This is a genomic window from Streptomyces scopuliridis RB72 (genome assembly GCF_000718095.1).
Classification (GTDB): domain Bacteria; phylum Actinomycetota; class Actinomycetes; order Streptomycetales; family Streptomycetaceae; genus Streptomyces; species Streptomyces scopuliridis.
The window spans coordinates 168,802-226,472 of the sequence record NZ_JOEI01000013.1 but is presented as its reverse complement, the minus strand read 5'-3'; the positions used below and the strand labels follow the sequence as shown (position 1 = coordinate 226,472).

The following is a 57,671-nucleotide window of genomic DNA, read 5'->3' as shown; positions in this document are numbered from 1 at the left end:
AAGCGCGAGCTCCCTCAGCTCCTCGGGAAGCCGGGGCAGCGGCTCCTCCGGGCCGTACACCGACTCCACGGGCGGTCCGCCGGGGCACTGCGCGGCGACCAGCGCCGCCGCGGCCACGGCGGCCGCCCCCACCTCACCGTCCAGCGGGCCTCCGGTGGCGTCCCCGCCGTCCCCGCCGTCCCCGCCGACCGCGCGCAGCAGCGCCGCCCGTACGATCTCCGTCCGCCGCTCGACGGTCACTTCGTCCAGGTCGGCGGAGAAGTCCACCGCGGCGTCGTTGTCGAAGTGGCCGGTGTCCCACGTACCCATGGTCTGCCCCCTGGTCGTTCCACATCCCGTTCATCCCGCTGCGACGATCGTGCCAGGCACCACTGACAATGCCCGACGCCCGACGCCCGACGCCGGATACCGGATGCCCATCGCACCGTCCCGGGGTGTATCCAGCACCACCCCGGTCCGGGGGCCGACCGGCTGCCGCCGCCGGACCGTGCCGGTCAGACTGATGCCAGGTCCGGGGGTCGGACCGCCGGGGGGCCGTCGGGCCGTCCGGCCGCGAAGGGGAGACGAACGCCATGGACAGCAGTACGAAGAGGCCGGGCCCGCTGGTGTCCGCCGGGCGGGGGCTGATGCTGTCCGTCGTCTCGCTCGCCGGGTCGATCACGCTTTTCGTGCTGTCGGTGCTCTCCCTCGTCTTCATCGTGCTGGGCTTCGGGGTCTTCACCACGCCCGCGGTACTGACGATGGTCAGGGCGCATGCCAATCAGCGCCGGCTGCTGGCCGCGCGGTGGTCGGGCGTACGGATCCCGGTCCCGTACCGCCCCTTCCCGGCGGACGCCCGCACCGGCGTCACCGGCCGGGTGGAGCGCTGCTCCCTGATGCTGAAGGACCCGGCGACCTGGCGTGATCTCCAGTGGCTGCTGGTCGACATGACGGCGGGCTTCATCACCGCCCTCCTGTCGTGCGCCCTGCTCCTCTACGCGGTGGAGGGGTTCGTACTCGCCGCGGGCCTGTGGCGGGTGTTCACCGACGACCGGTACTGGTACGCGTTCGTCCCCGTCGACAGCCAGGCGACCGGTCTCGCCGCGGCGGGCCTCGGCGCGGTCCTGTTCGGACTCGGGGTGCGCTACAACGCGGATCTGCTGCGCGGCCATTTCCTGCTGGCCAAGGCGCTGCTCGCGCCCGGCACCGACCAGGAGATGGCGCTGCGGATCGAGCGGCTCACCGAGTCCCGGCACGACGCCGTGGACACGTCGGCCGCCGAACTGCGCCGTATCGAGCGCGATCTGCACGACGGGGCGCAGGCCAGGCTGGTCGCCGTGGGCATGGATCTGGGCACCGTCGAGGCGCTCATCGAGAAGGACCCGGCCAAGGCCAAGGCACTGATCGGCAAGGCCCGGCAGTCCTCCGCCGAGGCGCTCACCGAGCTGCGCGATCTCGTACGGGGCATCCATCCGCCCGTACTGGCCGAGCGCGGTCTCGGGGACGCCGTCAAGGCGCTGGCGCTGCGGCTCCCCGTGGAGATCGAGGTGCAGGTGGAGCTGACGGGCCGCGCGCCCGCCCCGGTCGAGTCGGCCGCGTACTTCGCGGTGAGCGAGGCGCTGACCAATGTGGTCAAGCACGCGGGCGCCGACCGCGCGTGGATCGATGTCTCACACACCGGAGGGATGCTGCGGATCGCCGTCACGGACAACGGCGGCGGGGGCGCGGTGATCGGCACCGGCTCGGGGCTGAGCGGGCTCGAACGCCGGCTCGGTACATTCGACGGCGTCCTGGCCGTCAGCAGTCCAGCGGGCGGTCCCACCATGGTCACCATGGAGATCCCTTGCGAGTTGTCCTAGCCGAAGATCTCTTCCTGCTGCGCGACGGTCTGGTCCGGATGCTGGAGGCGTACGACTTCGAGATCCTGGCGGCGGTGGAGAGCGGGCCCGAACTGACCAGGGCCCTGGCGGAGCTGGAGCCGGATGTCGCCGTGGTCGACGTCCGGCTTCCGCCGTCCCACACGGACGAGGGCCTGCAGTGCGCGCTCGCGGCGCGCCGCGCCCGGCCCGGTCTGCCGGTCCTCGTACTGTCCCAGCACGTCGAGCAGTTGTACGCGCGCGAGCTGCTGGCGGACGGCAACGGCGGCATCGGCTATCTGCTGAAGGACCGGGTCTTCGACGCGGACCAGTTCATCGACGCGGTACGCCGGGTCGCGGCGGGCGGTACGGCGATGGATCCCCAGGTGATCTCGCAGCTGCTCTCCCGGCGGGCGCGGGACAAACCGATCGGCGGGCTGACCCCGCGCGAGCGCGAGGTGATGGAGCTGGTGGCGCAGGGCCGCTCGAACGCCGCCATCGCCGCCCAACTCGTCGTCACGGAACGGGCGGTGGCCAAGCACACCTCGAACATCTTCGCCAAGCTGGATCTGCCGGTGTCGGACGACGACAACCGCCGGGTCCTGGCGGTTCTCGCCTATCTGGACCACGGCAGGTGATTGGCGGGCATCCGCCCGGTTTGACGCTGGAGGTTTCTATGAATTCCCCCGGCGGCTGAACACCCCTCAGCCGAGGTCCGTATGGAACGGAGCGCTTCGCTTCTCCCCTGCCGCGCTTTCCCGTAACCGGCGACGAAGCTTGAGGAGTTCCATGCCACGCACATCGAGAAAACGCTCCACACTGGCAAACCGGGCGATTGTCGCCTCGGCTGCCTTGCTCCTGGGCGGGGGTGGGCTGGTAGCGGTCAATGTCTACGCATCCGCGGGTGAGGGCGACTCCAACCGGTCCGCCCCCCGGAGCCAGAATGCGGGACAGTCGGTGTCGACCATCGACTGCCCGGATGTGGCCACCCAGGATCAGTTGGCGAACGTGCCGGACGCGGCGCGTCCCGAGGTCGACCGGAATCTTGCCCTCATCGACAGCCAGATCACCGAGGCGTACAAACGGTTCGCCGATGAGAAGGCCCAGATCGAGCGGGATCCGCAATTCGCCGACAATGCCATTCTCAATCCGCTGAAGGACAAGCGGGCGGCCACTCTTGAGCGGATCGCCCTCTCGATCGGGAGGGTGGCGGAGCGGCCACAGGGGCTGGAGGGTCTCGCGCCCTGCACCCTGCGGGCCGGCAACTCCCCCGCTGAGGGCGGCCAGGGCCAGAACGGTGGTCAGAACGGCGGCCAGGGTGACGGCCAGAACGGCGGCCAGGACCCAGGGCAGAACGGTGGTCAGGGCGATGGCCAGAACGGCGGTCAGGACCCGGGCCAGGACGGCGGCCAGGGCGACGGGCAGAACGGTGGTCAGGACGGCGGTCAGGACGGCGGCGGTCAGAACGGTGGCGGCCAGGCCGGCAACGGCCCCGAGGCCTCCGACTTCGTCGACATCACCACCGTCCAGCCCAATGTCAAAAAGGCCAGGACCGCCCGCGGCGGCTCCAAGGGCACCTTCACCACCGACTGCGGTGTCAACGAGGCCGGAAAGTTCAATTCGGACAATGTCATCGTCGCCCCGGGTGTGAGCAATGGCGCTCACCATATGCACGACTATGTCGGCAACCAGGCCAATGACGCGTTCGCGACCGACGACTCTCTCGCGGCCGCGCAGACCAGCTGCCGTAATCAGGGCGACAAGTCCACGTATTACTGGCCGGTGCTGCGCCTCCAGAACGGCCAGGACGAAGCCGACGCCAATGTGGACGGCGGCGGCAAGGAAGGCAATGTCGGTGAGATCCAGACGCCGTCCCAGGTGACGCTGACCTTCGCGGGCAGCGCGAAGTCCAAGGTCACCGCCATGCCGCGGTTCCTGCGGATCATCACCGGTGACGCCAAGGCATTCACCAATGGCGACGCCAATGCCAATGCCTCATGGAGCTGCACCGGATTCGAGGACCGCCAGCTCAAGGACAAATACCCGATCTGCCCCGAGGGCAGCCAGGTGGTCCGGAGCTTCAAGTTCCAGAGCTGCTGGGACGGCCAGAACGCCGACAGTGCCAACCACCGCACGCATGTGGCGTTCGCCGATCAGAACGGCCGCTGCCAGAACGGCTTCAAGGCGATCCCGCAGCTCCAGCAGCGCGTGGTGTACGACGTACCGCCGGGGCCCGGCTTCGCCCTGGACTCCTTCCCGGAGCAGCTGCACAAGCCCATCACCGACCACGGCGACTTCATCAACGTCTTCGACGACAACCTGATGAAGAAGGTCGTGAACTGCATCAACGGCGGACGCAAGTGCACATGAGGCCGGCCGCCTGAGGCACCGGCCCGTCGCGCGCCGAACCGGCCCGGGGGCCCCGGCCTCGTCCCCGGCCGGGGCCCCCGCCCCTCACGTTCCGAACCCGTCCCGTCCCCCCATATCCGCGCTGCGCGGTCAGCCCGTGTGGTGACCGGAGTGCCCCTCGTCTCCCCCACCGCCACCACTTCCCCCCGAGTGGTGCGACGAGCCGGCCTCCACGGTCCCGCCGAGCCGGCCGCGCAGCGCCGTCACCACCTTGTCGTCACCGACCGCGACCCACTTCCTGCCGACGAGATACGAACCGCCGTAGTCCTTGGCCTCGTTGATCCACTCGCGCAGACCGCGGTCGGTGGCGAAGGTGACCAGCACGTACTTCCCGTCGTCCGTCGTGCAGTTGCCCTGCCGCAACTCGTCGGCGTCGGTCTGGATGTTCGGCTCGCACTCCGCCTTCGAGGCGATCTGTTCAAGGCTCCCCGTCGCCGTTTCCGGTGTCGTGGGAGCCTTTTCGTCATTGCCGGCGCAGCCCGCCGTCAACGTCAGGGCCAGGGCCGCGAGCACCACCAGGGATCGTTCTGTACGCATACGGCCATCGTCCCCCGACACCCGGTCGCCGCGCGGCGGAACGGCCGGATTCCGGGGTGACCATCGGACCAATCGCTCGTTCAGTTCAACGTGCCCCCACACAGCGCCGACACCGCCTCGACCGCCACATCCACAGCCGTTCCCGCGGATACGTCCGTATCCGACGCGGCTCCCCCCGCCGCCCGAGATGCCCTCGGTGCCCTCGGTGTCGAACAGGCCGAGGCGGCGCTCGTCGAGCACTACACCCGGCTCGTACGCCTCGCGTATCTCGTGCTGCCGCCGTCGCTCGGCCGCAACCGGCGCGTACTGACCGCGCACGCGCTCGTGCAGCGCTCGCTGCCGCGCGGGCGTACGGCGGCGGTGGCCGAGCGGTCCGCGATCCCCGCGCAGAGCGGCACCGAGGGAGCCGGAGGCCGGACCGCGACCGGTGCGGGGCGGAACCCGGGGTACGCGTACGTACGTGAGCGCGTGCTGCGCCAGGCGCTGGACGCCGGGCGGCCGTTGCGCCGGCTCGCCCGGCCCAGGCGCGCCCAACTGCCGCCGCTGCTGCCGCACGTATGGGGGCTGCGGCTGTTCCCGCGCTCGGGCGGCGCCGACGAACTCGCCCTGGACCAGCGGCTCTCCGGCCTCTCGGGACCGGCACGCGCGGCGTTCGCGCTGCGCGGTCTGGAGCTGCTGACCGACGAGGAGGTACGCCGGCTGCTCCACGCGGCCGGGGCCGAGGACACGGAGACCGCGCTCTCCGAGGCGGCCGACGCCGCGGATCAGCGGATCGGCACGGCGGACCCCGTCGAGCTGCTGCGCTCACCCGAGTTCGACCCCTGCTCGCTCCAGGCCAGGCCCACCGATCTGATGCGCCGCCGCCAGTACGGCAGGGCCGCGCTCGCCGCCGGCGCGGCCCTGCTGGTGTGCGGGACGCTCCTCGGCCTGCCGGGCGGCGGCTGGGGCCCGGACGACGACGCGGATCCCGCGTACGGCCACAACGCCGCGGTCGCGTCGGCCCTCGACCCGGTCAGGGTGCGGCGGATCGCGCCCGCCGCGTGGCGGACCTCCGCCCGTACGGACTTCTCCGTCTGGCCCGCGCGCGGGCCGCTGGCCGAGGACCGCGCGCTGCTGGGCCGGGCGCTGAGGGCCTGGGCCGCGCCCGGCGCCTCCGTACAGATCTCGGCGACGCCCGCCACCCCCTCGGGCCCGCCGATGGGGTCGCCGCAGCTGCTGTACGCGGGGACGGTGGACGCGGCGCGGGTGGTGCTCTTCCATGACGGACTGCGGGTCGTGCGGTACGCGGAGCCCGCGGCCGGCGGCGGCGACGGAGTGGCCGCCCTCGACTTCGCGCGGGTCGACGGCGCGAACGCCGCCGCCGCGGGGGCGCTGGTCGTGGGCCGCTCGGACGGCAATGTGCGCTATCTGACCGCGCCATGGGTGCGCGGTACGGCGGTACGCGATCTGCTCGACCCGGCGGGGCCCGCGCGGCCCCTGCGGCGCGACGCGGACGGGGTGACCGATCCGCTGGCCAGCCCTGCGATGGCCCGCGACTGCCGCTCCTGGGACACGCTTTCCGTGCGGGACGGCAGCGACGGCGGCGCGAGCCCCGGCGACGGCGACGGCACGAACCTCGGAAGCGACGGCGCCACGGACCGGCTGCTCACCGACCTCGGCGAACTGACCCCCGCCCGGCTCACGTCGGGGCCGCCGTCGGCCCCCGGGGACGTATCGGCCCCGGCCGACCGTGCCGCCTGGGCCAGGACCGCCTGTCTGCTGCCCGCGATGCGCTCCCACGGCGTACGGTCCGTGAACTCCTGGCCGTACGCGCGCCAGCCGCTGCCCGAGTCCCATGGCACCGCGACCTGGCTCTGCACCCGCGCGGAGACCTGGCGGGGCCCGGGGAGCCGCGTACTGGCGCAGTTCCAGGCGCCGTCGGAGACCACGGCGCCCGGGGCCGTCGCGGCGCGCGCGGAGCACTCACCGGCCTGCGGGGCACGGGAGTCACGGGTGCTGGCGGGCGTGCTGTGGAAGTCGCGGGGCGGGAAGTGGTACGTGCTGGCCGCCGGAAGCGGGACGTTGGGTTCGGTCGAGGTGTCGGGCGGGGTGCGGGGCAAGGCGCCCGGGAATCTGCTGGCGGTACGGGCGGAGGAGGGCGCGCAGGCGGAGCTGTACGGCAGGACCCCGGACGGGACGCGGGTGGACGCGCTGCGCTGACGGCCCCCGGACGTGGTCCCGTAGCGCCCGCGCCCCCAACCTCAGGGCAGCAGCAGCCAGTCCGCTCCCAGCGCCGCCACCAGCCCCGCGCCCAGCAGCCATGTGCCCAGCCGCGTACGGCCGTGGCGGCTCAGTTCGATCACCACACCGCACAGGATCATCGCGAGCCCGTACACCCCGACCACCAGGACCGAGGTCCGTTCCGCGAGCCGTACGGCCAGCAGCGCGGCGAGACCGACCAGCAGCACCGACGCCAACGCGATCCGCACCGCGCGCGCCTGACGAGGCGTCAGACCGCCGTCGTAGGGCTCCGGTGCCGACGTGTCCATGGCCTCGTCCTGGTCAGATGCGCTCATGGTCCGGAGCGTAACGGACACCCGCCGGGGACCGCCCGTTAGGCTGTTCGTATGACGACCGGGGTGCGCCGCAGGATGGGCGTGGAAGAGCGGAAGCAGCAGCTGATCGGGGTGGCGCTGGAGCTGTTCAGCCGCCGCTCCCCCGAGGATGTCTCGATCGACGAGATCGCCGCCGCCGCCGGTATCTCCCGTCCGCTCGTCTACCACTACTTCCCCGGCAAGCAGAACCTGTACGAGGCCGCCGTGCGCCGCGCCGCCGACGATCTGGCGACCCGCTTCCTGGAGCCGCGCGAAGGGCCCCTCGGGGCGCGGCTGCTCCGGGTGATGGGGCGCTTCTTCGACTTCGTCGACGAGCACGGCGCCGGTTTCTTCGCGCTGATGCGCAGCGGCCCCGCCGTGGGTTCCTCGACGGCCAACGCGATGATCGACGAGGTGCGGCAGGCCGCGTACGAACAGATCCTGGCCCATCTCGGGGTCGGGGACCCGCCCGCGCGGCTGGAGCTGCTCGTACGGTCCTGGGTGTCGCTGGCCGAGACGACGGCGCTGATCTGGCTGGACGGGCGCCGCGTCCCGCGCGGCGAGCTGGAGTTGCAGCTGGTGCACGACTTCGCCGCGCTGGCCGCCGTGAGCGCCGCGTACGACGAGGAGATGGCGGCGATCCTGCTGGGGATCGTCGCCGACGAGCCGGCCGACGGCGCGTTCGGCGATCTGCTCGGCCGGCTCACGATGCTGAGTACGGGACTCCCCGCCCAGCGGGCTCAGGCGTAGACCACGAGGCCGGATGGCCGGCGACTTCTCGCGTGGCTCAGGGGGCTGCTCGAACGGCCACGCCGCGGTGAGAGGCCCATGACTGGGCCGCCTCAACCATGGCCCTGAGCCACGACGCATCGGGCTTGCGCTCAGCGAAGGCACGATGCATACGCGACATGGCGGCGGCGAACGCATCGATCGCTTTCGGGTCCGCGTCCATCCAGGCCGCACAACCGGACGCCCAGGACTCGGCGCTCTCGGCATCGTGTCCCGCCGAGATCAGTTGCACAACCAGGCAGGCGGGGTCGATGAACGCCGCGCCGCAAGTGGGCCACGACCAGTCGACCGCCCACGTGCCCCGATCTCCGATGAGGAGGTTGCTCGGGTTGATATCGGTGTAGAGCACTGCTTCGCCCTGGAAGTGAGGGGCGTCGCCCTCATCCGCGGCGAAGCGGTTCCAGCGAGTCTCCGGCCAGTCGCGGGCTATCTCGGGTAGATCCAGTTCCCCGATCCGGTTGAGGATGTCAACGATCGCGGGGAGATCCGGTGAGTCCGGAGCGAAGTCGGAACCCAGTCCGTCGACCCAATCGAAGCCGAACGCGTGCCACGTGTCATCTTCCGCGTGCCATCGCACCGGAGAAGGCTCCAGAACTTCGCCCCCGGGTCGTTGCGATTCATGACACCTTCAGTTCCTCGGGGTGCACTCACTGCCCGGGAAGCCGGGGATCAGCTCACCCTCGGCGCGGTGCTGGCACGGCTGGAGGAGCGGGAAGGCGAATTCCAGGGGGCAAGGGCGGATCGGAGGGGGACGTCCAGGAGGACTCTGCGGGCAAGTGTCGCAGCGGTGGCCGACCGGACCTACTCCCTGGCCGCCGACACGGCCGAGGGCGTACGCCATGTGAAACAGGGCCACACGCCTGCGGCAAGGCCGTGGTCACGTGGCGTGAGCACGCCGAACTGGCCTTCCCTGCCAGGTAGTCGAAGAGTCAAGGCGTTCCCGTCATGTCGCACATATGATCGGCAACCTGCGATGCGAAGATCAACCGACCTGAAAAGCAGGTCTGTTCAAGGGAGCTGCCGTGCGTCTTCGTCCCCTCGTTCTCATCCTGCCCACGCTGCTGTGCCTCGCGGCAGCCGTGTCGTGCGGCGACTCGGGCTCATCCAGCGACGACTCGGGTCCCATCGGCGCGAGACAACTGCACGGAACGAATCTGTGCACGCTCCTGTCCGAGGACACCATGGCCAAGCTGCTGGGTGTGAAGAAGCTGGAGAGCGATTCGGCGGCGGGCGCGAGTGACGACTGCGAGTGGACGGCGCCGGTCGACGGATCCGCCGACGGCAAGCTCCAGATGAGCAGCTACTACGTGATGGAAGTGGGCGAGCAGACGACTGTCGGTGGTCTACGCGCGCGCCGCGCCGTACAGTCCACGGCCTGCGAGATCTCCGTCGACACGACGGGAGCGACCGACCCGGCAGGCGAGTCCGGGAAGGCCGCCCCCGCCCTCCGCGTCTGGTTCCTGGGCCCGGCGGACGGTTTCGACGACGCGAAGAACTGCAAGGCGGCCAGCCGTCTCGCCGAGGCCGCGATGCGGGCGCTGCCGGAGGGGTGAGCCGTGTCGCAGCGGGGGCGGAGGTCTCTGCGAGGGACCTGTCCGTCATCAGGTGGTCAGCCGAGGATCACACGATCGTCTCGGTATCAGAGGGGGCAGGATCGCAGTGCGTACGGCCGACGCCACACGCTCAGGCGACGGCAGAACTGCCACTCCCGCCGCGAGCGGTACCCGCCCGGAGCCCGCTTCGTACCCTTCTCACCCACCAGCAACCGATACAGCCACAGCCCGAAACCCCGCCACCATCCCCACCCCCGCCCCGCACCGTCATCGGCAACCCCATCGAACAGGACAACGAACCACCGCACAGAAAGCCGTCCTCCTCCTCAGGCGTAGACCACCGTCACCTCCGTGAAGCCGAGGGAACGCAGCAGGCCCTGGAGCATGCCGGTGGTGTTCTTCTCGGCGCGCGCGGTGAGTTCGCTGTCCTTGGCCGCGTCCCCGATATGGCGGGCGGCGAGCTTGTTCACGGCGTGCTCGTCGGCCGGGTTGTCGGAGAAGAGGTCCCCGAGCCGGTCGAGCAGCCCCCGTTCCTTGGACACGGCGTACGAGCGCTCCGGGTCCATCGCGGGCTCGCCGAGCCGCGCGTGGGGCAGCCGGATCGTGGCGGCGGTGCGCTCCTCGTTGACCTGGACGTTCTTCTCGCCGAGGCCGCTGAAGTCGACATAGGAGGAGACGGTGCCGGCGCCCACATAGAGGGTGCGGGTGCCGCGGATCGCGTCGGGCAGATACTTGGCGTCCTTCTCCAGGTCGACGACGACCTGGAAGTTGCCGGAGGCCGCCTCGTACCGGTCCAGGTCCTGGATGGATTCGAGCAGGGTCGGTCCCGTGCGGTCGTTGGTCTCCTCACCGAAGAGATCACCGAACCCGGGCAGCAGATCGAGCCGACTGCCGGCGAACAGCAGCGCGGCCACGACGACGAGTGCGAGCGGCACCCGTACGCGGCTGCCCCACCGGGACAGCCGCGTACGGCTCCGGGCCTTCTCCGGATGCGCGTCGGTGGACGTCATACCTAACGAGTTGCCCGTACGGCCGGGTTCACACGCCCACGACGCCGAAACCGCTCATACCGCTCACGCCCCCTGCGCCGCGAAGACCGCCACCGTCCGCGCGGGCACGGTGAACGTCCCCGAACCCGGCTCGTAACGGGACTCCTTGACCGTACGGTCCGCTCCCCGGGCCTGGATCCGGTGCAGCGCGTACGGCCGTCCGGCGAGCTCCGCCACCCGCTGGTCCCGCGCCGTCGGGGTCGCGTTGAAGACCACGACCAGATCACCGAGCCGCATGGTGATGACGCCCGGCGTCTCACCGGGTCCGGACAGCGGGAAGGTCAGCGCGGACCGGACCGCGTCCGTGGAGGCGAGGCTGAACTCCGGCTCCGTGGCCCGGATCCGCAGCAGATCCTGGTACGCGGCCGAGGCGCCGTTGATCTGCGCGCAGCCGGGCGTCAGCGCCGAAGCCGTCAACAAGGGCTTGGCATAAGGCCACTTGTCCTCGTTGTCGGCGGCCGCCGGCAGTCCCCGGCCGAAGCCGTTGCCGTCGCGGCAGTCCCAGTGGATCGCGTTGAACCAGTCGCCGCTGTCGTACGAATTGCGGTCCAGCGACTTGGAGCGCAGCAGGTCCGTGCCCGCCTGGGAGAGGGCCGGGCCCTGGGAGAGCGTGGCGGTCGCCATCGCGAGGACCTGCGCCCTCGCCCGGTCGGCGGCCGGTACCGACGGCGGCAGCTTGAAGGCGAGTGTGTCGTAGAGGGATTCGTTGTCATGGGCGTCCGCGTAGGCCAGCGCGTCGCCGGGGACGGCCGCGTAGCCGGCCGGTGCGCCGTTGTAGTCGACCTCGGAGCCGCGCACCGTACGGCCGGAGGTGTCGGTGAACGTGTAGTCCGCGAGATTGCCGGTCAGCCCCACCTTGATCAGGTCCTGGTAGTGCAGCAGCCGGGCCTTCTGCTCGGCGGGCGTGCCGTTGGCGGCGGAGGAGTTGGGGTCGGTGTAGAGACCGGAGGCGAAGCCCTGGACGCCCGGGTCCTCGTCGAAGGGGCCGCCGCCGCGCACCGCGTCACGGGCCCGGTCGGAGAAGGTCGCGATTCCGGTCCCGGCCATGTTCTTCTGGGTGGCCTGGACGAAGCGGGCGTCGTCGGCGATCTCGCCGAAGTTCCATCCCTCGCCGTAGAGGATGATCTTCTTGCCGTCGACTCCGTCCTTCGCCACGGTCAGCGCGTCCAGCGCCTTCCGTACGGCCAGGATATTGGCCTTCGGGTGGTGGCCCATCAGATCGAAGCGGAAGCCGTCGACCTTGTACTCCCGGGCCCAGGTGACGACCGAGTCCACGACGAGCTTGCCCATCATGGCGTTCTCGGGCGCGGTGTTGGCGCAGCAGGTGGAGGTGGCGACGGAGCCGTCCGCCAGCAGCCGCTGGTAGTAGCCGGGCACGATCTTGTCGAGGACGGACTTGTCGGCCTGTCCGCTCGCGACGGTGTGGTTGTAGACGACGTCCATGACCGTGCGCAGCCCGGTGCCGTTCAGCGACTGCACCATCCGCCGGAACTCGACCGTACGACGGGTCCCCTCCGGGTCCGAGGCGTACGAGCCCTCGGGCACGGTGTAGTGCAGCGGGTCGTAGCCCCAGTTGTACGCGTCCTTCGCGGCCGTCTGTGCCACGCACGCCTGCTGTTCGGCCGAGTCGGGCGCGTACACCTTCACGTCACAGCCAGGGGTGGCCTGTTCGGAGGCGCGCTCCGGGATCGTGCCGATGTCGAAGGCGGGCAGGAGATGGACGTACGACGTGCCGGAATCCGCCAGGCGCGCCAGATGCTTCATTCCGTCGGACTCGCGGTCCGTGAAGGCCAGATACCGGCCCGGGTGGTCCGAGGTGCGGTCCGCGACCGAGAAGTCGCGGATGTGCAGCTCCTGGATCTGCGCGTCGCGCAGCGGGACGGCGGCGGGCTTCTTGAGCGCGGACCAGCCCTGGGGGGCCAGCTTCGGATCGGCCAGGTCCACCACGAGGCTGCGGGCCGAGTCCGTGGTGAGCGCGGTCGAGTAGGGATCGGTCACCTTGTTGGTGACGACCTTCTGGACGCTCGGCGCCCAGACCGTCACGGCGTACCGGTACGGTCTGCCCGTCCAGCTCCGTTCGCCGGTCACCGACCAGACGCCGGAGGCAGCGTCGCGCTTCATCGGGACCGTACGGCCGTCGAGTTCGAGGGCGACCCGCTGCGCGGTCGGTGCCCAGAGGGAGAGGACGGGACGGCCCCGGGTGAAGACCGGCCCGAGCGACGCCTTGACCGCCCGGTCGCTGTAGAGGTCGTCGAGGATGCCCTGCGTCTGGACGCCGGTGGCCGCGAGCAGCGCGCCGTTGGCGGCCCGCTGGGTGGCGATCAACTGCCCGGAGAGCGACGCGCGGACCCTGTCCCGGTCGCGTACGTCCACGGTGAAGGCCGGATAGTCCTTGAGATGCGGGTACGCGGCCTTCTGCGCGTCGGTGAGGGCGGACGGCGAGAGCCGCAGCCACTGCCCCTCGTCGGAGAGCGCGCCGTCCTCGACGGTGATGCCGCCGTCGCGCGCGTACACCAGCTGCTGGCTGGTCGCAGCGGTCGCCTTCACCTTCCAGACGACGGTGTTGGTGTCGATCCACTGGGCCTCGGCCTTCGTGAGATCGAGGCTCGGGGACGAACCGGACTGCGGCAGCAGGTACTTCGGCTGACCGGCGAGCAGCCACACCTCGTTCCCGTAGGTCGCCAGGTCCAGGGACTGATCGGTGGGGAGGTCCTTCTCGTCGCCCTTGTGGAGGATGTAGCTGAGCGAGGTGGCACCGGCGGCGAGCGGGACCTCGAAGGTCACGCCGTACGCGTCCTCCCGTACGGGCTGGAGCGGCTTCGACCAGTCGGTGGGCGAGGCCGCGCCCGTCCAGGTGTGCAGCCCCCAGCCGGCGTAGTCGCCGTCCGCGCGCCGGTAGTGGACGGTCGCCTTCGTGGTGTCCTGCGGCGGATAGGCGCCGTCGGGCGCCCGCTCGGACTGGCCGTCCCCGCCCTGGGTGATCCAGACCTCGCCGGTACGCGCGAGATCGACGGTGCGCTGCGGGCCGTCGTCCGGGGCGCCGGACTTCTCCACGGTGTACGGGAGACCGGCCGCGCCCTCGGGGACCTTGATCCAGGCGAAGGCGCCGTAGGCGTCCCGGCCGGTGAACGCGGCGGTCGTGGAGCCGGACGTCAACTGCCGGCCCTCGTAGTCGCCGTCGGGCCGCTGGTAGTGGACGACGGCGTAGTCGCGCTCGACGGCGGCCGGCTTCTCGGGCGCGGGCGTCTGTCCCGCCGTTGAGGCGGCGGTCGCGCTCACGGTGCGGCCCGCGCTGTCGACGGCAACGGCCTTGTAGCGCAGGGGCGTTCCGGCGGCCGTGTCCACGTGGTCGGTGACCCGGTACGGCGCGTGGTCCGCGGTGCCGAGGGTCCGCCACGCGCCGTTGCCGGTCTGGGCGGCGAAGACGACCCGGTTGAGCTGTCCGCCGGTGACCTCCGCGGCCAGTTCGACGGTGCCGGTGGCGCCGGGCGCGGGGGCCTTGAGGGTGATCGCGGGCTTGCTGGCGGGGGCGGCCAGGGGCTTCGCCGCCTTCAGCACCAGCGAGGAGAGCGCGGGGACGGTCACCTTGACCGTGCCGCCGGCCCCGGCGCGTACCGTACCGGCCTCCGAGCCCGAACCGCTGTACAGCGTACGGAAGTCGGTGCCCGTGGCCGAGCCGACCGGGATCTCGACGGTCCTGGCGTCGGCGGCGTTGTTCACGGCGACGACGTACTCGGTGCGCGCCTTCGCGTCCGTACGGGAGTCGGTACGGGAGTAGGCGTAGACGGAATCCTTCGCGTACCGCTCGGTCTGGACTCCGTCCCGCAGCGCCGGGTGGGCCTTGGTGAGCTTCGAGAGCGCGGCGATCGACCGGTACAGCGGGTGTGCCGGGTCGTAGGCGTCCGAGGCGTGGGTACGGTCCGTGCCCAGCTGGTCGTCGTCCAGATAGTCGGCGGTCTTCGAGGCGAAGAGGGTCTGGCGGGCGTCCTTGTCGCCTCCCGCGCCCGTGAAGCCCTGCTCGTCGCCGTAGTAGATCACCGGATTGCCCCGGGACAGGAACATCAGCTCGTTGGCGAGCCGGGCGCGCGCGACCAGCTCGGCGTCGCCGGCCCCCGGGTTGTCCTGGGCGAGGAAGGTGCCGATCCGGCCCATGTCGTGGTTGCCGAGGAAGGTCACCTGCTCATAGGCGTTGGCCTTGTCGGTGGTGTAGCGGTAGTCGTCGGCGAAGACCTTCGCGAGCCGCTCGGCCGGCGCGCCCTGCGAGGCGTAGGCGCGCGCCGCGTCCTGGAAGGGGAAGTCGAGCGTGGCGTCCAGCCGCCCCCGGGTCACATACGGCGAGGTGACGGCGGTGTCCGACGAGTAGACCTCGCCGAACATGAAGAAGTCGTCCCGGCCGCGCTTCGCCGCGTACGCGTCGAGCGCCGTGGCCCACTGCGTCCAGAAGTCCATGTCGACGTGTTTGACGGTGTCGATACGGAAGCCGTCGATGTCGAAGTCGCGTACCCACTTCTCGTAGATCTTCTCCATCCCTGAGACGACCTCGGGACGCTCGGTCCACAGATCGTCCAGCCCGGAGAAGTCGCCGTACTCACTGCTCTCGCCCGCGAAGGTCGAGTCGCCGCGGTTGTGGTACATCATCGGGTCGTTGAGCCAGGCGGGGACCTTCGTCTCGCCCGTACGCACGACGGGGGTGTACGGGAAGGAGTCCGCGTCGGTCTTCGCGAAGTCCGTACGCGCGCCGTCGCCGCGGTCGTCGAAGGGGCGGCCGTCCTTGTCGAGATACGGATAGGCGCCCTTGGGCCGGTAGCCGTACTGCTTCTCCGCGTAGTCGACGGTGTCGGCGGTGTGGTTGGTGATGACGTCGAAGAAGACCTTCATGCCCTTGTCATGGGCCTCGGCGATCAGCTTCGTCAGCTCGGCGTTGGTGCCGAAGTGCGGGTCGACCCGCGTGAAGTCCGTGATCCAGTAGCCGTGGTAGCCGGCCGAGGCGTCCTTCCCCTCCCCCTGCACCGGCTTGTTCTTGAAGATCGGCGCGAGCCAGATCGCGGTGGTGCCGAGCCCCTTGATGTAGTCGAGCCTGTCGGTGAGGCCCTTGAGGTCGCCGCCCTGGTAGAAGCCCTTGTCGGTGGGGTCGTATCCGGTGGCGGTCCGCGAACCGGTCAGTCCGCCGCGGTCGTTGGTCCTGTCACCGTTGGCGAACCGGTCGGGCAGGACGAAGTAGAACTGCTCACGGGTCAGATCGTGGCGGGCGGGCTCGGCGGCGAGCCGGGCGTCCGACGGCGGGGCGGGCGGCGCGGACACGGCGGGCAGCTCGGCCGCCGACGCGACGGCGGGCAGGGCGGGCACGAGCGCCGCGCACAGGGCGGCGGCGAGGACGGCGGTCGCCGCTCTTCGCAGGGGCGGGCGTTTCACGCGGGATCTCCTCGGATGTGCGGGATCAGGGGATCAGGGAGAGGTCGGGGATACGGCGAAGGGGCCGTCCGGCGACGGGGAGGCGGTCGCCGGACGGCCGTTTTTCCGGTGCGTCAGCAGCTGTGTCAGCGGCTCAGCGCGGGCAGCCGCTCAGCGCGGACCGGTTGTCGGCGCGGACCGGCGGTCAGCAGTTGCGGGCGCCGGTGTGCAGCGCGACCGCCGTGTTCGAGCCGAGCGTCGCCGTGAACTGTCCGGAGCCGTTCACCGTCACCGTCCTGCCGTTCTGCACATCGCAGTACGTACCGCCCGGCAGCGACGTCTGGAACGTACGGGTGAGCGAGGAGCCCTCGTGATTGATGGCCACATAGCCCGCCGAGCCCCGGCCGAAGGCGATCTGGTCGCCGCCGTTGTCCCACCAGTTGGTGACGGCCTGGCCGCGCGTGGTGTTGCGGAAGGCGACCATCGACGAGATCTCGCGCCAGGCGTGCTGGCACTTCCAGCCGTCGCTGTAGCAGGCGTTGACCGTGCCGCCGTTGGGCGGACCGGCGTCCTTGTCGCTCCACTCGTACCCGGAGTGCACATCGGGCGAGCCGTACGGCCAGGCCAGCATGAAGACATTGGCGAGCGTGTAGTTCGCGCCGTCCTTGTAGCTGAGGGTGTCGCCGCCGCGCTCGGTGTCGTGGTTGTCGACGAAGACGGCGGACTTGCCCGACTCCATGTAGCCCCAGCCCTCGCCGTAGTTCTTCAGATAGGCGAGGTTCTCGTTGTTGAAGACCCGCTTGAGATCGCGGGCGTACCGGAACTCCTGGACGTCGCCGGCGCCGAGGTACTCGCTCGGCGAGACGGCCTCGCCCGCGCCGTAGATGGCCTCCTGCTTCCAGTACACGCCCGGATTGCTCAGCCTGCTCTTGATGTTGGCGAGATCACCGGCCGGCATGTGCTTGGCGGCGTCGATCCGGAAGCCGTCGACGCCGAGCGAGAGCAGGTCGTTGAGATACGCCGCGATCCGGCCGCGTACGTACTCCTCGCCGGTGTCCAGATCGGCGAGCCCGACCAGTTCGCAGTTCTGTACGTTGGCGCGGTCGCCGTAGTTGCTGATCTGCGACCGGCAGTCGTCCATGTCGGCGCCCGAATAGATGCCGGGGTAGTTGTACTTGGTGTACGAGGAGCCGCCGGTGCCGGTGCCGTCTCCGGCCGCCATGTGGTTGATGACGGAGTCGGCGACGACCTTGACGCCCGCCGCGTGGCAGGTGTTCACCATGTTCGAGAAGGCGGCGCGGTCACCGAGCCGTCCGGCGATCTTGTAGCTGACGGGCTGGTACGAGGTCCACCACTGGCCGCCCTGGATGTGCTCCTGGGGCGGTGAGACCTGTACATAGCCGTAGCCGGCCGGGCCGAGGGTGCTGGTGCACGCCTTGGCTATGGAGTCGAAGCGCCACTCGAACAGTACGGCGGTGACGTCCTTGCCACCGGGCGGCGCCGCCTGGGCGGTCCCGGCGGGGACCGTGAGCGCGGCTGCGGCGCCCGCCACGAGGGCGAGCGCGGCGGCCAGAGTTCTGCGAGCCATTCGGTTCCTCCAACAACGCTGGTGGGGGGAGGTGCGGCTGACGGTGGTGCGGGTGGTGCGGCTCTGTTCCCTGGTGGTGGTACGGAGAGGGTCGGTTCAGTGGCGCCGGGGTACGCGCGCTCCCGCGGTGGAGCCGCGTACCACCAGCTCGGGCTGGAAGACGTACTCGGTGCGCTGCATGGGGCTGCCCGCCATCTCCTCCAGCAGCGCGGCGACGGCCGCCGCGGCCATCGCCCGTACCGGCTGTCTGACGGTGGTCAGCGGAGGGTCGGTGAAAGCGATCAGCTGCGAGTCGTCGTACCCCACGACCGAGATGTCGTGCGGCACTCCGAGCCCGCGCTCCCTGGCCGCCCGCACCACACCGAGCGCCATCAGATCGCTGGCGCAGACGATGCCGGTGCAGCCGAGTCCCAGCAGCGCGTCCGCCGCGACCTGCCCGCCCTCGACGCCGAACAGCGTGGAGCACACCAGCTCCTCGGCCTCGCCCCAGGCCAGCCCCAGCAGCCCGACGGACGCGTCGAGGAAGCCCTCGCGCTTGCGCCGGGACGGCACGTACCGCTGCGGTCCGGTCGCGAGCCCGATCCTGCGGTGTCCCAGCTCGGCGAGGTGGCCGACGGCCATCCGTACGGCCGCGTGGTCGTCCGCCGAGACGAAGGGCGCGCTGACGCGCTCGTTGTAGCCATTGATCAGTACGTACGGCACACCGCGCGCGGCGAGCGCGGCGTAGCGCGCCGGGTCGGCCGAGGTGTCGGCGTGCAGCCCGGAGAGGAAGACGATGCCGCCGACGCCCCGCTCCACGAGCTGTTCGACCAGCTCGTCCTCGGTGGCACCGCCGGGCAGCTGGGTGCAGAGCACCGGGGTGTGGCCGTGCCCGGCCAGGACCTGTTCGACGGCCTGGGCGAAGGCCGGGAAGACCGGGTTGGTGAGTTCGGGGGTCACCAGCCCGATCAGCCCGGCGCCGCGCTGCTTCGGGCCGCGCGCGGAGCGCTCCTGACGTACGTCCCGTAACTCCCGCACATCGCGCTCGCCCCGCTCGTGCCCGAGAGTGTCGAGCGCCGCGAGCACCCGCTGACGCGTCGTGTCCGCGACGCCCGGCCTGCCGTTCAGGACCCGGCTGACGGTCGCCTCGCTCACCGACGCCCGGCCCGCTATGTCGGCGAGCCTCGGCGTACCAGCGGGGAAACGTCCGTCGCCGCCCGGCGGCAGGGGGTCGTTCACACCGTCCACCACACCGTCGTGTCGGCGGGCAGTTCAGCCTCGGCGCCGTCCACGGCCACCGGGCCGCTGGCCACCAGCACCCGGCCGTGCGCGGGGATCCGTACCGCCGTGCCGGTCGTGTTGACCGTGCAGACGAAGCCGGGCCTGGCGAAGGCCAGCACGCCCTCGGGCGCGTCCAGCCACTCCACCGCGTCGCCCGCGCCCAGCCCCGGGTGCTCCTTGCGCGCGGCCAGCGCCGCCCGGTACAGCTCCAGGGTGGAGCCGGGGTCGCCGGTCTGCGCCTCGACGCTGAGCGCGCCCCAGCCCTCCGGCTGCGGCAGCCAGCTGCCCCCGCCGCCGAAGCCGTACGAACTGCCCTCGCGCGTCCAGGGGATGGGCACGCGGCAGCCGTCGCGGAAGCCGTCCTGGCCGTCCGCGCGGAAGTACGACGGGTCCTGCCGGGCCTCGTCGGGCAGGTCGGTGACATCGGGCAGGCCGAGCTCCTCGCCCTGGTACACATACGCGGAGCCGGGCAGGGCCAGCATCAGCAGCGTCGCCGCGCGCGCCCGGCGCAGTCCGAGCGTACGGTCGCCGGCCTCGCGGGTCTGGGTGCCGCCGCCGGGCGGGCTCGCGAAGCGGGTGGCGTGCCGGGTGACATCGTGGTTGGAGAGCACCCAGGTGGCGGGGGCGCCGACGGGGCGCATCGCGGCGAGCGAGGCATCGATGACCTCGCGCAGCTCGGAACCCACCCATGAGGTGCCCAGATACTGGAAGTTGAACGCCTGGTGCAGCTCGTCGGGGCGTACGTAGTTCGCGGTGCGCTCGACGGTCGGCGTCCATGCCTCGGCGACGGCGATCCGGTCGCCGGGGTACTCGTCGAGGATCCTGCGCCACTGCCGGTAGATCTCGTGCACACCGTCCTGGTCGAAGAACGGCATGGCGTCATTACCGAGCAGCCTGAGCTGGCCGGCGCCGCCGATGTCGGGCAGGCCCGGCGCCTTCACCAGACCGTGGGCGACATCGACGCGGAAGCCGTCGACGCCCATGTCCAGCCAGAAGCGCAGGATCGAGCGGAACTCGTCGGCGACGGCCGGGTGGTCCCAGTTGAAGTCGGGCTGCTCGGGGGCGAAGAGATGCAGATACCAGTCGCCGGGGGTGCCGTCCGGGTCGGTGGTCCTGGTCCAGGCGGGGCCGCCGAAGATGGACTCCCAGTCGTTGGGCGGGAGTTCGCCGTCCGCGCCCTTTCCGGGACGGAAGTGGTAGCGCTCGCGCAGCGCGGACCCGGGGCCCTCGCGCAGGGCGCGCTTGAACCACTCGTGCGCGTCGGAGGAGTGGTTGGGGACGAGATCGACGATGACGCGCAGATTCAGCTCGTGGGCGTCACGGATCAGCGCGTCGGCGTCCAGCAGGGTGCCGAACATCGGGTCGATGGCCCGGTAGTCGGCGACGTCGTAGCCCGCGTCGGCCTGTGGGGAGGCGTAGAAGGGGCTGAGCCAGACGGCGTCGACGCCCAGGTCCCTGAGGTACGGCAGTCGGCGGCGTACCCCGTCGAGATCGCCCATTCCGTCGCCGTTGCCGTCGGCGAAACTGCGTGGATAGACCTGGTAGATCACCGCGTCCTGCCACCAGCCGTGGCGGTGGCCCGGGGCGTCGTCGGACGTGCCGGTCAGAGGGGCAGCGAGGTGCTGGGTCATGTCGTCCCTGTGGTGTCTGGGGGTGGGGAGCGGCGCGCGGCCGGGTGGGTCCTGCGCGCCGCCGTCGTCGTACGGATTCGGTGGTAAGGGCAAGGCCGCTAGCCCTTGACGGCACCGGCTGACATGCCGGTGACGAGATGGCGCTGCGCGAAGAGGAAGACCAGCGCGGCGGGGACGGCGATGAGGACGGACGCGGCGGTCATCGGGCCCCACTGGGCGCCGTACTGGTTGACGAACTTCTGGAGGCCGCCCGCGAGCGTGAGGTTCTCGTCGCCGACCATGAAGGCGGAGGCGTAGGCGACTTCGCCCCAGGCGGTGATGAACGAGTAGAACGCGGTCACCGCGAGCCCCGGCTTGGCGAGCGGCAGGATCAGCCGGTAGAAGGTGCCGAACGGGGTCAGCCCGTCCACCATGCCGGACTCGTCGATCTCCCGGGGGATGGTGTCGAAGAAGCCCTTCATCATCCAGGCGCAGAACGGTACGGCGATGGTGAGATACGTGATCACCAGCCCGGCCGACCGATTGAGCAGCCCGAGGCCCGCCATGATGTTGTAGATCGGCACGATCAGGACGGCGACCGGGAACATCTGGGTGACCAGCAGCGTCCACATCAGTCCGCGTTTGCCGGGGAAGCGGAAGCGGCTGACGGCGTAGCCGGTGGTGGCGGCGACGAACACCCCGAGCAGGGTGGTGAGTCCCGCGATGAGCAGGGAGTTGCCGAACCAGGTGAGGAACGGGGTGTCCCGCAGCAGGTTGGTGTAGTTCTCGAACGTCGTCTCTTTGAAGAAGTCCGTGGTCGTGGCGTAGCTCGCGGGCTTGAGCGAGGTCAGGAAGACCCACAGCACCGGGAAGACGGCGATCACGGACGCGACGACGAGGGTCGCGTGCAGCGCGACCGAGGCCAGCGGCGAACGGCGGCCGCGGCGCGGGACGTTGGCGGTCTGTTCAGGGGCGGCGGTGGTCACCACGTATCTCCCTGCTTACGGAGGACGCGCCGGTAGACGGCGGCGAAGAGCATCAGGAGGACGAGGATCAGGACGCCCCAGGTGGAGGACTGCGCGTAGTCGCGGGGGCTGATCTCGAAGGAGAACTTGTACGCCTGGGTGACCAGGATCTGGGTGGCCTCTCCTGGTCCGCCGCGGGTCAGCAGGAAGATCACCGGGAACATGTTGAACGTCCAGATGGTGGAGAGCAGGATCACGGTCGTACTGACCGAGCGCAGTCCCGGCAGAGTGATGTTGCGGAAGCGCTGCCAGGCGTTGGCGCCGTCCATCTCGGCGGCCTCGTACATCTCCCCCGGGATGGACTGGAGTCCGCCGAGGAGCGCGACCATCATGAAGGGCACGCCGAGCCAGATGTTCACGGCGATGACCGAGAATTTCGCCATGGTCGGGTCGTTGAGCCAGGGCACGGCGTCGATACCGCCGCCCGCGAGCAGCTTGTTGAGGAAGCCGCGGTCCTCGTTGTAGAGGAAGCGCCAGGCGAAGACGGAGACGAAGCCGGGGACGGCCCAGGGCAGGATCAGCAGCATCCGGTAGAAGGAGCGGCCGGCGATCTTGCGGTTGAGGATATTGGCGAGGCCGAGACCGAGCGCGAAGGTGACGCTGACGCAGGAGACCGTCCACACCAGGGTCCAGCCGAGGGTGCCCAGGAACTGATCGCCCGTCAGCGCGTCGGCGTAGTTGTCGAGGCCGACGAACTCGTAGGTGGCGGGCAGGTGGTTGACGCCGATGCTGCGCTCGACATTGCGCTCGTTGGCGTTCGTGAGCGACAGATAGATGCCGCGGACCAGCGGATATCCGATGATCACGCCGATCACGGCCACCACCGGGGCGACCATGGCCCAGGCGTACCAGTGGGTCGAGACACCGCGCCGGAGTCTCGTCGACACCCGGAGCCCGCCGGGTGCCTTGCCAGTGCCGCGGCCGCGGCCGCGGGCGAGGTCATCGCCCGCGGCCGACGCCACCGACTGGCTGGTGTGGACAGCCATCAGCCGGCCCGCCTTCCTTCCCGTTACCTGTTACTTCCAGCCCTTGAGCAGCTTGCGGTAGGCGTCGCCGGTGTCCTGGGCGCCCTTGTCCGGGGTGCTCTGGCCGGTGAGGACCTTGGTGTACTCGGTCACCAGCGGCGCGAAGAGGCTGCCGGTCTCCGGGATCCAGGGGCGCTCGACGGCCTTGTCCACGACGGGCTTGAAGAAGCCGACGATCTCGTTGTCCGCGACGCCCGGCTGGGAGTAGACGGACGTACGGGTCGGGAGCAGGCTCAGCCCCTCGGCGACCTTGGCCTGGCTCTCGGCGGAGGTCATGTACTCGGTGAACGCGTAGGAGGCGTCCAGGTTCTTGGAGCCCGCGTAGACGGCGAGGTTGTGGCCGCCCTGCGGGGCGCCCTGCGCGACGGAGCCGGCCGGTACGGGGGCGATGCCGAGGTTGGCCTTGTCCTTGAACTGCGCGCCGCCGTAGGTGTCGGCGACGGCCCACGGACCGTTGATGATCATCGCGACATCGCCGTCCTTGAAGGCCGACTGCATGTTCTCCCAGCCGTCGGTGGCGTCGGTCTTGGCGGCGCCGGAGTCGACCAGGTCCTTGACGACGGTCATGGCCTTGACGCCGGCCGGGTTGTCGACGGTGACGGTCTTGTTCGTCGCGTCGACCAGGTTGCCGCCCTCGCCGTAGAGGAAGGACAGGAACCAGTAGGCGTCGTCGCCGCGCAGATAGAGACCGGTCTTGCCGGTCTTGTCCTTGATCTTCTTCGAAACGGTCTTCAACTCGTCGACGGTCGTGGGCACTTCGACGCCCGCGTCCTTGAAGATCTTCTTGTTGTAGAAGATGCCCATGGAGTCGATGACCTGCGGCACGGCATAGGTCTTGCCGTCGTACTTCGTGGAGGCGGCGGCCTGCGCGAGGAAGTCCTTCTCGTTCTTGAGCGCCGGGGTGCCGTCCAGCGGGGCGAGATAGCCGAGATCGGCGAACTCGGGGGTCCAGGCGACCTCGGAGCGGATCACGTCGGGCGCCCCGGAGCCGGACTGCGCGGCGTTCTTGAACTTGTTCTGGGCATCGCCGAAGGGCACGTTGACATATGTGACATCGACCTTCGGGTGCTTCTTCTCGAAGCCCTCGGCGAGCTGCTTGAAGACCTTGTCCTCGCTGCCCACGGTCGAGGTGTCCCACCAGGTGACCGTTCCCGAGAGCTCGCCGCCCGAGCTCTTGTCGCTGCCTGAATCGCCCTCACTGCCGCAGGCGGTCGCCGCGAGGGCCAGGGTCGCGGCCAGGGCGGTGGCCGTTATGCCACGTCGCATCCGAACTCCTTCAACTGCCGTACCGCTCCGTCGCGGCGCCGGGTCGGACGTGAACGTAACAGCCTTGCAAGAAGCCCGAAAGACCTTGCGGAATATTTCTGCAAGGACGAGCGATCGTTACCGGCATGTGTCCTGTCGATTGCCGGCCCACCTCTTGACGGGAACCCACAGAAGCTGGCAGGGAAGGACAGCGCAGGTCAGTGCCGGTCGTCGGCGGGTGGCGGGCGGGTCGCGGGCCTCCTGCGGCAGCGCGGCGGGAAGGCTTCGCAAGATCTTGCAAGGGCTTGCCGGGGCCGCCCGGCGCCATGCACGGTGGGCAATCCGACATACGCCCGGTACAGTCCACTGACATGACCGCACGGCTTGCCGATATCGCAACTCAGGCGGGGGTCAGCGAAGCGACGGTCAGCCGCGTACTGAACGGCAAACCCGGGGTTGCCGCGACCACCCGCGAGTCCGTACTCGCCGCGCTCGACGTCCTCGGTTACGAACGTCCCGTACGGCTGCGCCGGCGCAGCGCCGGGCTGGTCGGGCTGATCACCCCCGAGCTGGAGAACCCCATCTTCCCGGCCCTGGCGCAGGTCATCGGCCAGGCGCTGACCCGGCAGGGCTACACACCGGTGCTGGCGACCCAGACCCCCGGCGGCTCCACCGAGGACGAGCTGACGGAGATGCTCGTCGAACGGGACGTCTCCGGCATCATCTTCGTCTCCGGGCTGCACGCCGACACCTCCGCCGATATGCGGCGCTACGAGAAGCTGCGCGCCCAGGGCGTGCCGTTCGTACTGGTGGACGGTTTCTCGCCGAAGGTCCAGGCGCCCTTCATCTCGCCCGACGACCGGGCGGCCATGCGGCTCGCGGTGACCCATCTCGTCTCGCTGGGCCACCAGCGGATCGGGCTCGCCGTCGGCCCCCGGCGCTTCGTGCCGGTCCTCCGCAAGATCGAGGGTTTCCGCGCCACGGTCCAGGAGTTGCTGGGGCTCTCCTCCGAGGAGGCGGACGAACTGATCCAGCAGTCGCTGTTCACTCTGGAGGGCGGCCAGGCGGCGGCCTCCGCGCTGATCGAACGCGGCTGTACGGCGGTGGTGTGCGCGAGCGACATGATGGCGCTCGGCGCGATCAGGGCGGCTCGCCGGCTCGGTCTCGACGTACCCCGGGACCTGTCGGTCGTCGGCTTCGACGACTCGCCCCTCATAGCCTTCACGGATCCGCCGCTGACGACGATCCGCAAGCCGGTGCCCTCGATGGGCCAGGCCGCGGTCCGTACGCTCCTGGAGGAGATCGGCGGTACGCCCGCCCCGCACAGCGAGTTCGTCTTCATGCCGGAGCTGGTGGTACGCGGTTCGACCGCCTCGGGTCCTGCCCCGGGACCCCAGGGAATATCAGGGTCGCGAAGTCGTCCGTAGGGTGTAGCGAATGCGGCCCGAACCCGTCCAGGGGATGATCGGTCGGGAACGGGAATCTGGCAGACTCTCTCGCTATGGGTGAATCGACCGTGAAGACACAGGAAGGCCTGCGCGGCCGTACGGCGACCCCGTCACCCATCCCCGAAGAGGAGGCGGTCGCGGGCGCGGCCACGGAGGCCGGCGCGAGCACCGAGGCGACCGGCGACCGTACGCTGCTCCAGCGCCTCAGGGCGCCCCGCCGTCCGCGCATCTGGTTCGAAATCCTGCTGATCGCGGTGAGTTACTGGACGTACTCCCTCATCCGCAACGCGGTCCCGGAGCAGAAGGCCAAAGCCCTGCGGAACGCGGACTGGATCTGGGACGCGGAGAAGACCCTGGGCATCGCCGTCGAGCAGACCATCAACCACGCGATGAATTCGGTGACGTGGCTGATCGTCGGCATGAACTACTACTACGCGACGCTGCACTTCATCGTCACGATCGGGGTGCTCATCTGGCTCTTCCGCCGCCACCCCGGCCGGTACGCCGCCGCCCGGCTGGTGCTCTTCGCCACCACCGCGGTCGCGCTGCTCGGTTACTACCTGTATCCGCTGGCGCCCCCGCGGCTGATGAACGGGCAGCACTTCATCGACACGGTGCTGCGTCACGAGACCTGGGGCTCGATGGCCTCCGGCGACCTCAAGCACATGTCGAACCAGTACGCGGCGATGCCGTCGATGCACATCGGCTGGTCGTTGTGGTGCGGGCTGACCATCTTCGCGCTCGCCTCGGCGCCCTGGGCGAAGATCCTCGGCCTGCTCTATCCGACGGTGACCCTTCTGGTGATCGTCGCCACCGCGAACCACTTCTGGCTGGACGCGGTGGGCGGCATGATCTGTCTGGCGTTCGGCATCGCGGTCTCGTACGCCTGGTACGGCTCACCGCCGTACCGGCTGCCCCGCCATGTCGACGACGACCGGCCACGCCGGCAGCGCCGCCGCCCACAGCCTGCCTGAGGCGGTACGAGGCGGGCTGACGGGGGTCCGAGGCAGCCCGACGAGGGTCTGAGAGGATCCGGGCATGCAGACCACGCCCGCGCCCGGCCTCACCCCCGACTATCCGGAGCTGCTCCACACGGCACGCGAGGCGGCCCGCGAAACCGCTGGTCAGGGACGGGTCGCCGACTACATCCCGGCGCTCGCCACGGCGGATCCCGATGCCTTCGGGATGGCTCTGGCGACGGTCGACGGCGAGGTGTACGGCGTCGGCGACTGGGAACAGCCGTTCTCGATCCAGAGCGTCTCCAAGCTCTTCAGCCTCGCTCTCGTCCTCGCGCACGGCGGGGACAGGATCTGGCGCGGCGTGGGGCGTGAGCCGTCCGGCAACCCCTTCAACTCGCTGGTCCAGCTGGAGAACGAGCACGGCATCCCGCGCAACCCGTTCATAAACGCCGGTGCGCTCGTGGTGACCGACCGGTTGCAGAGCATGACCGGCGACGCGGCGGGCGCGGTGCGTGACTTCCTCCGTCAGGAGTCCGGCAATCCCCTCCTGGACACGGACCCGGTGGTGGCCGCCTCGGAGGCCGGGCACGGCCACCGCAACGCCGCGCTGGCCCACTTCATCGCCGCCCACGGCAATCTGGAGAACCCGGTCGAGACGGTGCTCGACCGCTACTACGCGCACTGCTCCATCGCCGCCAGCTGCCGGGACCTGGCGCTCGCCGGCCGCTTTCTGGCCCGGCACGGACTGCGCGCGGACGGCTCCCGGCTCATGACGGGCAGCGAGGCCAAGCGGATCAACGCGGTGCTGCTCACCTGCGGGGCCTATGACGCGGCCGGCGAGTTCGCCTTCCGGGTAGGGCTGCCCGGCAAGAGCGGGGTGGGCGGCGGAATCGTCGCCATCCTGCCCGGCCGCGCGGCCCTGTGCGCCTGGGGCCCGGCCCTGGACGCGGTCGGGAACTCGGTGGCGGCGGTGGCCGCGCTGGACGCCTTCACGACGGCGTCGGGCTGGTCGGTCTTCTGACGCCAAACACAGCACCGGCCCCGCCGCCGTGACTCAGGTCGCCGCCCCGTAGAACAGCTCCTCCACCACCGCCCGCGCCCTGCGCGTCGTACGCCGGTAGTCGTCCAGCATGGCGCCCACGCGCCCCGGCCCGTACCCCAGATAGCGGCCCATCGCGCCCAGTTCGCGGCCGTCCGACGGGAAGGTGTCCCCCGGGCGGCCGCGTACCAGCATCACGCCGTTACGGACCCTCGTCGCCAGGACCCATGCCTCGTCCAGGATTTGGGCGTCCTCCGTGGAGATCAGTTCCGCCGCGCGGGCCGCCGCCAGGGCCTCTCGGGTGCGGGTGGTGCGCAGGCCCGGTTCCGCCCAGCCGTGGCGCATCTGGAGCAGCTGGACCGTCCACTCGACATCGGAGAGCCCGCCCCGGCCCAGCTTGGTGTGGAGGGTCGGATCGGCGCCGCGCGGCAGCCGTTCCGTCTCCATCCGCGCCTTGAGCCGGCGGATCTCCCGTACCGCGTCCTCGCCCAGGCCCTCCGCCGGATACCGCAGCGGATCGACCAGTTCGATGAAGCGGCGGCCGAGTTCGGCGTTTCCCGCCATCGGCTCCGCGCGCAGCAGGGCCTGGCTCTCCCAGACCAGCGACCAGCGCCGGTAGTACGCCGCGTAGGAGGCGAGCGTACGGACCATCGGGCCGCTCTTCCCCTCCGGCCGCAGATCCGCGTCGATCAGCAGCGGCGGGTCGGAGGTGGGGACTTGAAGCAGCCGCCGCATCTCGGCGATCACCTCGTTCGCGGCGCGCGCCGCCTCCTGCTCGCTGACGCCCTCGCGCGGCTCGTGGACGAAGAGCACATCCGCGTCGGAGCCGTAACCCAGCTCATGGCCGCCGAACCGGCCCATGCCGATGACCGCGAAGCGGGTGGGCAGTATGTCGCCCCACCGCTCGCCCACGACGGCGCGCAGGGCGCCCGCGAGGGTCGCCGCGTTCAGATCGGTGACCGCGTTGCCGACCCGGTCGACCAGCGCCCCCGGGTCCTCCTCGGCCGGGCTGTCCTCCGTACCGTACGAGCCGATGATGTCCGCCGCGGTCGTACGGAACAGCTCGCGCCTGCGCATCCCGCGGGCCGCCGCGACCGCGCCCTCCGCCGTCTCCGCGCGCCCGACGGCCGCCAGGACCTCCTGCTCCAGCGGCTCACGGCCGCGCGGAGCGAGCCCCTGGGGGTCGCCGAGGATGGCGACCGCCTCGGGCGCGCGGAGCAGCAGATCGGGGGCGAGCCGGCCGGCCGAGAGCACCCGTGCGAGATTCTCCGCCGCGGCCCCCTCGTCACGCAGCAGCCGCAGATACCAGGGCGTCTTGCCGAGCGCGTCCGACACCTTGCGGAAGCCGAGCAGCCCGGCGTCGGGATCGGCGGAGTCCGCGAACCAGCCGAGCAGCACCGGCAGTAGCGTCCGCTGGATCGCCGCCTTGCGGCTCACCCCGGACGAGAGCGCCTCCAGATGCCGCAGCGCGGCGGCCGGGTCCGCGTAGCCGAGCGCTTCGAGCCGCTGCCGGGCCGCCCGCGGACTGAGCCGGATCTCGCCGGGCGCGAGCTGGGCGACCGCGTCAAGCAGCGGCCGGTAGAACAGCTTCTCGTGCAGCCGCCGTACGACCGAGGCGTGCCGCCGCCAGGTCCGGTTCAGCTCGGCGACGGGATCGCCGCGCAGCCCGAGCGAGCGCCCCAGCCGGCGCAGATCCGCCTCGTCCTCGGGCACCAGATGGGTACGGCGCAGCCGGTAGAGCTGGATGCGGTGCTCCATGGCGCGCAGGAAGCGGTACGCCTCGTCCAGCTGCGCCGCGTCCGCCCGGCCCACATAACCGCCCGCCGCCAGCGCGGCCAGCGCTTCGAGGGTCGAGCCGCTGTGCAGCGAGGCGTCGCTGCGGCCGTGGACCAGCTGGAGCAGCTGTACGGCGAACTCGACGTCCCGCAGCCCGCCGGGACCGAGCTTCAGCTCACGGTCCACCTGGCCCGGGGGGATGTTGTCGACGACCCGGCGGCGCATCTTCTGTACGTCGGAGACGAAGTGCTCGCGCTCGGAGGCCTGCCACACCAGCGGGGACACCGCCTCGATGTACTGGGCGCCGAGCATCGGGTCGCCCGCCACGGCACGGGCCTTCAGCAGCGCCTGGAACTCCCAGGTCTTGGCCCAGCGCTGGTAGTACGCGAGATGGCTGCTCAGCGTCCGTACGAGCGGCCCGTTACGGCCCTCGGGGCGCAGATTCGCGTCGACCGGCCAGATGGAGCCCTCGATGTTCGACTCGGAGCAGATCCGCATCAGATGGGACGCCAGCCGGGTCGCCGCCTGGATGGCCTTGCCCTCGTCGATCCCCTCGCCCGCGCCGCCCACCCCGTCGGCCGGCTCGCCGACGAAGATCACGTCCACGTCCGAGACATAGTTCAGCTCATGGCCGCCGCACTTGCCCATCGCGATCACCGCGAGCCGGCACAGCGCGGCGTCCTCGGGCGCGGCCGCCTTGGCGATCGCGAGGGCGGCGCGCAGGGTCGCGGTCGCCAGATCGGCCAGCTCGGCGGCGGTCTGGGCGAAGTCAGCCGTCCCGCAGACATCCCTGGCGGCTATGGCCAGCAGACAGCGGCGGTAGGCGACCCGCAGCGAGACCGGGTCGGTCGCCTCGGCGAGTCCGCGCTCGAACTCCTCGACGCCGGGGTGCAGATCGGCCAGCTCGTAGGTGACCAGCGCATGCCAGTCCCCGGGATGTCTGGCCAGATGGTCCCCGAGCGCCTCCGACGCGCCGAGCACCCCGAGCAGCCGGTCCCGCAGCGGCTTCGCCGCGACCACGGTGTCCAGCAGCACCCTCAGCTCGTCCGGCCGCTGCGCCTCCGCCAGCCTGACGAGCCCGCGCAGCGCGAGATCGGGGTCCGCGGTGGCGCCGAGCGCGTCGAGGAGCATCGGATCGGACCGTACGAGTGACATCGCCGGGGCGTCGAGCAGCCGCTCGGCGGCGGAGGGATCGGTGAAGCCGTGCCGCAGCAGGCGGGTGAACGTACTGCTCCTGCGTCCCGGCAGCGCCATATTCGCCGTCTCCTGTCCACGACCCCGTCCCGACCAAGCTCAGGAAATGAGCCTAGTCCCAGGTCGGGGCGGAGAACCGATGAGTCCCCGTCGCGCCGTCGGTCCCCATATACGGCAGACCTGGAGATACGGCCGACGTATGACGTCGCGAGAGGACCACACCATGACGCTCAAGGAACCCCGCACCGAGCTGGACACCCGTTACGGCGAGCCGGAGGCCACGGCCACCGCCTGGACGGAGGCCGTGGGGCTGCTCGCCGAGGCCGAGCTGTTCTGGCTGTCGACGGTACGGCCCGACGGCCGCCCGCATGTCACCCCGCTGCTGGCCGTCTGGGCGGACGGCGCGCTGTACTTCTGCACCGGCGCGGCCGAGCGGAAGGCCATGAATCTCGCCCGGAACCCGGAGGTGGTGCTCACGACCGGTGTGAACGCCCTCCACGGCGGCTGTGACCTGGTGATCGAGGGCACGGCGGTCCGGGTGACCGGCCACTCCCGGCTGACCGCGCTCGCCAAGCTGTGGGAGGCCAAATATGGCGCGGAGTGGCACTTCGAGGTTCAGGACGGCGGGTTCACGGGCGGGCAGGGCGTGGCCCCGGTCTTCGAGGTCGCACCCCGCACGGCCTTCGGCTTCGGAAAGGCCCCGTACAGCCAGACGCGCTGGCAGTTCTGACCGCGGTAGCCGTACGAGAACAGACTCCGGGCCGGCGGGTACGAAGCCCCGCCGGCCCGGATCGGATCACGCCTGGCGCCCTACAGCACCGGCAGGTTCTTCTTCAGCTCGAAGGCCGTCACCTCGGAGCGGTACTCCTCCCACTCCTGCTTCTTGTTGCGCAGGAAGAAGTCGAAGACATGCTCGCCGAGCGTCTCCGCGACCAGCTCGCTGCGCTCCATCAGGGAGATCGCCTCGCCCAGGTTCTGCGGCAGCGGCTCGATGCCCATCGCGCGGCGCTCCGCGTCCGAGAGGGCCCATACGTCGTCGTCGGCGCCCGCCGGGAGTTCGTAGCCCTCCTCGATGCCCTTGAGGCCGGCGGCGAGCAGCACCGCGTACGTCAGATAGGGGTTGGCGCCCGAGTCGATGGAGCGGACCTCGACCCGCGCGGAGCCGGTCTTGCCCGGCTTGTACATCGGGACGCGGATCAGCGCGGAGCGGTTGTTGTGGCCCCAGCAGATGTACGAGGGGGCCTCGCCGCCCGAGCCCGCGGTGCGGCTGGAGCCGCCCCAGATGCGCTTGTACGAGTTGACCCACTGGTTGGTGACGGCCGAGATCTCCGCCGCGTGCTTGAGCAGCCCGGCGATGAAGGAGCGGCCGACCTTCGACAGCTGGTACTCGGCGCCCGACTCGTAGAAGGCGTTGCGGTCCCCTTCGAAGAGGGAGAGATGGGTGTGCATGCCCGAGCCCGGGTATTCGGAGAACGGCTTCGGCATGAAGGTCGCCTGCACGCCCTGCTCCAGCGCGACCTGCTTCATGACCAGGCGGAACGTCATGATGTTGTCGGCGGTGGAGAGCGCGTCCGCGTACCGCAGGTCGATCTCCTGCTGGCCGGGGGCGCCCTCGTGGTGGCTGAACTCCACCGAGATGCCCATGGATTCGAGCATCGTGATCGCCTGGCGCCGGAAGTCCATGCCGACGTTCTGCGGGGTGTGGTCGAAGTAGCCGGAGCTGTCGGCGGGCGTGGGGCGCGTGCCGTCGACCGGCTTGTTCTTCAGCAGGAAGAACTCGATCTCGGGGTGGGTGTAGAAGGTGAAGCCCAGATCCGAGGTCTTCGCGAGCATCCTCTTGAGCACATAGCGCGGGTCCGCGAAGGACGGCGAGCCGTCGGGCATCAGGATGTCGCAGAACATCCGCGCCGTGCCGGGGGCCTCCGCGCGCCAGGGCAGGATCTGGAACGTGCCCGGGTCGGGCTTGGCGATCATGTCGGACTCGTACACCCGGGCGAAGCCCTCGATCGCCGATCCGTCGAAGCCCATGCCCTCGTCGAAGGCCTGCTCCAGCTCGGCGGGCGCGACGGCGACCGACTTCAGGAAGCCGAGCACGTCGGTGAACCACAGGCGTACGAAGCGGATGTCGCGCTCTTCGAGCGTACGGAGCACGAATTCCTGCTGCTTATCCATATTAGCCGTCCTACCCATCCTTGCTGGTCAGGCCACCTGCTCCCATGCCGCGGGGCACCCCGGGGGCACCCGAGCATCCCACCACACGATTTCCGGCGCGTTGCGAACCCCCGTCCAACGCTTCGCGTCGTGCGTGTGTACGGGCTTGCCGCCCATAGTGCCTGTTCGTCCGATGCCCATGAAACAGGCGCCCGCAATCCATTGTGCGCGAGATCGGTGCGGAAGATCGACTCCGGCGCCTGTCAGCCACCACTGTGCCGGACGGTGGTGTCCGACCAGCCCAGGGGGTACGGCTCGGTGTCCTCGCCCGGGACCGCCGGCTCCCCGCCCGCCTCGGTGAACGCGGTGAGCGCGCCGACCAGGGCCGTGCGCTGCTCGGGGGTGAGCCGCTCGACGATCGCCGAGATCTCGCGGTGGCGTACGGCGGTGACCCGGTCGACGAGCGTGCGGCCCTCCGGGGTCAGCCGCAGCATCGTCTCGCGGCGGTTGCACGGGTTGCTCTGCCGGGCCGCCAGGCCCGCGACGATCAGCCGGTCGAGCATCCGCATGGCGGTCGACGGATTCACCCCGAGCCGCTCGGCGATATCGACCAGTTTGGCGTCGCCGTGGGCGGCGAGGACCGCGAGCAGCCGGAACTGCGGCAGGGTGACCCGCTCCGCGACGGCCGCGAGGGACCGCGCCGACACCTTCACCAGGAGCCGGGACGCGGTCAGCACGGCATGCGTCACCGCGTCGACATCGGCCGGCCCCTGCGGGCCCCGCGCGGGCGGCTCCGGCTGCGGGCGCGGTTGTCGATGCGGCTGCGGATCCTCGACCATGCCTCTTTGTACCCCGGCGGCGCCCGGTTCGTACCGTCTGGGGTGCCGGAGGGGAACCGGAACCGGCTCCTCACTGCTGCCGGCGTGGGTATACGCACTACGATCTGCGCCCATGGGGGGATCGCGGCCCGGCCACATACGCATCACGCGTCCCACGGCACTGCTGAGTGCCGTGGTGACGCTGTTCGCCGCGCTCTTCCTCTGTCTGGGTACTGACCCGGGCGGGACGGAGGACCACCACCCGGACGGTCCGGCGACGGCGACGGCGGCGAACGGCACCGCGTACAGCCCGGCCGCCGGGACCACGGTCCGGGCCAAGGCCGAAGCCAAGGCCGAGGCAGAGGCCCGTTACACCTGCCCGTACGACAAGGGCGACTGCGGGCTCTTCCCGCATCAGAGCCCGGCCGTGCTCACCGTCCCGCCGCCGGCCACCCCGCTCGCCGGCGATGTCCTGCCCGCGCACCTCGAACCGCCGTATCCCACCGGCCAGGTGCCCCGCTCCGGAGCGCTCGCACGCGCCCCGGATCTCCACGTCCTTCAAGTACTGCGGACGTAGCCGGGCCCATCCCCGCACCGGGTTCCCGAATATCCCGAACCACGTTCCGTGGTCACGCAGTTATCCGCGTTCCGCAGTTATCGCAGAAGGACACACACCATGGCTTCCAAGTCCCAGTCCGCCGAGCGCAAGGCCCGAATAGAGGAGATGCGCCGCGCCGAGCGGGCCCGCGAGCGGCGCAGCCGCATCATCACGATCACGGCGAGCGCCGTCGTGGTGGCCGCCCTCGTCGCCGGTGGCGCCTATCTCCTCAACAAGGAATCGGACAAGAAGGAGCAGGAGCAGGCGGCGGCCAAGGCGCCCGTGAAGGACGAGAAGTCCTGGGACGCCAAGAAGCTCGGCCGTAACCATGTGACCGAGGCGGTCACGTACCCGATGACCCCGCCCGTGGGCGGTGACCACCACCAGGTCTGGATGAACTGCCAGGGGGACGTCTACAAGGAAGCGGTCCAGGACGTGAACGCGGTGCACTCGCTGGAGCACGGCGCGGTCTGGGTCACGTACAACGACAAGGCCTCCGACGCCGATGTGAAGGCGCTCGGCGAGAAGGTGGAGAAGACCCCCTACTCGTTCATGAGCCCGGTGAAGAACCAGGCCGGCGCCCTCATGCTGAGCGCGTGGGGCAAGCAGGTCACGGTGGACAGCGCCACGGACCCGCGCGTGGACCAGTTCTTCACGAAGTACGTGCAGGGCGAGCAGACCCCTGAGCCGGGCGCCGCCTGCACGGGCGGAATGGGCGCGCAGTGACGGCGGAGAGCGCGCCCGGCCCGACCGCTGCCGGCGATACGGCGGAGACGGCTCGTCCGGCGCGCAAGGTGACGCGCACGCAGTGGGCCGCGATCACCGCCGTCGTCCTGGCGCTGGTCTTCGCCGGTACGGCGGCGGTGGCCTCGGCCGGGCGCGACAGCGGCCCCGCCGCGCCCCGCACCCCGACGGCGGACTCGGCGGACGCGGGCTTCGCCCGTGACATGGCGGTCCACCACCAGCAGGCGGTGGAGATGTCGTTCATCGTGCGGGACAGCACGGAGGACGAGGAGGTGCGCCGGCTGGCGTACGACATCGCCAACACCCAGGCGAACCAGCGCGGGATGCTGCTGGGCTGGCTGGACATGTGGGGGCTGCCGAAGGTCGAGTCGGGCCGTGAGCCGATGGCCTGGATGTCCATGGACCCGAACATGGACCACGGTGACAGCGGCATGGACATGGGCTCGATGGACCACGGTGACGCGGGACATCAGGCCCAGGACGGCTCGCTGATGCCTGGCATGGCCACGAAGACGGAGCTGGACCAGCTCGGTAAGGCCCGTGGCAGGGCGGCAGAGATCCTCTATCTCCAGCTGATGACCGACCACCACCAGGGCGGGGTCGCCATGGCGCAGGGCTGCGTGGAGCAGTGCGCGCCCGGTACGGAGAGGGATCTCGCCGAGGGGATGGTCGCGGCGCAGCGGTCCGAGATGAAGCTGATGGCGGATCTGCTCCAGGCACGCGGCGCGAAGCCGCGTACCGGCTGACGGGCGGGGCCGCCGGCTCCCCAGGGACCCGGCGGCCCCGGCTCGGTCGTGGACCGCGCGGCCTCAGCCCTCCCGTTTCCCTGCCGCCGCCCGCCACACCAGGGGCCCCGGCCGCCGTGACCGCCCCCGTCACCGCACCCCTCCCGTCACCCGTTCGGGCGCTTGCGCTCGCGTCACCCGAACGGGTGCACGAAGATGGATCTGGCTCGGGGTGGACGACACTCAGGAGGCAGGAAAACCATGACTACCGCCAAAGACATCATGCACCCCGGGGCCCAGTGGATCCCGGCCCACGAGACCCTGGACCGCGCCGCCCAGCTGATGCGTGAGCAGGATGTGGGCGCGCTCCCCATCGCCGACGCGAAGGAGCGGCTGACCGGCATTCTCACGGACCGCGACATCGTGGTCGGGTGTGTGGCGATGGGCCATGACCCGGCGCAGACGACGGCCGGTGAGATGGCGCACGGCACCCCTCGCTGGATCGACGCGAACGCGGACGTGGACCAGGTGCTGTACGAGATGCAGAGCCACCAGATACGCCGGCTGCCGGTGATCGAGAACAAGCGTCTCGTCGGGATGATCAGCGAGGCCGATCTCGCCCAGCACCTCACCGACGGGCAGCTCGCCTCCTGGATGGAGCAGGTCTACGCGCACGGCTGACCCCCGGCTCGCGTACCGAGTGGGCTGCCCCACACGCGCACCCCGGGACATCGCGTCAGTCAGACGATTACACTGGGTCCCGTGCCTCAACTACGTCTCGCTCTGAATCAGATCGACTCGACCGTCGGCGATCTCGCCGCGAACGCCGAGGCGATCGTGCACTGGACCCGGCACGCCGCCGAACAGGGAGCGCATATCGTCGCGTTCCCCGAGATGGTGCTGACCGGCTACCCCGTCGAGGACCTCGCCCTGCGGTCGTCCTTCGTCGAGGCGTCGCGGGCCGCCGTGCGCGCGCTCGCGGGGCGCCTCGACGAGGAGGGCTTCGGCGAGCTGCCCGTCGTCGTCGGCTATCTGGACCGCTCCGAGTCGGCCCAGCCGCGCTACGGCCAGCCCGCCGGCGCCCCGCGCAACGCCGCCGCCGTACTGCACCGCGGCGCGGTCGTCCTCAACTTCGCCAAGCACCATCTGCCCAACTACGGCGTCTTCGACGAGTTCCGGTATTTCGTACCGGGCGACACCATGCCCGTCATCCGGGTCCATGGCGTCGATATCGCGCTCGCGATCTGCGAGGACCTCTGGCAGGACGGCGGCCGGGTCCCGGCGGCCCGGTCCGCCGAGGCGGGGCTGCTGCTCTCGGTCAACGCCTCGCCGTACGAGCGCGAGAAGGACGACACCCGCCTCGACCTGGTGCGCAAGCGCGCCCAGGAGGCCGGCTGCACCACCGCGTATCTGGCGATGATCGGCGGCCAGGACGAGCTGGTCTTCGACGGTGACTCGATCGTCGTGGACAAGGACGGCGAAGTCGTGGCGCGCGCGCCGCAGTTCGCCGAAGGCTGTGTGGTCCTGGACCTCGATCTGCCGGCCGCCTCGCCGGCGGCGCCGACGGGCGTGGTGGACGACGGGCTGCGGATCGACCGGGTCATCCTCTCCGAGGACCCGCTGCCGGCCTACGAGCCCGAGCTGACCGGCGGCTACGCCGAGCGCCTGGACGACGACGAGGAGGTGTACTCGGCGCTGGTGGTGGGCCTGCGCGCGTACGCCGCGAAGAACGGCTTCCGGTCCGTGCTGATCGGTCTCTCCGGCGGTATCGACTCCGCGCTCGTCGCCGCCATCGCCTGTGACGCGGTCGGCGCGCAGAACGTGTACGGCGTCTCGATGCCGTCGAAGTACTCCTCGGACCACTCCAAGGACGACGCGGCCGAGCTGGCCCGTCGTACCGGGCTCAACTTCCGTACGCATGCGATCGAGCCGATGTTCGACGCGTACATGGGTTCGCTCGGGCTCACCGGGCTCGCGGAGGAGAACCTCCAGTCGCGGCTGCGCGGCACGATGCTGATGGCGCTCTCCAACCAGGAGGGTCATATCGTTCTCGCGCCGGGCAACAAGTCCGAGCTGGCCGTGGGCTATTCGACGCTCTACGGCGACTCCGTCGGCGCGTACGGCCCGATCAAGGACGTCTACAAGACGTCCGTCTTCCGGCTGGCCCGCTGGCGCAACCGCGCCGCCGAGGAGCGCGGCCAGACCCCGCCGATCCCGGAGGCATCGATCTCCAAGCCGCCGAGCGCCGAGCTGCGCCCCGGCCAGGTCGACACGGACTCACTGCCCGACTACGACGTACTGGACCGGATCCTGGAGCTGTACGTCGACCGCGACCAGGGCATGGACGCGATCGTCGCGGCCGGTTTCGACGCGGAGCTGGTCGCCAGGACGCTGCGGATGGTGGACACGGCGGAGTACAAGCGGCGCCAGTACCCGCCGGGCACCAAGATCTCGGCGAAGGGCTTCGGCAAGGACCGGCGGCTCCCGATCACGAACCGCTGGCGCGAGCGCCCCCTCCTTCGCAGCTGAACCGCTGCCGCTCTCGCGGAGGTGGTTGCTCGCCGTCGCGGTTCCTCAATTGATGGTCGCGAATTGATGGTCGCGCGATTGGTCGCTCCGTACAGAGAGGTCCCGCGGGCGTCCCGCACACCCGTACGGCGTCAGCCGACCCGTTCCGTCGTCGTCTCGGCCTTCGCCTCGGCCTTCGTCGTGGCCGAGGCGACGACCCGCGACGCCTCCGGCACCCGGTCGCCCCGGTCACCACGGTCCAGCAGCCCCGCCGTCACCGCGATCGCCAGGCCGACGACCGCGAGCACGGCGCCGACCAGGGTCGGGGACAGCCAGCCCCAGCCCGCCGCGATCGCCACGCCGCCGAGCCAGGCGCCGCCCGCGTTGGCCAGGTTGAAGGCCGAGTGGTTCGAGGCGGAGGCGATCGTGGGGGCGTGCCTGGCCTTCTGCATGACGAGCATCTGGAGCGGAGTGGTCGTCATGAACCCGACCGCGCCCAGCACCACGACCGTCACCAGCGCCGCCCACTGGATGTGCGCCGTGAACCGGAAGGCGAGCAGTACGACGGCGAGCGTGCCCAGCGAGGCGTACAGGGTGGGCCGCAGCGCCCGGTCGGTCAGCGGCCCGGCCGCCAGCGCGCCCAGCGTCATACCGATACCGAAGAGCGCGAGGACCAGCGTGACGGAGGACTCGCCGAAGCCCATCACCTCGGTCGTGATCGAGGCCAGATACGAGTAGACGGCGAAGACGCCGGCGAAGCCGAAGACGGCGGTCGCGAGGCCGAGCAGCACCTGACGGTCGCCGAGGGCCCGTATCTCACGGCCCACGCTCTGGTGCGCCTCGACCGGTACGTACGGAATGAGCCGGGCGAGCGCCGCGAGCGCGACCAGGCCGATCACGGTCACCACCAGGAAGGTGGCGCGCCAGCCGAGGTTCTGGCCGAGCAGGGTGGCCGCCGGGACGCCGACGATATTGGCGACGGTCAGTCCCAGGAACATGGTCGCGACGGCCCGCGCCTGCCGGCCCTCGCGGACCAGCCGGGCGGCGACGACCGCGCCGACGCCGAAGAACGCGCCGTGCGGCAGCCCGGCGAGGAACCGGCCCGCCAGCAGCCAGCCGAAGCCGGGGGCGAGCGCCGAGCCGAGGTTGCCGATGACGAAGAGCCCCATGAGCAGGAGCAGCATCCGCTTGCGCGGGATACGGGAGCCGAGGGCGGTGAGCAGGGGGGCGCCGACGACGACACCGATCGCGTAGGCCGAGACCAGATATCCGGCGGTCGGCACGGACGTACCCAGATCGTCCGCGACATTGGGCAGCAGGCCCATCATCACGAACTCTGTCGTCCCGATGCCGAAAGCACTGACGGCCAGGGCGAACAGGGCGAGGGGCATCGAGAGACCTTCCGTGGTGGGGTTCGGGGGCAGGTTAAGTACCCCCACGGAACAAAGTCTCTCAGGCTTTCTATTCCGGCGGATGAACACCGCATTGCGCCTAGGCCCTGTCCGGCCGATCTTCGTGGATCAGCCCGGGGCGTCTGGTGCCGGCCGGACAGGACCTAGGCCCTGCGCACCGGTCGGCGAGGGTCCGGGCTCAGCCCAGCTGTACGCGCGCCGCGATCGGCAGATGGTCGCTGTCCGTCTCGGGAAGGGTCCAGGACGAGGTCGGCTCGACGCCCTTCACCATGATCTGGTCGATCCGGGCCAGCGGGAACGACGCCGGCCAGCTGAAGCCGTACCCGTGCCCGGCCGCGCCCTGGGTCGAGCGCATCTGGGAGGTCACGGCGTTGAGCGAGCGGTCGTTCATGGTGCCGTTCAGATCGCCGAGCAGGATCACCTGGCTCAGCGACTCGTCGGCGATGGCCTCGCCCAGCGCGTCGGCGCTCTTGTCGCGCTGGTTGGCGGTGAAGCCCGCGTGCAGCTTGACGCGTACGGAGGGGAGATGCGCCACATAGACGGCGACCCGGCCCTCCGGGGTGTTGACGGTGGAGCGCATGGCGCGGACCCAGCCCAGCCGGATGTCGACGGGCTCGGTCCCGGTCATCGGGTACTTGCTCCACAGGCCGACCGTGCCCTGCACCGAGTGGTACTTGTACGTGCCGGCCAGCGCCTCGACGTACGTCGGTACGGCGCCGGCCTTCAGCTCCTCCAGCGCCACGACATCGGCTCCGGACTCCGCCAGCTTGCGCGCGGTGCCCGCCGGGTCGGGGTTGTCCGCGTTGACGTTGTGGGTGACGACCATGAGGTCGCCGCCGCCGCCGGACTTGTCGGTGAGGAGTCCGCCGAAGAGATTGACCCAGACCACGGTGGGCAGCAGGACGGCGATCAGCGCGGTGGCGGAGCGCCGTACCAGCGCCAGCACGAGGATCAGCGGAACGAACACCCCGAACCACGGCAGGAAGGTTTCGGTGAGACTGCCCAAGTTGCCGATGGTGTTGGGGATCTGCGCGTGAAAGATCATCAGCAGCGCGACCACCACGGCGAGCAGCGCGAGCACGATGCCGCGCCGCCAGATGCCCGGATCGCCCCGCCATCGGTCGAGCAGGACCCTGACGCGGGAGCCGGTGCGGGGGTCCTCCCCGCCGTCCGTCACCGAATGCGCCGTGTACTCCTGCGTCATATGCGCCGCCCTCACTGCCTTGCTGTGCACGCCCGCCCCCGACCCTAGGCGATGTACGGGCATTTTCTCCGCCGTCCGGGGACAGCCGTACTGGCACGGAGACGAAGAGGGAGGGTCCGGGGGTTCCGATCAAGGACGAAAGAGCGGCAGGTGTGACAGATCCCGCACGCGCGTCCGTCACTCGCGTGGGCGCAGCCCCTGGAGCACGGCGCTGATGATCCGGTCGGGGAGATCCTCGTCCAGCGGCGCGCCGGGCCGGTGCAGGGTGCGCATGAGCATGGGGCCAACCAGCAGTTCGTGCATCAACTCGACGCTCAGGTCGTCCCGTAGCTCACCGGAGGCGACCCCGCGCCGGATCAGGTCCGTCGTCATCGCGCGCCGGGGGTCGATGACTGTTCTGTGATATTCCGCCCAGAGTTTGGGCTGACTCTTCATCCCGACGACGACGTTGTGCAGCAGGACCGAGGAGCGCTGGGCGAGACCGCGCCGCCGCATCGACTCCAGCACGACCCTGAGATCGTCGAGCGCAGAGGTGCCGGGCAGTTCGGGCTCCGGCGGCTCGATCTCGCGCAGGACGTCGAGGAAGAGCTCCTCCTTGCCCTGCCAGCGCCGGTAGATGGTCGCCTTGCCGACGCCCGCCGTACGGGCGATGCGCTCGACGGAGAGCTCGCCGAGCGGCACACCGTCCTCCAGCAGGGTCACGACGGCTTCCAGGATCGCCCGCTCGACCGCCTCACTGCGTGGCCTGCCGCGCCGGTGTTCCTTCTCGTGACCCTGCTCCCGCACCTGTCTCCGCCTCTCGCCGACCTGGGGTCCGCGCGCACACCGCGTACGCCGCGCCGCGTTCTCCGCCGCGCCAATTCTCGTACACGGCGTACACGGCGTTCTCGTACGCGGCGTACGCGGCGTACGCGGCGTACGCGGCCTCGCTCTCAGCCGCGGGCGGCGGTCACGGGTTCGGGCGCCTCCTCGCTCCCCGCGAGCTTCCTCGGCTCCGGCAGACCCGGCAGGAAGAGCGCGACCACCACGGCGCCGATCAGCGCGACGGCCGCCGAGCCGAGGGCCGTGACATGCATGGCGTCGAGGAACGCGTCGTAGGCGGAGCTGATCAGCGGCCGGCCCGCCGGACCCATCTTCTCCGCGATGCCGAGGGTCGCCTCGATCGACTCCCCCGCCGCGTCCCGCGCGCCGGCCGGGACCGCGCCGAGGTGTCCCTCGATCCCGCCCCGGTACGTCGCGGAGAGCACCGAGCCGAGTACGGCGATCCCGAGGGCGCCGCCGACCTGGCGGAAGGTGTTGTTGATGGCCGAGCCAGAACCGGCCTTCTCCCGGGGCAGTGCCTGCATGACCGCGACGGTCACCGGCGGCATGATGTGCGCCATTCCGGTGCCCTGGACGAAGAAGACGAGGCACAGCACCCAGACCGGGGTGTCCGCGCCGAAGAGGGCGAACGCCGCGAGTCCGGCCGCGACCAGCAGCATGCCGACCGTGCAGACCGCGCGGGCGCCGAACCGGTCCACCACCAGCCGGGCACGCGGCGCGAAGATCATCTGCGCCGCGGCGAGCGGCAGGATCAGCAGTCCGGACTGGAGCGCGCTGTAGCCGCGCACGCTCTGGAGGTAGAAGGCCGAGAAGAAGGTCACGCCCATCAGCGCGAAGAAGACCAGCGCGATGGCGGCGACGGCGGCGGCGAAGGCCGGCTTCCTGAAGTACGAGATGTCGATGGCCGGATGGCTGCTGCGCTTCTCGTGCCAGACGAAGAGGGCGAGTACGGCAACGCCGCCGAGGAGCGGGCCCAGCACGCTCGCGCCGGTGAAGTCCGCCAGCTCGCCGCCGCGGATGATGCCGTACACCAGCAGGACGAGTCCGACGATGGAGAGCGCGACGCCCAGCGGGTCGACCCGGCCAGGCCTGGGGTCCTTGGAGTCCGGGACCAGCAGCACCATCGCGACCAGCGCGACGACGGCCACGGGGACGTTGACGAGGAAGATCGAGCCCCACCAGAAGTGTTCGAGCAGCAGACCGCCGGTGATCGGGCCGATGGCGATGCCGAGGCCCACGCTGCCCGCCCAGATGCCTATGGCCTTGGGCTGCTCCTCGCGCTCGAAGACATTCATCAGGACCGCGAGAGTGGCAGGCATCACAAAGGCCGCGCCGAAGCCCATCAGGGCGCGGTAGCCGATGAGTTCGGCGGGCGATCCGGACAGGGCGGCGAGCGCCGAGCCGAGGCCGAAGACGGCGATGCCGAAGAGGAGCACCTTCTTGCGGCCGATGCGGTCACCGAGCAGCCCGGAGGTGAAGAGCAGGCCGGCGAAGACGAGCGTGTAGGAGTTGATCGCCCACTCCAGCTCGCTCTGGGTGGCGCCGATGCCGGTGGGCTCGGGGGCGGCGATCGTCTTGACCGCCACGTTCAGGATCGAGTTGTCCAGCACGACGATGAGCAGGCTGAACATCAGGACACCGAGGATGGCCCAGCGGCGGCGGTGGACCGCCTCCGGGACACGGGACTCGGGTATGCGGGGTGCGGCGCCAGTGGCGCCGGACGGTGTGGACATGGCGTACACACTAGACCCGTTTCGATACGAGACCGTCTCGTATTGGAAAGTCTTTACGCACGGGTCCCCACTTCCCGTGACCGGTCCCGGGATGCCACCATGGAACCGGTCCGGGGACACCGTCAGGGTGCCCCGAGATGACGAAAGGGCCTTTGGCCATGACTGTTCAGACCGAGGCTGCTCAGAAGCCGCCCGCGGGACGCCCCGAAGCCGCCTCCAAGGCCCTGTACGGCGGCAAGAGTTCGCGGCGCGTCACCGTCCACGACATCGCCGCCGCCAAGGAGCGCGGCGAGAAGTGGCCCATGCTCACCGCTTATGACGCGATGACGGCCTCCGTGTTCGACGAGGCGGGTATCCCGGTCATGCTCGTCGGTGACTCGATGGGCAACTGCCATCTGGGGTACGAGACGACCGTGCCCGTCACGCTGGACGAGATGACGATGCTCGCCGCGGCCGTCGTACGGGGCACGAAGCGGGCGCTGATCGTCGGCGACCTGCCGTTCGGCTCGTACCAGGAAGGGCCGGTCCAGGCCCTGCGCAGCGCCACGCGGCTGGTGAAGGACGCGGGCGTGGGCGCGGTCAAGCTGGAGGGCGGCGAGCGCTCGCACACCCAGATCGGACTGCTGGTACAGGCCGGCATCCCGGTGATGGGACACATCGGGCTCACCCCGCAGTCCGTCAACACCCTCGGCTACCGGGTGCAGGGCCGTGGCGAGGAGGCCGCGCAGCAGCTGCTCCGCGACGCCAAGGCGGTGCAGGACGCCGGGGCGTTCGCGGTCGTGCTCGAACTGGTCCCCGTCGAGCTGGCCGCCGAAGTCACGCGCATCCTGCACATCCCGACCATCGGGATCGGCGCCGGGCCGGAGACGGACGCGCAGGTCCTCGTCTATACGGACATGGTCGGGCTGACCGGAGGGAAGGTGCCGCGCTTCACGAAGCAGTACGCGAACCTCCGGCAGACGCTGGGGGACGCGGCGAGGGAGTTTGCGGACGAGGTCATTGGAGGAACGTTCCCTCAGGAGGAGCACACGTTCCACTAGGCCTGATCCGGGACCCGCCGGGTCCTTGTCCGGCCGCGCGCCTCCCGAGGGCGCCCCAGAAGCCACTGCCCGCACGGACGACAGCCCGCCGATCTTCCCCCGTCGGCGGGCTGTCGGCTGTCCGGCGACTGCCCGACAGCCTCTCGACAGCGGCCTGTCGGCGGCTTGTCGGTGGATTGTCGGTGGCGGCTGGTCCACTGGTGTCATGACGCGAATCGACAAGAACCCCAACGGCAGCCGCACGGGCAACGCCGTCGAGGTACGGGGGCTGGTCAAGCACTACGGCGGACCACAGGGCACCCGGGCTCTCGACGGAGTGGACCTCGATGTGCGCGAGGGCACCGTCCTCGGTGTGCTCGGGCCCAATGGCGCCGGCAAGACAACGCTCGTCCGTATTCTCTCCACGCTCGTCCAGCCGGACGCGGGGACCGCGATGGTCGCCGGGTACGACGTACTGCGCCAGCCGCGCCAGCTGCGCCGCAGGATCGGTCTCACCGGCCAGTACGCCTCGGTCGACGAGAAGCTCTCCGGCTGGGAGAACCTGTACATGATCGGCCGGCTGCTCGATCTGTCCCGCAAGGACGCCCGCCGCCGCGCCGACGAACTGCTGGAACGCTTCTCCCTCACCGAGGCGGCGAAGAAGCCCGCGATGCAGTACTCCGGCGGTATGCGGCGCCGGCTCGACCTGGCCGCGTCGATGATCGGCCAGCCGTCGGTGCTGTATCTGGACGAACCGACCACCGGGCTCGACCCCCGTACCCGCAACGAGGTCTGGGACGAGGTGCAGCGGATGGTCGCGGAGGGGGCCACCGTCCTGCTCACCACCCAGTACATGGAAGAGGCCGAGCAGCTGGCCAGCGAGCTGACGGTCATCGACCGCGGCCGGGTCATCGCCAACGGCAAGGTGGACGAGCTGAAGGCGAAGGTCGGCGGCCGTACGCTCCAGATCCGGCCCACGGATTCCGCGCAGCTCCCGGCGATGGCGCGGGCGATCGCCGAGACCGGGCTCGACGGCCTGGCCGGCACGCAGGCGGTCCCGGACGAGGGTCTGCTGTACGTACCGATCCTGAGCGATGAGCAACTGACCGCGGTCGTCGGCCTGCTGGGCGAGCGCGGCTTCGGGATCGCCCATATCGGCACCCATCTCCCGAGCCTGGACGAAGTGTTCCTGGCCATCACCGGCCAGAAGACGGCCTCCGTGTCCGACACCACACCCGAGGAGGTCGCGGCATGAGCACGACCACACTGCCCACGTCCGCGCCCGAGAAGGCACCCGCGCCGTCGCCCGTCACCGCCGCCGACGAGGGCCGGATCGGACTGCGCGCCAATCTGCGGCACATCGGCGCGCTGGTGCGCCGCAACGCCCTCCAGATCAAGCAGGACCCGGAGTCGATGTTCGACGTCCTGCTGATGCCGATCATCTTCACGCTGCTGTTCGTGTACGTCTTCGGCGGCTCCGTGGGCGCGAGCCTCGGCGGCAGCCGTGAGGAGTATGTGAACTATGTGATCCCTGGTCTGATGGCGATGATGGGCATGAACATCGCGATGGCCGTCGGCACGGGCGTGAACGACGACTTCCGCAAGGGCGTCATGGACCGGTTCCGTACGATGCCGATCGCCCGTTCCTCGGTGCTGATCGCCAAGATCGTCGTCGAGATCGGCCGGATGCTGGTCGCCACCGCCATTCTGCTCGGCATGGGTTTCCTGCTCGGCATGGAGATCAAGACGTCGGTGCTCGATCTGCTCGGCGCCGTCGGTCTGTCCCTGGTGTTCGGCGCTTCGCTGATGTGGATCTTCATACTGCTCGGGCTCACGATGAAGACGGCGCAGGCCGTCCAGGGGGTGGCGATGCTCGTACTGATGCCCCTGCAGTTCGGCTCGTCGATCTTCGCCCCGCCGTCCACGATGCCCGGCTGGCTCCAGGCGTTCACTGACTACAATCCGCTGTCCAATCTCGCGGACGCGGCGCGGAGTCTGATAAACGGCGGTGCTGTCGCGCACTCGATGTGGATGACGCTGGGGTGGGCGGCGGCGATCACGCTGGTGACGGCGCCGCTCGCGGTGGCCAAGTTCCGCAAGAAGTCCTGACGTTCCGAAGCCGGGATCCAGCGAGTCCGGAATCCAGCGAGTCCGGAATCCAGCGGGTCCGGGATCCAGCGGGTCCGGGATCCAGCGGGTCCGGGATCCAGCGGGTCCGGAATCCAGCTGGTCCGGAATCCAGCTGGTCCGGAATCCGGCGGATTCAGCGTCCGGCGAGGGCGGTGGCCTCCTCCAGCGTGAGGCCGCCGCCCTCGGCGCGGGCCTGCTCGAACGCGGTGTCGCCGAGCAAGGCCGCCGCGGTCTCGCGCGCGCTCTTCTCGATATGCCGCTCCGTGAACGTGGGGTAATGCCCGGCGGGCGCCAGCGCCTCGTACGCGCCGATCAGCCGGGCCGCGTCCCGTCCACGCTCCCGGTCGCCCGTTTCGGCGGCCAGACCGCCCAGCGCCCAGGCGACCGTCGTCAGATGGACCGCGACCATCTCGGGGGCGACCATGAGCGAGAGCGGCGACAGCGCCGCCTCCAGGGCCATGCGGGACGCGTCCAGCGCCGTGGCGTAACGGCCGTCCGAGCAGTCCAGCCAGGCGAAGACGCCCTGGACGAAACCCCCGAAGATGGCCAGCGTCTCGGAACGGAACACATCGAGCAGCATGTTGAGCTGTTCACGCGCCTCGTCCCCGCGTCCGGTATGGCCCAGCCACAGCGCGAGAAAGAGCCGGGCCGCGGGCCGCGCCTCGTGCCAGGTGTCCTGCCCCTCGGCCAGCACCTCACGGAGGATGCGCTCGCCCTCCTCGCCCTGGCCGGTCTCGAACATGGTCGCCGCCAGCCGGGAGCGCAACAGCGCGACCTGGCTCTGCGCGCCGAGCCCCTCGGCGTGGGCGATCGCGGCCCGGTAGTCATCGGCCGCGAGACCGTACTCCCCGGCCCCTTCCCTGGCCTCGCCCCGTGCGGACAGCGCCTCGACCGCGCCCCAGGTGTCGCCGAGCCGCTGAAAGATCTCCAGGCTGCGGTCGGCGTCCCGGCTCGCGCCCCCGGACCAGTTGCCGCGGTTCGAGTAGATATTGGCCCGTGCGTGCAGCGCGCCGGCCAGCTCCCACTCGTAACCGAGCCTTTCGCAGGCCCGTACGGTCTCGTCCACGACCCGTTTCAGCCCGTCCGAATCCCCGGTGAGCATGTACGCGAAGATCCACAGCGTGCCGGGGAACCGGCAGGTCTGCGGAAGCCCGGGGCGGTAGGCACCGGCGACCTCGCGCAGCCACGCGTGCCGCTCGGGTGTGGTCCAGTCCTCCGCTTCGTGATTCATGCTGACGATCCCGATCAGCCGCACCTGGCGCCGGGCCTCCTGGAGCACTTCGGGGGCCATGGGCGGTGGCGTGTCCGTGCACCGCTGCGAGATGGCGGGAGCCGGCTCCACGGGCGGGGCGAACGGGTCGGGTCCCAGACCCGCGGCGGCCCCCGCCCAGTGACGGGCGTCGGCGCGCAGATCGAGCATCTGCCAGAGCCAGCCGAGGGAGAGTACGAGACAGAGCGCCTCCTGCTCGTCGTGGGCGGCGACGGCGCGGCGCAGCGCGGTGCGCAGATTCTCGTACTCCAGCTGGAAGCGGGCGATCGCGGCGTGCTGGCCGGGCCCGCGCAGTACGGGGTCGGTGGTACGGGCCAGCTCCCGGTAGTACACGAGATGGCGGCGCTCGGCGGCGGCCCGGTCACCGGCCTGGTCGAGCCGCTCGGCGGCGTACTCCGCGACGGTTTCCAGCAGCCGGTAGCGCATGTCGCCGTCCGGCGCGGGGGCGGCGACGACGAGCGACTTGTCGATGAGCGAGCCGAGCAGCCGGGCGACGTCCGGGGACGCGACGCGGTGCGGGGCGGCCGGGGCGTACGTGCCGCGCGGGGCGTCCGGGGCGTACGTGCCGCGCGGGGCGTGCGGGGCGTGCGGGGCGTGCGGGGCGTGCGGGCCACCCGGGCCGTCCGGTCCGGCCGGCTCATCCGCGCAGACCGACTCGGCGGCCGTCAGTCCACAGCCGCCCGCGAAGACCGACAGCCGCCGCAGTACGGCGCGTTCGGACGCGTCGAGCAGGTCCCAGGACCAGTCGACAACCGCGCGCAGCGTCTGCTGGCGCGGCAGGACCGTCCGGCTCCCGCTGGTCAGCAGCCGGAAACGGTCATCGAGACGATCCGCGATCTGACGCGGAGTCAGCATCCGCAACCGCGCCGCCGCCAGCTCGATCGCCAGCGGCAGACCATCCAGCCGACGGCAGATCTCCGCCACCGCCTCCATATCCCCCGCGGCGTCGAACCCCGGCCGCACCGCCCGCGCACGCTCCGCGAACAGCTGATGCGCCGGATCCGGCGGCAACGGCTCCACCGGCCGCACCCACTCCCCCGGCACCCCCAACGGCTCACGACTGGTCGCCAGGATGGTCAACTCCGGACAGCGGGCGAGCAGTTCCTCGGCAAGGGCGGCAGCGGCCCCGATTACATGCTCGCAGTTGTCGAGGAGCAGCAGCATGCGCCGGCGCGCGCAGTGCTCGGCCAGCCGCATGAGCGGCTCACCGGCGTGCCGGTCGGCGGCCCGCAGCTCCTCGGCCCCGGCGCCCCGCAGTACGGTCTCCCGCGCTCCGAGCGAGGTCAGTACGGCCTCGGGCACGGTCTCCGGATCGTTCACGGGGGCCAGTTCGGCGAGCCATACGCCGTCGGGCCACCCCTCGGCCATCAGCTCGGCGGCCTCCTGCGAGAGCCGGGTCTTTCCCGCTCCGCCGGGGCCGAGCAGGGTGACGAGCCTGGCGCGGCCCAGATCGCCGCGGATGGCTTCGATATCGCCTTCGCGCCCCACGAAGCTGGTCAGCCGTGCGCGGAGGTTGCCGGGCGGTGCGGCGGGGCGCGGGGCCCGGACCGGCGGGTGGGTACGGGCGGGGGACGTGGCCGTCGTACGGCCGGACCGCCCGCCGCCCCCGGCCCGCCCGTCGGACGCGGAGGTCCCATCGATCCCGCCGGACCCGTCGGCGCCCCGGAGCAACTCCTCGTGCAGGGAGCGCAGTTCCGGGCCCGGGTCGGTGCCGAGCCGGGCCGCCAGCGCGCGGCGCACCCGGTCGTACGCGGCCAGAGCCTCGGCCGGGCGTGCCGCATCGCGCAGGGCGCGGATACGGAGCGCCTGGAGCGGCTCGTCGAGCGGGAACTCACCGCAGAGCGCGGCCAGTTCGGGCAGCGCGTCCTCGGCGCGGCCGAGGGCGAGCGCGGCCGTGAGCCGCGCCCTGCGGGCCTCCAGCCGGCGGGTCTCCCAGCGGGCCGCCTCGGTCGTACGGTCGGGGAGGTCGGCCAGCGCGGGACCGCGCCAGAGCGCCAGTGCCTCGTCGAGAAGGCTCGCCGCCTTGGTCGCGTCACCGTCCGCCAGAGCCCGCGCGCCCTCCCCGGCGAGCCGGCCGAAGCGGTGGAGATCGATGTCCTCCTCGTCGGCGCGGAGCAGGTAGCCGCCCTCCACGGACGAGACGGCCGCGGGCCCGAGCGCCCGCCGCAGCCGCCCGACCAGCGCCTGGAGCGCGCCCACCGCGTCGGCGGGCGGATCACCGTCCCAGACCTCGTCGACGAGTTGGGCGACCGGCACCGTACGGCCGGGCCGCAGGGCGAGCACCGTCAGCAGCGCACGCAGCCGCGCACCGCCGAGGGCGACGGGGGTGCCGTCGTCGTGCAGTGCCCGTGTGGTGCCGAGGAGCCGGTAGCGCATCCGCCCATTGTCCGTGAACGCCGCCTGGAAGGCCGACCCTATTTACTCTGTCGCGAGTCCGACCAGCACGCCGGTCGCGTCGCGCCGGTAGCCCTCTCGCCGGGGTGCGGGCGGCTGGGCGAGCGTGGAGAACCACTTGGGGCAGGTGTCGACCGGGCTCAGCCACCGCTCGTCCGGCACCGCCTCGTACGCCCCTGACCCGGCGCGGTCCACGGCGTACCCCTGGGTGACGACGTGGAGGGAGCGGACCGTACCGACGCTGAGCGAAACGCCTGGGATCGTCCCGCCGTGCCGCTCCACCGAGAGATATCCGCTCAGCTCGGCGCCCTTCCCGACGGGGTCGTCCCCGGTCCAGACCGCGACGAGTCCGGGCCCCCGGACGAGGGTCGTACCGTCCCCGGCCGTGCCGTCCGGCGCCTCCAGCGTGGTGAGGCAGTCCTGCCAGGTCCGGGCGTCGCGGGCGGACGAGGGCAGCATCAGCAGCGGCCAGGACACCTCGTCGCCGACAGAGAAGGGCTGGCCGCAGCACTCCATCTGCCAGCTGTCGTACATGATCTTCCACATCGCCATACGACGAGCCTCCCCGGAACCGGGACCCGTTGGCCAGACGTTATCGGCGTGGCCGGACGTTTCCGCTCTGCCCGCTGTACGGTCGGGCGACGCCGACCGCCGTCCCGCGCCCCCGAGGAGACCCATCCATGACCACCGCCTCCTCCCGCCGCAGCGACCGGCGGATCTCCCCGGTCTTCCTGGGGATCGCCGCTGTCACGGCGGTCTCGGGCTGGGCCGTGTGGACGGACTTCGCGGCGAACATCCGGATCGCCGTCTTCCTGTTCGTCACCGGCGCCTGGATCGTCTCGCTCTGCCTGCACGAGTACGCGCACGCCCGTACCGCGCTGCACAGCGGGGACATCTCGATCGGAGCGAAGGGCTATCTGACGCTCAACCCCCTCAAGTACACGCACGCGCTGCTGTCCATCGTGCTGCCGGTGATCTTTGTGATCCTGGGCGGTATCGGTCTGCCCGGCGGCGCGGTCTTCATCGAGCGCCACCGCATCCAGGGCCGCTGGCGGCACAGCCTGATCTCCGCGGCCGGCCCGCTGACGAACGTACTGTTCGCCCTCGTCTGCACGGCCCCCTTCTGGCTCAACGCCCTCTCCGGCGTCCCGACGGGCTTCCGCTACGCCCTGGGCTTCCTCGCCCTGCTCCAGATCACCGCGGCGATCCTCAACTTCCTGCCGGTCCCGGGCCTCGACGGCTACGGGGTGGTCGAGCCCTGGCTCTCGTACAAGTTCCGCCGCCAGGTGGAGCCGTTCGCCCCGTACGGACTGCTCGCCGTCTTCGTCCTGCTCTTCTTCATCCCCGAGGTGAACGCGGCCTTCTTCGACCTGATCCACACGATCCTGCGCGGGCTGGGTGTCTCGGAGCTGGACAGCTACTGCGGACGCGATCTCTTCAGCTTCTGGACCACGAGGAACGAATTCGTCTGCGGCCCGGTCGGGCAGTAGCTACCACCCCGACCGGCCCGCTGGACCCCTGGAGGAGTGCGTCGATCCAGTGGTCGCCCGGGGGCGGGACGAAGTAGTAGCCGCCGCCGGTGGTCAGCAGATACTTGGCCATGGCCTCACCCTCCAGCCGCTTCTGCACGGCCTCGAACCCCTTCGCCAGATCGCGCTGAAAGCACGAGAAGACCAGCCCCGTGTCACCATCGCCCCGGTCATAGCTGTAACTGCGCCGTACGAGCGGCGGCGGATCACGGCGGTCGGGCGCGGCAAGCCGTACATGCGAGTCGAGCGGGGTGAGCCGGCCCTTGGGATCGGCCGCGAAATTCGGCTCCTCACCCGCGGGCGCCCCGTCCAGCCACCGCCCGTCACGACGACGCCCGATGATCCGCTCCTGCTCGGACACGGAGTCCTTGTCCCACAGCTCGGTCGCGAACCGGATGATCCGTACGACCTGATAACTCCCGCCCACAGCCCACTCCGGCTCACCCTGACCAGCCCGTACGAGGGCGCGGTCCGCGGTCTCCCCGTCACCGGCCGGATTCCCGAACCCCTCAGTGAAATGGAAGGGATTACGGGCCAGCCCCCGGCCACCCTCTTCCCGGTTCTCAGCCCGGAACCCCTCGATCCGCCACCGCTCCCGCCACCCCGGAACAGCGGGCAACAACCCCTCGACCGCCGCCCGCACATCGACGGCCCGGTCCCCCGCCACCTGCACGAGCACATCACCGTGCGACCGCGCCGGATCCAGCAAACCCCCGACGAACACGGGCATCTCGACCAACTGACGCGGACGGTTCGCGGCAGCCCCGAAGGCCCCCACCGCCAGCCCCACCCCGACGGTTACCCCGGCCCGTTCCACAGCCCGCAAGCCGGAAACCAACTCCCGCAGGATTGCCCGGGATTCACCCCCGCGAGCCCCGCGATCGAGCGCGACCATCACCACCCGCCCCTCCGGCCGCACCCCCCGCAACTGCACCGGCATCCGTCCCCCCGGACCTCCGCCCCGGCTCCCGTCACCGGCAGCACCACTCTCGGCACCGGCCCGCACGCCATAGACGGCAGCACCCCCCACCGCGAGCCCGGCCGCCGACGAAGCAAACAGCAAAGATCTCCGTCTGACCACGCGCATTCTCCCCCCGGGCATAATTCACCACACCGAACAGCGGAGCCGAAACCGGCCGCCCCCAACAGATTCACTTCACACCTATCTAAAATTCTTGCTATCACTCCACTCCCAGAAAGCGCTCCCATTTTCAATTTCCCCCTGCACGGAATCGAAGACCGGCTGCATCACCGAGATGTCGGGGACATCGATCGCGACATGACGATCACCGTTCCATTCACTCAGAAGCCCGGCGGACTCCACAGCGCCACGCAGCACAGATCGACTGTCCACCGAAGGCCGAGGCTCCGCGAAAAACACTCGGAGGGCCCGACGACCTGACTTGCTGATCAAACTGCCGACGGTGTCCGCCCCACTCCTCCTCACCACGTCACCCAGCGCGAGACCATAGGCATAAAAGGGGATGCAACAAACCTCATAGCCGCCGCCTTCGTCGAGTTCCCGAAGCCACAACTGCTCGAACATCCCTCCGAGGTCGAACGGGGCCAGGTCGACCATGGCCATGTAGTTCTGCTCACACCTCCATGCTGGGTCCTCATGGCTCACGTAGGTGACCCCGTCGATCGTGACCTGCAAGATGTCCTCCGCCATCAATCAGGAAATGGATTTGCGGCGGGCCACAACTCGACCCGCCGCATTAAATCTACGGAATCATTCCAGGGATTGACACTGCGGCCTGCATATTGGCCGGCCACCACGGAGGTGGCCATTGTCCCGAGTAGTTCGGCGGCGGATTCATCGGAGCCACCCTGTCTCACTTGGAGCTATTACAGAAGACACAAGCGGGCGTGGTGTTCGCATCTGTAAGGTCGCCACCACGGACCCGGGGTCGGCGTGGCGCCCTCGCAACCTACCGAACTGACTGTCATCGTCAGGAATTGTGGATTACCACGATTCATCGCCAGTCAGAACGATCACTACCTCATCGGGCTCATCGGTGCCGTCTCCATAGACATCGACTTGATTTTCTACATTCGGAACGGGAATCAGCAACTTCACCGATTCATTCGGATCCGAAATCTCAAGAGACGCTTGAGGAAGTATCAATTTTCCCGCGTACGCAAGGACTTTTCCGCTCGGCCGGTAAGGCCCTTGCACGCATTGGACTGATGCTGGACCGCTGGCAGCTTGCTGGATCGAAATGAACAGGGAGTCCGTACCACCGTGAACAACATCGGTCGCAGGGTCCCAGCTTTCATGCGTGTCACTGCTCCCGGGTGCGGCAGCAACAACAAGGCCATGCGCGAATCTCGTCGTACACGAGGCGAAGAGCATCATTGAATCCACCTACTGTTATGGTTTCCACACCGGGAAGTCATAGTACTCCTTGAGCAGCGTGCGCACGATCCCGCCCTGCTGTTTGGAACATGCCTTGCAGTGCGGATACAGAGTCCACGGACCGTTGGGCGCGAGCTTATTCGGCGGATTGTGGTCACCAGTCCAGTGACCGTCTTTGTATCCCGATTTGGCCGCCCCGCATGAAGCGCAGCCATTTCGGTCACCGAACTCGTTCATCATCCGCTGCTCGTGAGCCAGGACAGTGTCACCGCGTTCAGCGGTCACTCCTTCTGCTTTCTGGCCCTTTATCGCCGGCCCAAGAGTCACATTGCAGAGCGAATCTTCGTTGACGTTGTGCACGAGTACCGGTGTGGCGCCCGCCAGCGCGTAGTACGTGTGGAGGTCGTCGACCGTGAGGTTGTAGACCGCCGTCGACTGCGTGCTGTGGCTGATCGCCGTGATCTGGGCCCAGGTGCCGGAGCTCGTGCGGAGCCACTGGCCCGGCTGGAGGTCGCCGGCGTCGGTCCATTCCTTCACGTCAGGGAGCCAGAAGGGGTGGCCGTCGGTCGCGGTGATCTTGGCGGGGTTACCGTCAGAGCTCTCGACGGTGATGTCCGTCAGGGATTTGTCGCCGGATCCCTGGATCAGGGTGGTGACCTCGCGCGGGCCGGTCTCGCCGCTTTGCGGGTCCGTCGCGAGGACCTTGTCGCCGACCCGTACGTCCTTGATGGGTTTGCGGGTGCCGTCGGCCATCAGGACCGGGGTGTCGCCGGTGAAGCTGTTCTTGCAGCCGATGCGGCCCGCGAGCTTGCCGCCGCCCGCCGTGCCGAGCATTCCGCTCAGACATCCCAGGGCCGCCGAGGAGCCGACCTGGCCCCAGTTGACCTTGCGACCCGAGAGGCGCTGGGTGAGCCAGTCGAGGCCGCCGTCGAACAGGGCGCCGCCGACGCAGCCGATCAGGAGGGGGTTGTTGCCCGACGGATCGGTGTACGTCGTGGGTGAACTCAGCGCGTACTGATAGAGGTTGGCGCCGCCCGCGAACCCGATGGGGTCCTGGGAGATGAAGCGGCCGGTCTCGGGATCGTAGTAGCGGTTGCGGTAGTAGAGCAGGCCCGTGCCGTCGCTCTCACGGCCGGTGAAGGTGTACGGGTTGCCCGACTCGGCACCCGACGCCGCCGGCTGCCCGTACGGGTCGTACGTATAGCGGGTGGCGACCGTACCGTCCTGGTCAGCGAGGCCCACGACCGTACCGAGGGCATCGGTCAGATAGATCTGGGTCCGGCCGCCCTCCGTGCGGGTCAGGTACTCGTCCAGGCCGGAGGTGGCCACCGTGGCCGTCGTCTCGCCCGAACCCGACTGTTCCGCCAGGGGGTTGGAGCCGTCCGTGAGGAATCTCCGCGTGGTACCGCCGAGCGTCCTGGCTGAACGCGTGCCCAGCGGGTCGTACGCGAAAGTGCTGCTCCGGCCGCCCGCGCCCGTCTCGGTCAGCCCTGTCAGTTCACCCCGGGCGTTCCAGTCGTACGTCCGCTTGCCATCGGACGTCAGCTGCCCCTCGGCGTCGTACGTGAAGGACCGGCCGTTGAACGTCGTGAGCCGGTTGTCCTTGCCGTAGACCGCGCCCGTCTCGGCCGCCGGGAGGGCGATGCTCGCGAGGGAGCCGGTCAGACCGGTCTGGAGTCCGCGTTCGTCGCGGGTGTAGGTGAGGTCGCCGACGGTGGCCCCGGCGCGGGTGTAGGAGATGCCCGTGGTCGTGCCGGTCTTGTCGTAGCCGGTGGTGCGGGTGAAGCCGCCGGGCAGGGTCGCGGTCTTCTCGCGGCCCACCGCGTCCAGGCCGAAGGTGACGGCCTGGCCGCCGGTGGTGACCGAGGTGAGGATGCCGGAGGTGTCGTAGCCGTAGGCCGTGGTCGTCCCGGCCGCCGTCATCTCCTTGCGGCGGTCCGCGCCGTCGTAGTCGTAGCCGACGGTGCCGGTCGGGCCGGTGACGGTCCTGGTCCGGTCGTAGGCGTCGTACGTGAAGGACTGCGTGCCGGACACCGTGTCGGTGACGGTCTTGGGCAGGTCGACACCGTCGTAGGCGTACGTGACCGTCGACTGCGCCTGGCCCGCCGCGTCCACACCGTACTTGGCGTTCTTGGCCCGGCCCAGCAGGTCGTACTCCGCGGTGGCGACCTGGCCAGCGCGGCTGGTGACCTTGGCCAGTTGCCCCGCAGGGTCATAGCCGAAGAGCGCCCGCGCCCCGAGCGGGTCGGTGGCCGATATGGGGCGGTCGGCGGTGTCGTACGCCCAGGTGGTGGCGTTGTTCCTGGCGTCGGTCAGGGTGGTGAGGTTGCCGTTGTCGTCGTAGTCGAGGGCGGTGGTGTGGCCGAGCGGGTCGGTGACCTTCCGGGCCTGGTTGAGCACGTCGTACGTGAGGACCGTACGCGCGCCGGACGCGTCCGTCGTGACCACCGGCCGGCCCGCGGCGTCCAGGAACTGGCCGCCCGTGCCTCCCTCGGCGTCCTTGACCTCGGTCAACTCGCCGTATTGATAGGTGTATTCGGTCACGGCGCCCGACGCGTCCGTGACCGTCTTCACCTGCCCGTCGGGGGTGTGGGTGAGAGTGGTGGCCCGGCCCTCGGGGTCGGTCACCGTCCGCAGATCACCGGCGGAGTCATAGCCGAGTGTCGTGGTCTTGCCCAGCGGGTCGGTCAGGGTGGTGGGCTGGTCGTACGGGCCGTCGTACACCGCCGTTCCGGAGGTACGGGCCTGTGGTGTGCCCGCCAGCTCCTTCGCCGAGGTCACATAGCCGTTGGCGTCGTAGGTGAGTTCGGTACGGCGGCCGTACGGGTCGGTGACCGCGTCGATCCGGTGGTAGGAGCCGCGTTCGTACACCGTCTTGCGCGCCAGCGTGCTGCCGTGCGCCCGCGTGTCCGACACGCCGTAGCCGTCCGCGTCGAACTCCACCCGGCGCACCGCGCCGCCCGGCTGCGTCACCGTCGCCGAAGACGCCCGACGTGCCAACGCGGTGCAGGAGACATCTGGGAGGTCGGAGGGGCAGCGTCACAGGGCCGGCGAGGAGGTGGCCGGGCGGCGGTGGGACGTTCCCGGGCATGGGGGACACTGGAGCGCGAACGACGACAGCCCACGACGCCCCCGACAGGAGCCGACCCCCATGCCCCGCCTCGCTCTGTACGCCCTCGCCGTCTGCGTCCTCACCGTCGCCGCGGCCGTGGTCTCCTTCGTCCAGGGGAACTGGCTCGGCATCGTGTGGGTGCTGCTGGCCGGGCTGTCGTCCAACATGGCCTGGTACTACGTACGCAAGGCGAGGGCCGAGCGCGAGGCACGTACGGCGACGGCCGCGGGCTGACGGCGCGGGCCGCCCGGCCCGCGCCTCCCCCATAGCTATATACGTACGCCCCTATACGTACGTCCCTACACGTCCGTCACGCGCAGGCCCGCGTGCGCCTTGTAACGGCGGTTCACCGAGATCAGGTTGGCCACCAGCGACTCCACCTGGTGGGCATTGCGCAGCCGGCCCGCGAAGACCCCGCGCATGCCCGGGATTCGGGCCGCCAGCGCCTGAACGAGATCGGTGTCCGCGCGGGCCTCGCCGAGCACCATCACATCCGTGTCGATCCGCTCGACCTCCGGGTCCTGGAGCAGCACCGCGGAGAGATGGTGGAAGGCCGCGGTCACCCGGGACTCCGGCAGCAGGGCGGCGGCCTGCTCGGCGGCGCTGCCCTCCTCCGGCTTCAGCGCGTACGCGCCCCGCTTGTCGAAGCCGAGCGGGTTGACGCAGTCGACGACGAGCTTGCCCGCCAGCTCCTCCCTGAGGGCCTCCAGGGTCTTGGCGTGTCCCTCCCACGGCACGGCGACGATGACCACGTCGCTGCGGCGCGCGCACTCGGCGTTGACCAAGCCCTCGACGTCGTTGCCCAGTTCGGCCGCCGCCGTCTCCGCCCGCTCGGCGA

At 70.3% G+C, this 57,671-nt stretch carries 45 protein-coding genes and 1 pseudogene (2 of these 46 only partly in view); 20 read left to right on the top strand and 26 right to left on the bottom strand.

The window, feature by feature from the left end:
* Positions 1-309: the 5' portion of a DUF4259 domain-containing protein gene (locus IF11_RS0118470; RefSeq protein ID WP_030352730.1), read on the bottom strand. The gene continues 150 nt to the left of window position 1, outside the view; the window shows 309 of its 459 coding nt (coding positions 1-309); it begins with the start codon at positions 307-309; its stop codon lies off the left edge, out of view.
* Between the two features lie 263 nt (positions 310-572).
* Here IF11_RS0118470 and IF11_RS0118465 point away from each other — a divergent pair, with 263 nt between their 5' ends.
* From IF11_RS0118465 to IF11_RS0118455, 3 genes are all read left to right on the top strand, one after another.
* Positions 573-1,838 carry a sensor histidine kinase gene (locus IF11_RS0118465; protein WP_030352729.1) on the top strand — a complete coding sequence of 422 codons (1,266 nt, stop codon included), beginning with the start codon at positions 573-575 and terminating at the stop codon, positions 1,836-1,838.
* Positions 1,823-2,473, top strand: a complete 651-nt coding sequence (locus IF11_RS0118460; RefSeq protein WP_030352728.1) for a LuxR C-terminal-related transcriptional regulator — start codon at positions 1,823-1,825, stop codon at positions 2,471-2,473. Before IF11_RS0118465 ends, IF11_RS0118460 begins: the two co-directional genes overlap by 16 nt.
* 151 nt (positions 2,474-2,624) lie before the next feature.
* A complete protein-coding gene (locus IF11_RS0118455; RefSeq protein WP_030352727.1) occupies positions 2,625-4,205 on the top strand; it encodes a DUF1996 domain-containing protein in 1,581 nt (526 codons plus the stop codon).
* A gap of 129 nt (positions 4,206-4,334) precedes the next feature.
* On the opposite strand, the gene IF11_RS0118450 is transcribed toward IF11_RS0118455, so the two are convergent.
* Positions 4,335-4,781 carry a hypothetical protein gene (locus IF11_RS0118450; RefSeq protein WP_030352726.1) on the bottom strand — a complete coding sequence of 149 codons (447 nt, stop codon included), beginning with the start codon at positions 4,779-4,781 and terminating at the stop codon, positions 4,335-4,337.
* Between the two features lie 90 nt (positions 4,782-4,871).
* Here IF11_RS0118450 and IF11_RS0118445 point away from each other — a divergent pair, with 90 nt between their 5' ends.
* Entirely contained in the window at positions 4,872-6,980 is a 2,109-nt protein-coding gene (locus tag IF11_RS0118445; protein WP_078490759.1) for a hypothetical protein, read from the top strand.
* A gap of 41 nt (positions 6,981-7,021) precedes the next feature.
* Here the strand turns inward: IF11_RS0118445 and IF11_RS0118440 are convergent, their stop codons facing one another.
* Positions 7,022-7,336, bottom strand: coding sequence for a hypothetical protein (locus tag IF11_RS0118440; RefSeq protein WP_030352724.1), 315 nt, complete (start codon positions 7,334-7,336; stop codon positions 7,022-7,024).
* Between the two features lie 51 nt (positions 7,337-7,387).
* Between IF11_RS0118440 and IF11_RS0118435 the strand changes: the two genes are divergently transcribed.
* Entirely contained in the window at positions 7,388-8,104 is a 717-nt protein-coding gene (locus tag IF11_RS0118435) for a TetR/AcrR family transcriptional regulator (protein WP_030352723.1), read from the top strand.
* A gap of 37 nt (positions 8,105-8,141) precedes the next feature.
* Here the strand turns inward: IF11_RS0118435 and IF11_RS0118430 are convergent, their stop codons facing one another.
* Positions 8,142-8,720 (bottom strand): protein kinase, encoded by a 579-nt coding sequence (locus IF11_RS0118430; protein ID WP_240627690.1) that lies wholly within the window; start codon positions 8,718-8,720, stop codon positions 8,142-8,144.
* Positions 8,721-9,165: 445 nt separating this feature from the next.
* Between IF11_RS0118430 and IF11_RS0118425 the strand changes: the two genes are divergently transcribed.
* Positions 9,166-9,696 carry a hypothetical protein gene (locus IF11_RS0118425; protein ID WP_030352721.1) on the top strand — a complete coding sequence of 177 codons (531 nt, stop codon included), beginning with the start codon at positions 9,166-9,168 and terminating at the stop codon, positions 9,694-9,696.
* A 326-nt stretch (positions 9,697-10,022) separates the two neighbouring features.
* On the opposite strand, the gene IF11_RS0118420 is transcribed toward IF11_RS0118425, so the two are convergent.
* The 8 genes and pseudogenes from IF11_RS0118420 to IF11_RS0118385 all read right to left on the bottom strand — a co-directional run bounded on the left by IF11_RS0118420 (position 10,023) and on the right by IF11_RS0118385 (position 23,910).
* Positions 10,023-10,706 carry a DUF4230 domain-containing protein gene (locus tag IF11_RS0118420; protein ID WP_030352720.1) on the bottom strand — a complete coding sequence of 228 codons (684 nt, stop codon included), beginning with the start codon at positions 10,704-10,706 and terminating at the stop codon, positions 10,023-10,025.
* A gap of 63 nt (positions 10,707-10,769) precedes the next feature.
* A complete protein-coding gene (gene pulA, locus IF11_RS0118415) occupies positions 10,770-16,157 on the bottom strand; it encodes a pullulanase-type alpha-1,6-glucosidase (protein ID WP_030352719.1) in 5,388 nt (1,795 codons plus the stop codon).
* Between the two features lie 187 nt (positions 16,158-16,344).
* A pseudogene (locus IF11_RS0118410) lies at positions 16,345-17,724 on the bottom strand (alpha-amylase); the annotation flags it as partial.
* 96 nt (positions 17,725-17,820) lie between these two features.
* On the bottom strand, positions 17,821-18,954 hold the full coding sequence (locus IF11_RS0118405; protein ID WP_037728003.1) for a LacI family DNA-binding transcriptional regulator: 1,134 nt from the start codon (positions 18,952-18,954) through the stop codon (positions 17,821-17,823).
* A complete protein-coding gene (locus IF11_RS0118400) occupies positions 18,939-20,615 on the bottom strand; it encodes a glycoside hydrolase family 13 protein (RefSeq protein WP_030352716.1) in 1,677 nt (558 codons plus the stop codon). The genes IF11_RS0118405 and IF11_RS0118400 overlap by 16 nt, the downstream gene beginning before the upstream one ends.
* A gap of 98 nt (positions 20,616-20,713) precedes the next feature.
* Positions 20,714-21,583, bottom strand: a complete 870-nt coding sequence (locus tag IF11_RS0118395) for a sugar ABC transporter permease (protein ID WP_030352715.1) — start codon at positions 21,581-21,583, stop codon at positions 20,714-20,716.
* Positions 21,577-22,605: a carbohydrate ABC transporter permease gene (locus IF11_RS0118390; RefSeq protein ID WP_030352714.1), complete on the bottom strand. Its 1,029-nt coding sequence runs from the start codon at positions 22,603-22,605 to the stop codon at positions 21,577-21,579. The genes IF11_RS0118395 and IF11_RS0118390 overlap by 7 nt, the downstream gene beginning before the upstream one ends.
* A 30-nt stretch (positions 22,606-22,635) precedes the next feature.
* The gene (locus IF11_RS0118385) at positions 22,636-23,910 is read right to left on the bottom strand and encodes an extracellular solute-binding protein (protein ID WP_030352713.1); all 1,275 of its coding nucleotides are present in this window, start codon (positions 23,908-23,910) and stop codon (positions 22,636-22,638) included.
* A gap of 350 nt (positions 23,911-24,260) precedes the next feature.
* Between IF11_RS0118385 and IF11_RS0118380 the strand changes: the two genes are divergently transcribed.
* The 3 genes from IF11_RS0118380 to IF11_RS0118370 all read left to right on the top strand — a co-directional run bounded on the left by IF11_RS0118380 (position 24,261) and on the right by IF11_RS0118370 (position 27,317).
* Positions 24,261-25,316, top strand: a complete 1,056-nt coding sequence (locus IF11_RS0118380; protein WP_030352712.1) for a LacI family DNA-binding transcriptional regulator — start codon at positions 24,261-24,263, stop codon at positions 25,314-25,316.
* 74 nt (positions 25,317-25,390) lie between these two features.
* Complete coding sequence (locus tag IF11_RS0118375) at positions 25,391-26,311, top strand: phosphatase PAP2 family protein (RefSeq protein ID WP_037728002.1); 921 nt, start codon at positions 25,391-25,393, stop codon at positions 26,309-26,311.
* A 64-nt stretch (positions 26,312-26,375) separates the two neighbouring features.
* Entirely contained in the window at positions 26,376-27,317 is a 942-nt protein-coding gene (locus tag IF11_RS0118370; protein ID WP_030352710.1) for a glutaminase, read from the top strand.
* 33 nt (positions 27,318-27,350) lie between these two features.
* On the opposite strand, the gene IF11_RS0118365 is transcribed toward IF11_RS0118370, so the two are convergent.
* On the bottom strand, positions 27,351-30,365 hold the full coding sequence (locus tag IF11_RS0118365) for a bifunctional [glutamine synthetase] adenylyltransferase/[glutamine synthetase]-adenylyl-L-tyrosine phosphorylase (protein WP_030352709.1): 3,015 nt from the start codon (positions 30,363-30,365) through the stop codon (positions 27,351-27,353).
* A gap of 163 nt (positions 30,366-30,528) precedes the next feature.
* Here IF11_RS0118365 and IF11_RS0118360 point away from each other — a divergent pair, with 163 nt between their 5' ends.
* Positions 30,529-31,035: a pyridoxamine 5'-phosphate oxidase family protein gene (locus IF11_RS0118360; RefSeq protein WP_030352708.1), complete on the top strand. Its 507-nt coding sequence runs from the start codon at positions 30,529-30,531 to the stop codon at positions 31,033-31,035.
* 80 nt (positions 31,036-31,115) lie between these two features.
* On the opposite strand, the gene IF11_RS0118355 is transcribed toward IF11_RS0118360, so the two are convergent.
* Together IF11_RS0118355 and IF11_RS0118350 are read right to left on the bottom strand one after the other, a co-directional pair.
* Positions 31,116-32,477 carry a glutamine synthetase family protein gene (locus IF11_RS0118355; RefSeq protein WP_030352707.1) on the bottom strand — a complete coding sequence of 454 codons (1,362 nt, stop codon included), beginning with the start codon at positions 32,475-32,477 and terminating at the stop codon, positions 31,116-31,118.
* A 242-nt stretch (positions 32,478-32,719) separates the two neighbouring features.
* Positions 32,720-33,295: a MarR family winged helix-turn-helix transcriptional regulator gene (locus IF11_RS0118350; protein WP_051746034.1), complete on the bottom strand. Its 576-nt coding sequence runs from the start codon at positions 33,293-33,295 to the stop codon at positions 32,720-32,722.
* 112 nt (positions 33,296-33,407) lie between these two features.
* Here IF11_RS0118350 and IF11_RS0118345 point away from each other — a divergent pair, with 112 nt between their 5' ends.
* The 5 genes from IF11_RS0118345 to IF11_RS0118325 all read left to right on the top strand — a co-directional run bounded on the left by IF11_RS0118345 (position 33,408) and on the right by IF11_RS0118325 (position 37,870).
* The gene (locus IF11_RS0118345; protein ID WP_030352705.1) at positions 33,408-33,851 is read left to right on the top strand and encodes a hypothetical protein; all 444 of its coding nucleotides are present in this window, start codon (positions 33,408-33,410) and stop codon (positions 33,849-33,851) included.
* A gap of 99 nt (positions 33,852-33,950) precedes the next feature.
* Positions 33,951-34,598, top strand: a complete 648-nt coding sequence (locus tag IF11_RS0118340; protein ID WP_030352704.1) for a thioredoxin-like domain-containing protein — start codon at positions 33,951-33,953, stop codon at positions 34,596-34,598.
* A 68-nt stretch (positions 34,599-34,666) separates the two neighbouring features.
* Positions 34,667-35,362, top strand: coding sequence for a DUF305 domain-containing protein (locus IF11_RS0118335; RefSeq protein ID WP_030352703.1), 696 nt, complete (start codon positions 34,667-34,669; stop codon positions 35,360-35,362).
* A 240-nt stretch (positions 35,363-35,602) separates the two neighbouring features.
* Entirely contained in the window at positions 35,603-36,022 is a 420-nt protein-coding gene (locus IF11_RS0118330) for a CBS domain-containing protein (RefSeq protein ID WP_030352702.1), read from the top strand.
* 81 nt (positions 36,023-36,103) lie between these two features.
* Positions 36,104-37,870, top strand: a complete 1,767-nt coding sequence (locus IF11_RS0118325; RefSeq protein WP_030352701.1) for an NAD+ synthase — start codon at positions 36,104-36,106, stop codon at positions 37,868-37,870.
* A gap of 131 nt (positions 37,871-38,001) precedes the next feature.
* Here IF11_RS0118325 and IF11_RS0118320 read toward each other — a convergent pair whose 3' ends face one another.
* The 4 genes from IF11_RS0118320 to IF11_RS0118305 form a co-directional block, all read right to left on the bottom strand.
* Positions 38,002-39,240 (bottom strand): MFS transporter, encoded by a 1,239-nt coding sequence (locus IF11_RS0118320; protein ID WP_030352700.1) that lies wholly within the window; start codon positions 39,238-39,240, stop codon positions 38,002-38,004.
* Positions 39,241-39,439: 199 nt separating this feature from the next.
* The gene (locus IF11_RS0118315; RefSeq protein WP_030352699.1) at positions 39,440-40,465 is read right to left on the bottom strand and encodes an endonuclease/exonuclease/phosphatase family protein; all 1,026 of its coding nucleotides are present in this window, start codon (positions 40,463-40,465) and stop codon (positions 39,440-39,442) included.
* Between the two features lie 177 nt (positions 40,466-40,642).
* Complete coding sequence (locus tag IF11_RS0118310; protein WP_030352698.1) at positions 40,643-41,251, bottom strand: TetR/AcrR family transcriptional regulator; 609 nt, start codon at positions 41,249-41,251, stop codon at positions 40,643-40,645.
* A gap of 146 nt (positions 41,252-41,397) precedes the next feature.
* Positions 41,398-43,020, bottom strand: coding sequence for an MFS transporter (locus IF11_RS0118305; RefSeq protein ID WP_030352697.1), 1,623 nt, complete (start codon positions 43,018-43,020; stop codon positions 41,398-41,400).
* Positions 43,021-43,178: 158 nt separating this feature from the next.
* Between IF11_RS0118305 and panB the strand changes: the two genes are divergently transcribed.
* From panB to IF11_RS0118290, 3 genes are all read left to right on the top strand, one after another.
* A complete protein-coding gene (panB, locus tag IF11_RS0118300) occupies positions 43,179-44,060 on the top strand; it encodes a 3-methyl-2-oxobutanoate hydroxymethyltransferase (RefSeq protein WP_030352696.1) in 882 nt (293 codons plus the stop codon).
* 205 nt (positions 44,061-44,265) lie between these two features.
* Complete coding sequence (locus IF11_RS0118295) at positions 44,266-45,294, top strand: ATP-binding cassette domain-containing protein (RefSeq protein ID WP_030352695.1); 1,029 nt, start codon at positions 44,266-44,268, stop codon at positions 45,292-45,294.
* Positions 45,291-46,148 carry an ABC transporter permease gene (locus IF11_RS0118290; protein ID WP_030352694.1) on the top strand — a complete coding sequence of 286 codons (858 nt, stop codon included), beginning with the start codon at positions 45,291-45,293 and terminating at the stop codon, positions 46,146-46,148. The genes IF11_RS0118295 and IF11_RS0118290 overlap by 4 nt, the downstream gene beginning before the upstream one ends.
* 154 nt (positions 46,149-46,302) lie before the next feature.
* Here the strand turns inward: IF11_RS0118290 and IF11_RS0118285 are convergent, their stop codons facing one another.
* Together IF11_RS0118285 and IF11_RS0118280 are read right to left on the bottom strand one after the other, a co-directional pair.
* Positions 46,303-49,815, bottom strand: a complete 3,513-nt coding sequence (locus IF11_RS0118285) for an AfsR/SARP family transcriptional regulator (protein WP_030352693.1) — start codon at positions 49,813-49,815, stop codon at positions 46,303-46,305.
* 42 nt (positions 49,816-49,857) lie between these two features.
* Positions 49,858-50,385: a DUF6578 domain-containing protein gene (locus IF11_RS0118280; RefSeq protein WP_051746033.1), complete on the bottom strand. Its 528-nt coding sequence runs from the start codon at positions 50,383-50,385 to the stop codon at positions 49,858-49,860.
* A 128-nt stretch (positions 50,386-50,513) separates the two neighbouring features.
* On the opposite strand from IF11_RS0118280, the gene IF11_RS0118275 reads away from it, so the two are divergent.
* A complete protein-coding gene (locus IF11_RS0118275) occupies positions 50,514-51,323 on the top strand; it encodes a site-2 protease family protein (RefSeq protein WP_030352691.1) in 810 nt (269 codons plus the stop codon).
* Here the strand turns inward: IF11_RS0118275 and IF11_RS0118270 are convergent.
* The 4 genes from IF11_RS0118270 to IF11_RS0118260 form a co-directional block, all read right to left on the bottom strand.
* On the bottom strand, positions 51,271-52,179 hold the full coding sequence (locus IF11_RS0118270; RefSeq protein WP_240627517.1) for a Dyp-type peroxidase: 909 nt from the start codon (positions 52,177-52,179) through the stop codon (positions 51,271-51,273). The two genes, IF11_RS0118275 and IF11_RS0118270, sit on opposite strands and share 53 nt — an antisense overlap.
* Positions 52,180-52,524: 345 nt before the next feature.
* Entirely contained in the window at positions 52,525-53,034 is a 510-nt protein-coding gene (locus IF11_RS37835; protein ID WP_030352689.1) for a DUF4265 domain-containing protein, read from the bottom strand.
* A gap of 294 nt (positions 53,035-53,328) precedes the next feature.
* The gene (locus tag IF11_RS40930) at positions 53,329-53,721 is read right to left on the bottom strand and encodes a hypothetical protein (RefSeq protein ID WP_133243175.1); all 393 of its coding nucleotides are present in this window, start codon (positions 53,719-53,721) and stop codon (positions 53,329-53,331) included.
* Positions 53,722-53,736: 15 nt separating this feature from the next.
* A complete protein-coding gene (locus IF11_RS0118260; protein WP_165840609.1) occupies positions 53,737-56,694 on the bottom strand; it encodes an RHS repeat-associated core domain-containing protein in 2,958 nt (985 codons plus the stop codon).
* 178 nt (positions 56,695-56,872) lie between these two features.
* Between IF11_RS0118260 and IF11_RS0118255 the strand changes: the two genes are divergently transcribed.
* Complete coding sequence (locus tag IF11_RS0118255; protein WP_030352687.1) at positions 56,873-57,067, top strand: hypothetical protein; 195 nt, start codon at positions 56,873-56,875, stop codon at positions 57,065-57,067.
* 65 nt (positions 57,068-57,132) lie between these two features.
* Here IF11_RS0118255 and npdG read toward each other — a convergent pair whose 3' ends face one another.
* On the bottom strand, positions 57,133-57,671 hold the 3' portion of the coding sequence (gene npdG, locus IF11_RS0118250; protein ID WP_030352686.1) for an NADPH-dependent F420 reductase. 172 nt of this gene lie beyond the right edge of the window; only the last 539 of its 711 coding nucleotides appear in the window; its start codon lies beyond the right edge, outside the window; it ends in the stop codon at positions 57,133-57,135.

What these genes read in the sequence shown, in the direction of transcription:
- IF11_RS0118465 (WP_030352729.1), top strand. Translation starts at nt 573, where the DNA reads ATGGACAGCAGTACGAAGAGGCCGGGCCCGCTGGTGTCCGCCGGGCGG.
- IF11_RS0118455 (WP_030352727.1), top strand. Translation starts at nt 2,625, where the DNA reads ATGCCACGCACATCGAGAAAACGCTCCACACTGGCAAACCGGGCGATT.
- IF11_RS0118450 (WP_030352726.1), bottom strand. Translation starts at nt 4,781, where the DNA reads ATGCGTACAGAACGATCCCTGGTGGTGCTCGCGGCCCTGGCCCTGACG.
- IF11_RS0118440 (WP_030352724.1), bottom strand. Translation starts at nt 7,336, where the DNA reads ATGAGCGCATCTGACCAGGACGAGGCCATGGACACGTCGGCACCGGAG.
- IF11_RS0118435 (WP_030352723.1), top strand. Translation starts at nt 7,388, where the DNA reads ATGACGACCGGGGTGCGCCGCAGGATGGGCGTGGAAGAGCGGAAGCAG.
- IF11_RS0118420 (WP_030352720.1), bottom strand. Translation starts at nt 10,706, where the DNA reads ATGACGTCCACCGACGCGCATCCGGAGAAGGCCCGGAGCCGTACGCGG.
- IF11_RS0118400 (WP_030352716.1), bottom strand. Translation starts at nt 20,615, where the DNA reads ATGACCCAGCACCTCGCTGCCCCTCTGACCGGCACGTCCGACGACGCC.
- IF11_RS0118390 (WP_030352714.1), bottom strand. Translation starts at nt 22,605, where the DNA reads ATGGCTGTCCACACCAGCCAGTCGGTGGCGTCGGCCGCGGGCGATGAC.
- IF11_RS0118385 (WP_030352713.1), bottom strand. Translation starts at nt 23,910, where the DNA reads ATGCGACGTGGCATAACGGCCACCGCCCTGGCCGCGACCCTGGCCCTC.
- IF11_RS0118380 (WP_030352712.1), top strand. Translation starts at nt 24,261, where the DNA reads ATGACCGCACGGCTTGCCGATATCGCAACTCAGGCGGGGGTCAGCGAA.
- IF11_RS0118375 (WP_037728002.1), top strand. Translation starts at nt 25,391, where the DNA reads ATGGGTGAATCGACCGTGAAGACACAGGAAGGCCTGCGCGGCCGTACG.
- IF11_RS0118370 (WP_030352710.1), top strand. Translation starts at nt 26,376, where the DNA reads ATGCAGACCACGCCCGCGCCCGGCCTCACCCCCGACTATCCGGAGCTG.
- IF11_RS0118365 (WP_030352709.1), bottom strand. Translation starts at nt 30,365, where the DNA reads ATGGCGCTGCCGGGACGCAGGAGCAGTACGTTCACCCGCCTGCTGCGG.
- IF11_RS0118360 (WP_030352708.1), top strand. Translation starts at nt 30,529, where the DNA reads ATGACGCTCAAGGAACCCCGCACCGAGCTGGACACCCGTTACGGCGAG.
- IF11_RS0118355 (WP_030352707.1), bottom strand. Translation starts at nt 32,477, where the DNA reads ATGGATAAGCAGCAGGAATTCGTGCTCCGTACGCTCGAAGAGCGCGAC.
- IF11_RS0118350 (WP_051746034.1), bottom strand. Translation starts at nt 33,295, where the DNA reads ATGGTCGAGGATCCGCAGCCGCATCGACAACCGCGCCCGCAGCCGGAG.
- IF11_RS0118345 (WP_030352705.1), top strand. Translation starts at nt 33,408, where the DNA reads ATGGGGGGATCGCGGCCCGGCCACATACGCATCACGCGTCCCACGGCA.
- IF11_RS0118340 (WP_030352704.1), top strand. Translation starts at nt 33,951, where the DNA reads ATGGCTTCCAAGTCCCAGTCCGCCGAGCGCAAGGCCCGAATAGAGGAG.
- IF11_RS0118330 (WP_030352702.1), top strand. Translation starts at nt 35,603, where the DNA reads ATGACTACCGCCAAAGACATCATGCACCCCGGGGCCCAGTGGATCCCG.
- IF11_RS0118320 (WP_030352700.1), bottom strand. Translation starts at nt 39,240, where the DNA reads ATGCCCCTCGCCCTGTTCGCCCTGGCCGTCAGTGCTTTCGGCATCGGG.
- IF11_RS0118315 (WP_030352699.1), bottom strand. Translation starts at nt 40,465, where the DNA reads ATGACGCAGGAGTACACGGCGCATTCGGTGACGGACGGCGGGGAGGAC.
- IF11_RS0118305 (WP_030352697.1), bottom strand. Translation starts at nt 43,020, where the DNA reads ATGTCCACACCGTCCGGCGCCACTGGCGCCGCACCCCGCATACCCGAG.
- panB (WP_030352696.1), top strand. Translation starts at nt 43,179, where the DNA reads ATGACTGTTCAGACCGAGGCTGCTCAGAAGCCGCCCGCGGGACGCCCC.
- IF11_RS0118295 (WP_030352695.1), top strand. Translation starts at nt 44,266, where the DNA reads ATGACGCGAATCGACAAGAACCCCAACGGCAGCCGCACGGGCAACGCC.
- IF11_RS0118290 (WP_030352694.1), top strand. Translation starts at nt 45,291, where the DNA reads ATGAGCACGACCACACTGCCCACGTCCGCGCCCGAGAAGGCACCCGCG.
- IF11_RS0118285 (WP_030352693.1), bottom strand. Translation starts at nt 49,815, where the DNA reads ATGCGCTACCGGCTCCTCGGCACCACACGGGCACTGCACGACGACGGC.
- IF11_RS0118280 (WP_051746033.1), bottom strand. Translation starts at nt 50,385, where the DNA reads ATGGCGATGTGGAAGATCATGTACGACAGCTGGCAGATGGAGTGCTGC.
- IF11_RS0118275 (WP_030352691.1), top strand. Translation starts at nt 50,514, where the DNA reads ATGACCACCGCCTCCTCCCGCCGCAGCGACCGGCGGATCTCCCCGGTC.
- IF11_RS37835 (WP_030352689.1), bottom strand. Translation starts at nt 53,034, where the DNA reads ATGGCGGAGGACATCTTGCAGGTCACGATCGACGGGGTCACCTACGTG.
- IF11_RS40930 (WP_133243175.1), bottom strand. Translation starts at nt 53,721, where the DNA reads ATGATGCTCTTCGCCTCGTGTACGACGAGATTCGCGCATGGCCTTGTT.
- IF11_RS0118255 (WP_030352687.1), top strand. Translation starts at nt 56,873, where the DNA reads ATGCCCCGCCTCGCTCTGTACGCCCTCGCCGTCTGCGTCCTCACCGTC.